The organism is Salipiger marinus (assembly GCF_035481585.1).
Lineage (GTDB): Bacteria > Pseudomonadota > Alphaproteobacteria > Rhodobacterales > Rhodobacteraceae > Salipiger > Salipiger marinus.
Window position 1 is genome coordinate 98,608 of the sequence record NZ_JAYKSL010000012.1, and the last position, 50,891, is coordinate 149,498.

The 50,891-nt window shown below is 67.3% G+C and carries 46 protein-coding genes (1 of these 46 running past the window's edge); 27 read left to right on the top strand and 19 right to left on the bottom strand.

The window, feature by feature from the left end; genetic code table 11:
- Positions 1–358, top strand: the 3' end of a protein-coding gene (locus VK682_RS16475; RefSeq protein WP_230796658.1) for an alpha/beta hydrolase. 581 nt of this gene lie to the left of the window's left edge; the window shows 358 of its 939 coding nt (coding positions 582–939); the start codon falls outside the window, past its left edge; the stop codon is at positions 356–358.
- 6 nt (positions 359–364) lie between these two features.
- Here VK682_RS16475 and VK682_RS16480 read toward each other — a convergent pair whose 3' ends face one another.
- The 6 genes from VK682_RS16480 to VK682_RS16505 all read right to left on the bottom strand — a co-directional run bounded on the left by VK682_RS16480 (position 365) and on the right by VK682_RS16505 (position 6,549).
- Positions 365–1,390 carry a LacI family DNA-binding transcriptional regulator gene (locus tag VK682_RS16480; protein WP_230796657.1) on the bottom strand — a complete coding sequence of 342 codons (1,026 nt, stop codon included), beginning with the start codon at positions 1,388–1,390 and terminating at the stop codon, positions 365–367.
- A 107-nt stretch (positions 1,391–1,497) separates the two neighbouring features.
- Positions 1,498–2,535: a carbohydrate kinase family protein gene (locus VK682_RS16485; protein ID WP_230796656.1), complete on the bottom strand. Its 1,038-nt coding sequence runs from the start codon at positions 2,533–2,535 to the stop codon at positions 1,498–1,500.
- A 72-nt stretch (positions 2,536–2,607) separates the two neighbouring features.
- Entirely contained in the window at positions 2,608–3,600 is a 993-nt protein-coding gene (locus VK682_RS16490; RefSeq protein ID WP_324782234.1) for a beta/alpha barrel domain-containing protein, read from the bottom strand.
- Positions 3,601–3,625: 25 nt separating this feature from the next.
- Complete coding sequence (locus tag VK682_RS16495) at positions 3,626–4,429, bottom strand: ATP-binding cassette domain-containing protein (RefSeq protein WP_324782235.1); 804 nt, start codon at positions 4,427–4,429, stop codon at positions 3,626–3,628.
- Positions 4,426–5,451: an ABC transporter permease gene (locus tag VK682_RS16500; RefSeq protein WP_089846310.1), complete on the bottom strand. Its 1,026-nt coding sequence runs from the start codon at positions 5,449–5,451 to the stop codon at positions 4,426–4,428. Before VK682_RS16500 ends, VK682_RS16495 begins: the two co-directional genes overlap by 4 nt.
- A 60-nt stretch (positions 5,452–5,511) precedes the next feature.
- Positions 5,512–6,549, bottom strand: coding sequence for a sugar ABC transporter substrate-binding protein (locus VK682_RS16505; RefSeq protein WP_324782236.1), 1,038 nt, complete (start codon positions 6,547–6,549; stop codon positions 5,512–5,514).
- Positions 6,550–6,704: 155 nt separating this feature from the next.
- Between VK682_RS16505 and VK682_RS16510 the strand changes: the two genes are divergently transcribed.
- A complete protein-coding gene (locus tag VK682_RS16510) occupies positions 6,705–7,838 on the top strand; it encodes an ROK family transcriptional regulator (RefSeq protein WP_324782237.1) in 1,134 nt (377 codons plus the stop codon).
- 11 nt (positions 7,839–7,849) lie between these two features.
- Here VK682_RS16510 and VK682_RS16515 read toward each other — a convergent pair whose 3' ends face one another.
- The 6 genes from VK682_RS16515 to VK682_RS16540 form a co-directional block, all read right to left on the bottom strand.
- Positions 7,850–8,230: a response regulator gene (locus VK682_RS16515; RefSeq protein WP_089846316.1), complete on the bottom strand. Its 381-nt coding sequence runs from the start codon at positions 8,228–8,230 to the stop codon at positions 7,850–7,852.
- A 4-nt stretch (positions 8,231–8,234) separates the two neighbouring features.
- Positions 8,235–11,363 (bottom strand): chemotaxis protein CheB, encoded by a 3,129-nt coding sequence (locus VK682_RS16520; RefSeq protein WP_324782238.1) that lies wholly within the window; start codon positions 11,361–11,363, stop codon positions 8,235–8,237.
- A 145-nt stretch (positions 11,364–11,508) separates the two neighbouring features.
- On the bottom strand, positions 11,509–11,958 hold the full coding sequence (locus VK682_RS16525) for a ferritin-like domain-containing protein (RefSeq protein WP_230796650.1): 450 nt from the start codon (positions 11,956–11,958) through the stop codon (positions 11,509–11,511).
- Positions 11,959–12,122: 164 nt separating this feature from the next.
- Positions 12,123–13,142, bottom strand: a complete 1,020-nt coding sequence (locus VK682_RS16530; RefSeq protein ID WP_324782239.1) for a cation diffusion facilitator family transporter — start codon at positions 13,140–13,142, stop codon at positions 12,123–12,125.
- Complete coding sequence (locus tag VK682_RS16535; RefSeq protein WP_230796647.1) at positions 13,139–13,879, bottom strand: transporter substrate-binding domain-containing protein; 741 nt, start codon at positions 13,877–13,879, stop codon at positions 13,139–13,141. The genes VK682_RS16530 and VK682_RS16535 overlap by 4 nt, the downstream gene beginning before the upstream one ends.
- 84 nt (positions 13,880–13,963) lie before the next feature.
- Positions 13,964–15,307, bottom strand: coding sequence for an NAD(P)/FAD-dependent oxidoreductase (locus tag VK682_RS16540; protein ID WP_230796646.1), 1,344 nt, complete (start codon positions 15,305–15,307; stop codon positions 13,964–13,966).
- A 198-nt stretch (positions 15,308–15,505) separates the two neighbouring features.
- On the opposite strand from VK682_RS16540, the gene VK682_RS16545 reads away from it, so the two are divergent.
- Both VK682_RS16545 and VK682_RS16550 read left to right on the top strand, forming a co-directional pair.
- Positions 15,506–16,168 carry an SRPBCC family protein gene (locus tag VK682_RS16545; protein ID WP_230796644.1) on the top strand — a complete coding sequence of 221 codons (663 nt, stop codon included), beginning with the start codon at positions 15,506–15,508 and terminating at the stop codon, positions 16,166–16,168.
- Between the two features lie 10 nt (positions 16,169–16,178).
- The gene (locus tag VK682_RS16550) at positions 16,179–17,360 is read left to right on the top strand and encodes a zinc-dependent alcohol dehydrogenase (RefSeq protein ID WP_089846330.1); all 1,182 of its coding nucleotides are present in this window, start codon (positions 16,179–16,181) and stop codon (positions 17,358–17,360) included.
- Between the two features lie 85 nt (positions 17,361–17,445).
- On the opposite strand, the gene VK682_RS16555 is transcribed toward VK682_RS16550, so the two are convergent.
- The gene (locus VK682_RS16555) at positions 17,446–17,715 is read right to left on the bottom strand and encodes a hypothetical protein (protein WP_089846332.1); all 270 of its coding nucleotides are present in this window, start codon (positions 17,713–17,715) and stop codon (positions 17,446–17,448) included.
- 224 nt (positions 17,716–17,939) lie between these two features.
- On the opposite strand from VK682_RS16555, the gene VK682_RS16560 reads away from it, so the two are divergent.
- The 9 genes from VK682_RS16560 to VK682_RS16600 are packed head-to-tail and all read left to right on the top strand — an operon-like array spanning position 17,940 to position 28,530.
- Positions 17,940–19,043 carry an NAD-dependent epimerase/dehydratase family protein gene (locus VK682_RS16560; RefSeq protein ID WP_230796642.1) on the top strand — a complete coding sequence of 368 codons (1,104 nt, stop codon included), beginning with the start codon at positions 17,940–17,942 and terminating at the stop codon, positions 19,041–19,043.
- Positions 19,040–21,067 (top strand): NAD-dependent epimerase/dehydratase family protein, encoded by a 2,028-nt coding sequence (locus VK682_RS16565; RefSeq protein ID WP_230796641.1) that lies wholly within the window; start codon positions 19,040–19,042, stop codon positions 21,065–21,067. Before VK682_RS16560 ends, VK682_RS16565 begins: the two co-directional genes overlap by 4 nt.
- Positions 21,064–22,359: a TIGR04295 family B12-binding domain-containing radical SAM protein gene (locus tag VK682_RS16570; RefSeq protein ID WP_230796640.1), complete on the top strand. Its 1,296-nt coding sequence runs from the start codon at positions 21,064–21,066 to the stop codon at positions 22,357–22,359. The genes VK682_RS16565 and VK682_RS16570 overlap by 4 nt, the downstream gene beginning before the upstream one ends.
- Positions 22,347–23,420 carry a glycosyltransferase family 4 protein gene (locus VK682_RS16575; protein ID WP_230796639.1) on the top strand — a complete coding sequence of 358 codons (1,074 nt, stop codon included), beginning with the start codon at positions 22,347–22,349 and terminating at the stop codon, positions 23,418–23,420. The genes VK682_RS16570 and VK682_RS16575 overlap by 13 nt, the downstream gene beginning before the upstream one ends.
- The gene (locus tag VK682_RS16580) at positions 23,420–24,535 is read left to right on the top strand and encodes a CgeB family protein (RefSeq protein WP_230796638.1); all 1,116 of its coding nucleotides are present in this window, start codon (positions 23,420–23,422) and stop codon (positions 24,533–24,535) included. The genes VK682_RS16575 and VK682_RS16580 overlap by 1 nt, the downstream gene beginning before the upstream one ends.
- Positions 24,532–25,623: a CgeB family protein gene (locus VK682_RS16585; protein WP_230796637.1), complete on the top strand. Its 1,092-nt coding sequence runs from the start codon at positions 24,532–24,534 to the stop codon at positions 25,621–25,623. The genes VK682_RS16580 and VK682_RS16585 overlap by 4 nt, the downstream gene beginning before the upstream one ends.
- An 8-nt stretch (positions 25,624–25,631) precedes the next feature.
- The gene (locus VK682_RS16590; RefSeq protein WP_230796634.1) at positions 25,632–26,735 is read left to right on the top strand and encodes a CgeB family protein; all 1,104 of its coding nucleotides are present in this window, start codon (positions 25,632–25,634) and stop codon (positions 26,733–26,735) included.
- Positions 26,736–26,740: 5 nt separating this feature from the next.
- On the top strand, positions 26,741–27,790 hold the full coding sequence (locus VK682_RS16595) for a UDP-glucuronic acid decarboxylase family protein (RefSeq protein WP_230796723.1): 1,050 nt from the start codon (positions 26,741–26,743) through the stop codon (positions 27,788–27,790).
- Complete coding sequence (locus VK682_RS16600) at positions 27,787–28,530, top strand: TIGR04290 family methyltransferase (RefSeq protein WP_230796633.1); 744 nt, start codon at positions 27,787–27,789, stop codon at positions 28,528–28,530. Before VK682_RS16595 ends, VK682_RS16600 begins: the two co-directional genes overlap by 4 nt.
- Before the next feature lie 45 nt (positions 28,531–28,575).
- Here VK682_RS16600 and VK682_RS16605 read toward each other — a convergent pair whose 3' ends face one another.
- Positions 28,576–29,622, bottom strand: a complete 1,047-nt coding sequence (locus VK682_RS16605) for a GlxA family transcriptional regulator (protein WP_230796631.1) — start codon at positions 29,620–29,622, stop codon at positions 28,576–28,578.
- A gap of 97 nt (positions 29,623–29,719) precedes the next feature.
- Here VK682_RS16605 and VK682_RS16610 point away from each other — a divergent pair, with 97 nt between their 5' ends.
- Genes VK682_RS16610 through glyA form a run of 5 tightly spaced genes read left to right on the top strand, consistent with a single transcriptional unit; the run spans position 29,720 to position 36,122 of the window.
- On the top strand, positions 29,720–30,973 hold the full coding sequence (locus VK682_RS16610) for a sarcosine oxidase subunit beta family protein (RefSeq protein WP_230796630.1): 1,254 nt from the start codon (positions 29,720–29,722) through the stop codon (positions 30,971–30,973).
- A gap of 11 nt (positions 30,974–30,984) precedes the next feature.
- The gene (locus tag VK682_RS16615) at positions 30,985–31,287 is read left to right on the top strand and encodes a sarcosine oxidase subunit delta (RefSeq protein WP_089846355.1); all 303 of its coding nucleotides are present in this window, start codon (positions 30,985–30,987) and stop codon (positions 31,285–31,287) included.
- The gene (locus tag VK682_RS16620) at positions 31,284–34,274 is read left to right on the top strand and encodes a sarcosine oxidase subunit alpha (protein ID WP_324782240.1); all 2,991 of its coding nucleotides are present in this window, start codon (positions 31,284–31,286) and stop codon (positions 34,272–34,274) included. The genes VK682_RS16615 and VK682_RS16620 overlap by 4 nt, the downstream gene beginning before the upstream one ends.
- 10 nt (positions 34,275–34,284) lie before the next feature.
- A complete protein-coding gene (locus VK682_RS16625) occupies positions 34,285–34,839 on the top strand; it encodes a sarcosine oxidase subunit gamma (protein ID WP_324782241.1) in 555 nt (184 codons plus the stop codon).
- A gap of 14 nt (positions 34,840–34,853) precedes the next feature.
- Entirely contained in the window at positions 34,854–36,122 is a 1,269-nt protein-coding gene (gene glyA, locus VK682_RS16630) for a serine hydroxymethyltransferase (protein WP_324782242.1), read from the top strand.
- A 53-nt stretch (positions 36,123–36,175) separates the two neighbouring features.
- Here the strand turns inward: glyA and VK682_RS16635 are convergent, their stop codons facing one another.
- Together VK682_RS16635 and VK682_RS16640 are read right to left on the bottom strand one after the other, a co-directional pair.
- Positions 36,176–37,489: a type II toxin-antitoxin system HipA family toxin gene (locus tag VK682_RS16635; RefSeq protein WP_324782243.1), complete on the bottom strand. Its 1,314-nt coding sequence runs from the start codon at positions 37,487–37,489 to the stop codon at positions 36,176–36,178.
- Positions 37,489–37,740 carry a type II toxin-antitoxin system RelB family anti-toxin gene (locus tag VK682_RS16640; RefSeq protein WP_230796626.1) on the bottom strand — a complete coding sequence of 84 codons (252 nt, stop codon included), beginning with the start codon at positions 37,738–37,740 and terminating at the stop codon, positions 37,489–37,491. Before VK682_RS16640 ends, VK682_RS16635 begins: the two co-directional genes overlap by 1 nt.
- A 272-nt stretch (positions 37,741–38,012) precedes the next feature.
- Between VK682_RS16640 and VK682_RS16645 the strand changes: the two genes are divergently transcribed.
- From VK682_RS16645 to VK682_RS16665, 5 genes are all read left to right on the top strand, one after another.
- Positions 38,013–38,396, top strand: a complete 384-nt coding sequence (locus tag VK682_RS16645; RefSeq protein ID WP_230796624.1) for a carboxymuconolactone decarboxylase family protein — start codon at positions 38,013–38,015, stop codon at positions 38,394–38,396.
- Between the two features lie 246 nt (positions 38,397–38,642).
- Positions 38,643–40,061: an FAD-binding oxidoreductase gene (locus VK682_RS16650; protein WP_230796622.1), complete on the top strand. Its 1,419-nt coding sequence runs from the start codon at positions 38,643–38,645 to the stop codon at positions 40,059–40,061.
- On the top strand, positions 40,058–40,582 hold the full coding sequence (locus VK682_RS16655) for a TRAP transporter small permease (RefSeq protein WP_089846370.1): 525 nt from the start codon (positions 40,058–40,060) through the stop codon (positions 40,580–40,582). Before VK682_RS16650 ends, VK682_RS16655 begins: the two co-directional genes overlap by 4 nt.
- An 11-nt stretch (positions 40,583–40,593) precedes the next feature.
- Positions 40,594–41,871: a TRAP transporter large permease gene (locus VK682_RS16660; RefSeq protein ID WP_089846372.1), complete on the top strand. Its 1,278-nt coding sequence runs from the start codon at positions 40,594–40,596 to the stop codon at positions 41,869–41,871.
- Between the two features lie 38 nt (positions 41,872–41,909).
- Positions 41,910–42,911 (top strand): TRAP transporter substrate-binding protein, encoded by a 1,002-nt coding sequence (locus tag VK682_RS16665; RefSeq protein ID WP_230796620.1) that lies wholly within the window; start codon positions 41,910–41,912, stop codon positions 42,909–42,911.
- A gap of 62 nt (positions 42,912–42,973) precedes the next feature.
- Here VK682_RS16665 and VK682_RS16670 read toward each other — a convergent pair whose 3' ends face one another.
- On the bottom strand, positions 42,974–43,987 hold the full coding sequence (locus tag VK682_RS16670; RefSeq protein ID WP_230796619.1) for a zinc-binding alcohol dehydrogenase family protein: 1,014 nt from the start codon (positions 43,985–43,987) through the stop codon (positions 42,974–42,976).
- 97 nt (positions 43,988–44,084) lie between these two features.
- Here VK682_RS16670 and VK682_RS16675 point away from each other — a divergent pair, with 97 nt between their 5' ends.
- Positions 44,085–44,444, top strand: coding sequence for a winged helix-turn-helix transcriptional regulator (locus tag VK682_RS16675; protein WP_230796618.1), 360 nt, complete (start codon positions 44,085–44,087; stop codon positions 44,442–44,444).
- Positions 44,445–44,471: 27 nt separating this feature from the next.
- Here VK682_RS16675 and VK682_RS16680 read toward each other — a convergent pair whose 3' ends face one another.
- Positions 44,472–45,461 carry an aldo/keto reductase gene (locus tag VK682_RS16680; protein WP_324782244.1) on the bottom strand — a complete coding sequence of 330 codons (990 nt, stop codon included), beginning with the start codon at positions 45,459–45,461 and terminating at the stop codon, positions 44,472–44,474.
- Positions 45,462–45,801: 340 nt separating this feature from the next.
- Between VK682_RS16680 and repA the strand changes: the two genes are divergently transcribed.
- The 3 genes from repA (at position 45,802) to repC (ending at position 49,356) form a co-directional block, all read left to right on the top strand.
- Entirely contained in the window at positions 45,802–46,989 is a 1,188-nt protein-coding gene (gene repA / locus VK682_RS16685; protein WP_089846380.1) for a plasmid partitioning protein RepA, read from the top strand.
- Positions 46,986–47,984, top strand: coding sequence for a plasmid partitioning protein RepB (gene repB / locus VK682_RS16690; RefSeq protein ID WP_230796616.1), 999 nt, complete (start codon positions 46,986–46,988; stop codon positions 47,982–47,984). The genes repA and repB overlap by 4 nt, the downstream gene beginning before the upstream one ends.
- 181 nt (positions 47,985–48,165) lie before the next feature.
- Positions 48,166–49,356, top strand: coding sequence for a plasmid replication protein RepC (repC, locus tag VK682_RS16695; protein ID WP_324782245.1), 1,191 nt, complete (start codon positions 48,166–48,168; stop codon positions 49,354–49,356).
- Positions 49,357–49,523: 167 nt separating this feature from the next.
- Here repC and VK682_RS16700 read toward each other — a convergent pair whose 3' ends face one another.
- Positions 49,524–50,603: a tyrosine-type recombinase/integrase gene (locus VK682_RS16700; RefSeq protein ID WP_324782246.1), complete on the bottom strand. Its 1,080-nt coding sequence runs from the start codon at positions 50,601–50,603 to the stop codon at positions 49,524–49,526.
- Positions 50,604–50,891 lie beyond the last annotated feature (288 nt).

Here is a 50,891-nt window from a genome sequence, read left to right on the forward strand (position 1 = left end):
GGGCCAGACCCATCTCAGCTATCGCCGCTTTGCCGAAGGCTTCGGGCTTACCGCGCGCACCATGCGCTGGTTCCGCGATCACTATGCCCGGCCCGAGGATCATGCCGACTGGCGCCTATCGCCGCTGCGGGCCGATCCTGCGGGCACCGCGCCGGCCTTTGTCGCCTTGGCCGGGGCCGACATCCTGCATGACGAGGGCCGCGCCTATGCCGAGGCGCTGGCCGCCGCTGGCACCCCCGTCGAAACCCGGCTCTGGGAGGGGCATCTGCACGGCTTTCTCAGCCATTGCCGCCATGATCCCGCAGCGTTGGAGGCACTGGCCGCAGCGGCGCAGTGGCTTGACCGGCAAGGTGTCTGACAGCCCTCAGGCCGAGGCGCGCATCACCAGCTTGGCGGGCAGCTGGGTGGAGCTGACGGTGCCGCGCGGTGTCTCGCCCGACAACAGCGCCAGCAGATGCGCGCTGGCGGTGCGCGAGATGCCTTCGTAATCCTGCGCGATGGTGGTCAGGGACGGCGCGCTGTAACGGCTGAGCGGGTGGTCATCATGCCCGGCCACGCGCAGGTCATAACCTTCGCCATGGCCGACCCGCAGCCCCGCCTCATGCGCCGCGGCGATCACGCCAAAGGCAAGCCGGTCATTGGCGCAAAGCAGCGTGCGCCCGGGCAGGCCTGCGGCGATCAGCGCCTGCATCCGTTCGAAGCCGACCCGTTCCAGATCCCACGGCGTTTCGGTCTGGCTTTCCAGCACCAGCGGCGTGGCGCCATGGGCGCGCATCGCGGCCAGATAGGCGGCGCAGCGTTCGCCGGTGCCGGGATTGACGGGCGGCGTGTTGATATAGACCGGCGCCTCTCCGGAGCGGCAGAGGTAATCCACCATCGTGCCGATGCTCTGGCGGTTGTCATTGCCCACGAAAGAGGCCATGCCGCCGATGGCATTGTCCAGAAAGATGCACGGGGTCGCCTCGACGAAGCGCTGCATCGCCTCGGCATCCGAGGCAAAGCCAAGCGGTGCGATCAGCGCGCCGCCCACCCGCAGCGACTGCAGCGTGCGCAGCGCCTCCACCTCCAGATCGGGCTGGCCATGCGGCGAGATGGTCAGCGGCCAGTAGCCTTCGGCGCGCAGCAGCAGTTCCAGCCGGGTGACCAGCTGGGCATAGAACGGGTCGGTGATGGCGGGCACCACGATGCCGATGGTCCGCGTGCGCTTGCGGTTGAGGTTGCGCGCATAAAGGTTCGGCTGGTAGTCGGTTTCCTCCAGCTTGGCGGTGATCAGCGCCCGGGTGGAGGGCTTGACGCTTTCCGGATCCTCGAAGAATTTCGACAGGGTCGGGCGCGACACCCCGCAGGCCCGGGCAAACGCCTCCATCGTGCGCGGTGGGTCCTCCTTCATCCGGTCTCTTCTCCGCGTGGCTTGGGCGTTGAAGTTACCGTAAAGAAAATTTTCAGGCGCGCGTAAAGATCTTTCGTCCGGGACCAAGGATTTCCCGGGATGCAGGATCAGGCCGTGCCCAGTTCCAGCGCGTCGCGCCAGCCGGTGCGGGTGGCAAGCGCCAGACAGGACTCGAGGCTTTCGACCGCGCCATAGGTGTCGACGGAGCGCAGCGAGGCGGCGGCGGCGGCATGGGCATAGGCCAGACAGTCGCGCAGCGCCACGCCCCGGTGATGGCCGCAGAAGAACCCGGCGGCAAAGGCATCGCCCGCGCCATTGGTGCCCTTCACCTCGGCCTGCGGAAACCGCGTGGAGGGATGGGACTGCACCCCGCCGCTGCGGTCCAGCGCCACGGCACCGCCGGGGAAATGCGCCACCGCGATTTCCATGCTGCCAAGCTCCATCACCCGGCGCAGCGCCGCGATCACCCCCGGCACCGAGGTGGCCCCGCCTTGCACCGTCTGCAGATCGGCGAAGGCGCCGATTTCGTAATCATTGACCACAAGGTAATCCAGATGCGGCAGGCAGGGCAGGATCAGCCGCCGCAGATCGTCGCGCGGGATGCTCATCACCTCCATGTTGGTGCGCAGCCCGGCGGCGCGCGCCTTTTTCAGCACGCTGACCCAGCCGCTGGGATCGCCCTGCCACGGACCGTCCAGCAGTGCATGGGTGCCGGGCAGCCCCAGATGCAGCATCCGCGCCGTCACGCCGTCAAAATCGAAATGGTCGGGCGTCAGATGGTCGCTGGCATCGGCTTCAAAGATATGGGTGCGCCTGCCGTTTTCCGCCGAGGTGAAGGCCATGGTGCGATGCGTGCGCAGGGCGGGATCGACGTGAAAGCGCGAGATGTCGATGCCGTGGTCGGTGGCGACGCCGCGCAGCAGCCGCCCGTCCGGATCCTCGCCGCAAAGGCCCACCGTCGCCACCGGAATCTCTGGCGCCAGCCGCCGGATGTCGACGGCGAAATTGCACCCCGCCCCGCCGCCCTGCGCATTGGCGGACAGGATCCGCGTTGCCGTCTCCTCCTCCGGCCAGCGCGGCAGCACCATGTTGTGATCGACGCACCATGTTCCGCCGGTGATGAACCCGCTGCGACTGCTGCTCATGGTCTCTTGCCTCCTTCCCTTGTCCTTGTCCGCTTGGGGCGGGACGCCGCACCGGGCGCCCCGCAGCCGCGCTCAGGCGGCGCTTTTCAGCACGGCTTCGGTGATCTGGCCGTCCTGATCGAGCGGGCGGCTCGGGGTGATGCCCTTGGACTGCAGCGTGCCGTGATAGGCGCGGGTCGCCTCTTCGGAGCCGATCTCGCCATCGGCCACGGCGCGCATCATGCGCACCATCTCGCGCGGGTCGTCGGCAAGGTTGATTTTGCGCCCGAACAGCGCCACCCGCGCGCCGTAGCGTTCGATCTGCGCGATCAGTTCCAGACAGTCGCGCGTGGTGCCCGCGCCGCCGCCCAGCACCCCCACGATGACCGAAGGGTCATAGCTGACCAGTTCCTCCAGCGCCTTGGGGCCGTTATAGGCGATCTTGAGGAATTCGGGCCGCTCGCGCCGGGACAGGCCCGCCATGCAGCGCATCATCGCGTCATTGACGTAACCGGGGATGTCCTCTGCAGACAGTCCGCAGTCGACATTAGGATTGAACACCTCAAGGAAATAGCGGAACCCGTTGGCCTGCGCATCGGCGCGGAAGGCGGCAAAATGCTCCAGCGACAGGTAATCCGCGTCCAGATCGTTGTTGAAGGTGATGGAATAAAGCCCCAGATCGCAGCCAAGCCGCTTCGCCTCGGCAAGGTTCGCGCTGCGGAACGGGCGCGAGGGCTGGCTGGCATAGCGCGCGCCCCGGAACACCCAGACATCGGTGGTGTCATTGGCCCGGATCGCCGGGGTGACGCGGCTTGATCCGTAGACGCCGCGCTCCTGCAGCGCCTCGAGGTTCGACACCGAGGTCAGCATCACGTCGACCACATCCTGCGCCACGATCGCCTCGATGCTGTCAAGGAATTCGGGCCTCGTGCGGAAGGCGCCGGGGCTGCCATCGGCGTTGCGGTGCGGACCGCAGGATTTGATCGACGGGCCCATGTCGCCGTCCTTGGCATCGGCGATGACAAAATCGCCCTTGCGGTAGTCGCCGCTGCGGATGCGCGCCAGTTTCTCGTCCAGTCTCAGCATGTCTTGGTCCTTGAAAGGTTGGGGGTTAGCGGTCCTGCCGCCCGGCGGGCGGCTCCATGGCGCCGGTCATGATCGCCACGGCGTCGGACATGGACATGTCCGATGGCCGGACCACCGCGACGCGGCGGCCCAGCCGGTGAATGTGCACCCGGTCGGCGATCTCGAACACATGCGGCATGTTGTGTGAGATCAGCACGATGGAGATGCCGCGCGCGCGCACGTCCCGGATGAGGTCAAGCACCTTGCGGCTTTCCTTGACGCCAAGCGCTGCGGTGGGTTCGTCAAGGATCACCACCTTGGATCCGAAGGCGCAGGCGCGGGCCACGGCCACGCCCTGCCGCTGGCCGCCCGACAGGGTCTCGACCACCTGATCGATGTTCTGGATGGTCATCAGGCCCAGTTCCGACAGGTGCCGCCGCGCCTCTTCGCGCATCCGCGCCCGGTCCAGCAGCCGGAAAAGGCGGCCGCGCAGCCCGGGCACGCGGTATTCGCGCCCCAGAAACAGGTTGTCGACGATGGTCAGCGCCGGGGCCAGCGCCAGCCCCTGAAACACCGTCTCGATCCCCCGGGCGCGGGCGTCCATCGGGCTGTGAAAGCTGACCCTTTCGCCGCCGAGATAAATCTCTCCGGCATCGGGGCGCACCGCGCCCGCAAGGGCCGAGATCATCGTGGATTTGCCCGCGCCATTGTCGCCGATCACCGCCAGAATCTCGCCGGGCATCAGGTCGAAATCGGCCCCGTCCATGGCCACGACCCGCCCGAAGGATTTGACCAGCCCGCGCGCCTTCAGCGCAGGCTCCGTGGCGGCGGAAGCTGTGGATCCGGTCATGTCGAGATCCTCCGCAGCCACTGGTCGAAGGACACCGCGATGATGATGAGGAAGCCGATGGTGAATTCCTGCCACAGCACGTCGAGCCCGGCGAGCGCCAGCCCGTTGCGGAAAAAGCCGACGATCAGCGCCCCGATCAGCGTACCGATGATCGACCCGCGCCCGCCGAACAGGCTGGTGCCGCCGATCACCACGGCGGTGATGCTGTCAAGATTGGTCATGGCACCCCCCAGCGGGCTGATCGCGCCGATCCGCCCGATCAGCAGCCAGCCTGCAAAGCCGCAGATCGCCCCCGCAATCAGATAGACGGTGAACAGCACCCGGCGCGTGCCGATGCCGGATAGGCGCGCGGCGTTGGCATCATTGCCCACGGCATAGATGTGGCGGCCATAGGCGGTGCGGTTCAGCACATACCACAGCAGCCCCGCCAAGAGCAGCATCAGCAGCGAGCCGATGGTGAGGCGCGCGGCCCCCATGCGCAGCGACTCCCCCGTCCATTGCAGGATCGGGGCGGCGGCCTCGATCTCCTGCTGGCGGATGGTTTCGCCCCCTGACCAGAACTGGATCAGCGCGTTGAACACGCTCCATGTGCCCAGCGTCACGATGAAGGGCGGCAGGCGGATCAGCGTGACGAAAAACCCGTTGAGCGCGCCGCAGGCCGATCCCACGGCGATGCCCAGCGACAGCGCGAGTCCCGGTGGCAGATCCTGATCCATCGCAAGCCGTCCCATGGCGACGGAGCTCAGCACCACGATGGCCCCCACCGACAGGTCGATCCCGGCGGTCAGGATGATCAGCGTCTGCGCCAGCGCCACGGTGCCGATGATCGTGACCTGCTGCAGCACCAGCGACAGGTTGAAGGGATGGAAAAAACGCTCTCCGACCACGGACGAAAACACCGCCAGCCCCAGCACGAGCACGAAGAGCGGAATGATCGTCGGATTGCCGTGCAGGACGTTGATCATCCGGCGCGACAGGCGGGGGTCGGTGGTCGCGAAGGTCGGCAGGTCATCGCTGGCCATGTGAGGGATCCCGGCTTGTGGAAAGGGGTGCGGGCCCGCCGTGGCGGACCCGGCGGCGCGTCAGCCCCAGCAGAGCGCGAGCGCGTCCTCGCTGGTGATGGAGTCGAGCCCCTCCACCGGCCTGTCGGTCACCAGCGTGACCCCGGTATTGTAGAAATCGAGCCCTTCGGACGGCGCGGGCAGGGTGCCGTTGCGCGCATGGTCCACCACCGCCTCGACTCCCAGCGCGGCCATCAGCAGCGGAAACTGCATGGAGGTGGCGCCGATCACGCCATCCTGCACGTTGCGCACGCCCGGACAGCCGCCATCGACCGAGGTGATCAGGACCGAGCTGTCATCCTTCCCCGCCCCCTTCAGCGCCTCCCACGCGCCTGCGGCGGTGGGTTCGTTGATGGTGTAGACCACGTTGATGTCGTAGTCCTTCTGCAGCAGCGTCTCCATGCCGTCGCGCCCGCCCACTTCGGAGCCGCCGGCCATCTCGTGCCCGATGATGCGCGGATCCTCCTCGTCGCCGCGCCGGTCGGGGTTCTTGATGTCGATGCCGAAGCCCTGCATGAAGCCCTGATCGCGCTTCACATCCACCGTGGGCTGGCTTTCATGCGCGTCGAGAAAGGCAATTTTCGCCTCCTGCGCCGCCGTCTCTCCCAGCGTGCCCAAGGCCCATTGCCCGATCATCTCTCCGGCAAGAAAATTGTCGGTGGCAAAGGTGGCATCCGCCGCGTCGATCGGTTCCAGCGGCGTGTCGAGCGCGATCACCAGAATCCCCGCATCGCGCGCCTTCTGCACGGTGGGCACGATGGCCTTGGTGTCGCTGGCCAGCAGCAGGATGCCGTCGGCCCCGGCGGCGATCAGGTTTTCGATGGCGGTGATCTGCGTGTCGTTGTCACCGTCATACTTGCCCGCGAAGGCCTGAAACCTGACGCCCAGTTCCTCCGCCTTGGCGGCTGCCCCCTCGCGCATCTTGGCAAAAAACGGGTTGGTGTCGGTCTTGGTGATGAGCCCCACGAGAATGTCGTCATCCTGTGCCCAAGCGGTCGGGGCAGCAAGCATCAGGGCTGCGGCGGACCCTGCGGCCCCCAGCCAATTCAGCGTTTTCATGATGTCCTCCCAATGTGCGCAACTCCTCCTTGCGCCTCCTCAGTGGGCAGAGCGAGATAACTTCTGTCAATATGAATCCATATATGGCCTTACTTATGTAAAGTGTTTATCATAAGAGGCGGATGCCAAAATCCGGTTCGCTGTCAGGTGGTTAAATGGACGAGATCGCACGGGATCCGATGTATCGCCTGCTGCTCAACGGGCCGCCGCGCAGCAGCCGCGAGCTGGAACAGGCGCTTGGCCTGTCGCGCGTCACCGCCGCGCAGAGAATCAGGGCCCTCGTCGCAGAGGGGCTGATCGTCGAGGATGGCACCATGGCCTCGGGCGGGGGACGTCCGGCGCGGACATGGCGGATCAATCCGCATTACCGCAACCTGCTGGGCGTCGATATCGGCGAAGAGATGGCCCGCGTGGTGCTGTTCGATTTCGGCTGCGGCGTGCTGGACGAGGCGCTGCTGCCCGTCGACCTGCGCGCCGATCCGGCACAGACGCTGGAGGCGCTGGCGCGCGTGGCGGACCGGCTGGCCCGCAGCCCCAAGGCCACCGCAAAGGTGGCGGGGCTGGGCATGGCCCTGCCCGCCCCCATCGATTACCGGCAGGGCCGCGTCGCCAAGCCTTCGGTCATGCATGGCTGGGACCAGATCGACCTGCGGGCGCTGCTGTCGGCCCGGCTGGGCCTGCCTGTGGCGCTCGACAATGACGTGAACCTGATGTGCATGGCCGAACAGCGGCTGCACTGGCCCGACGCGCGGCATGTGGTGTTCATCAAGGCGGGCACCGGCATCGGCTGCGGCATGATCACAGACGGGCATCTGCTGCGCGGCGCCTTCGGGACATCGGGCGATATCGGCCATATCCAGCACACGCCGCAGCCCCACCAGCTTTGCCGCTGCGGCAAGGAAGGCTGTGTGGAGGCACATGCGGCAGGCTGGGCCATCGCCCGCGACCTGCGCGCGCTTGGCCATGACTGCCACGACGCGCGGGATGTCATGCAGCTTTATGCCCGGGGCGCGCCGGAATGCCGGGCGCTGGTCAATGCCAGCAGCCGGATCATCGGCACGGTCAGCGCCGATCTGGTCGCGGTGCTGAGCCCGGAACTGCTGGTGCTGGGCGGCACGCTGGCCGGGGCAGGAGAGGCGATGCTGGCGGGCATCCGCGAACGGGTCTACCAGCGCTGCCTGCCGCTCGCCACCGAACGGCTGCAGATCTGTCTGGCGCGCGGCGATGCGCGGCTTGGCACGCAGGGGGCGGCGATGCTGGTGCGGCAGATCCTTACCGACCCCCGCTGAAGGCCTGCCGTTCAGAACAGCTCGGCCAGCCGCCGCAGCAGGGTCTGGCTGACCACTGGCTTTGCCAGATGCGGCGCGTCGCGCAGCGGCGGCTCGGTGGCGGCACGGTTGCTATAGCCGCTGATGACCAGAAACGGGATGCCGCGCTCCTGCAGCGCCGCAGCGATGCGCAGCGAGGACTCGCCGTTCAGATTCATGTCAAGCGTGGCCGCATCCAGCGCCTCGCCCTCGACAAGCGCCAGCGCGCGCGGAATGTCGGGCACCGGCCCCAGCACCACGCAGCCTTCATCCTCGAGGATCATCTGAAGCTCCATGGCCAGCAGCATCTCGTCCTCCACGACGAGGATCCGCCGCCCGGAGAGCGCGGACAGGTCTGTGGCTTTGTCGGTCATCGGGTCATCCCTGTGGAAATCTGATAAGGGCGACGAAACCGGCGGGCTCTGGCAAAAGTTCCACCGATCCGCCCAGTTCATAGGAACAGGCCTGCCGGATCAGGCGGCTGCCAAAGCCCTTGGCCACCGGAGCGGTGACCCTGGGGCCGCCGGATTCCGTCCAGACCAGCCGCACCTCCTGCCCGGTCTCGGTGGGCTGCAGGCGCCATGTCACGTCAAGCTGGCCATTCTCCACCGACAGCGAGCCGTATTTCGCGGCATTGGTGGCCAGTTCATGCAGCACAAGCGCCAGCCCCAGCCCCTGCTTGGGCGTCAGCAGCAGCTCGGGGCCGTCGATGACCAGCTTGCGGCGCCCCTGCCCGCCATAGGCCGACAGGGATTGACGGGCCAGCACCGCCAGATCGGCGGAGTGCCAGTGCGTTTCCAGAAGCTGGTCATGGGCATGGCCAAGCGCCTGCAGCCGTCCGATGAACCGGTCGCGGAATTGCTGCACCGTCATGTCGGCGGTGCCGGGCTGCCGCGCCAGCGCCTGCACCACGGCAAGCGTGTTCTTGACCCGGTGGCTCAGTTCATCGGTCAGAAGCTGGCGCTGCGCCTCGGCATCCTTGCGGGCGCTGACATCGCGGAACAGGACCCCCAGACGCGGGCCGCCCTTGGCACCCACCGGAAAGGCATAGACATCGAAATAGCGGTCGAGCACGTCCGACGGCGCCTCGAACCGCTCCGCCTGTCCGCTGCGCGCCACGCGCCCGTAATAGTCGAACCAGTGCGGCTCCAGATCGGGCACCAGCTCGCGGGCGGTCTTGCCCACCACATCGCGCAGCCGGGTCTGGCGTGCAAAGGCGGCGTTGACCCCGACGATGCGGTAATCGACCGGCCTGTCGGCTTCGAAGATCATGTCGATGATGGCAAAGCCTTCGTCGATGGAATCGAACAGGATCTGGTAATTCTTCTGGCTTTCCCGCAGCTCGCTTTCCATCCGCCGCCGCGCGGTGATGTCCACGAAGGTCAGCACCACACCGTCGATCCGGTCCTCGACGGTGCGATAGGGCCGCAGCCGGATGATGAACCATGTGCCGTCCCGGCTCTGCACTTCGGTTTCCAGCGGCACCAGATCCTCCAGCACCCGGCGCGCGTCGCGGTCCAGCGCGTCATAAAGCAGGCGGCAGGTGAAATCGGTGATGCTGCGCCCGATATCCCTGTCGGTGATGGTGAAGAGGCCCGTCAGCGGCGGCGTGAACATGCGGATGCGCAGCGCGGTGTCCAGAAACAGCGTGCCGATATCGGTGGCGGCGATCAGGTTGCGCAGGTCGCCATGCGCCTCCGAGGTGCTTTCCAGCTTGCTTTTCAGCTCGGCATTGACGGTCTGCAGCTCTTCGTTCAGCGCCTGCAGCTCTTCCTTGGAGGTTTCCAGATCCTCCGAGGTGGAGCGGTATTCCTCGTTCATGGAGTGCAGTTCCTCGTTCGAGGCGCGCAGATCCGCCAGCGCGGCGTCCTGTTCGGCGCGGCTGGTGGCCAGCGCCGCCTGCGCCGCGCGCAGATCGGCCTGCAGGCGCCGCGCGTCGGTCTGCCCCGGCAGCGCCGCCTGTTCCAGCGCCGCCGTATGCATCAGCGCCGGCGTGCCATCCCGCCCCCGGGCCTGCGGCGCCCCCTGCCGGTCCTGCGGCGGGGGGGCAAGCGGCGCCTGCGGCAGGCTGGGCATGCGCGTTTCGCCCTGGGGCCGCGCGCGATAGAGCCGCGCGTCGCGGTGCAGCGGCGCAAAAAGGCTGGGCAGGCAGTCCGCCGTTTCAGCCGTGCCCAGAAACAGCGCGCCACCGGGGCGCAGCCCGTAATGAAAGAGCCGCAGCAGCTGGTCCTGCACCGACCGTTCCAGATAGATCAGCAGGTTGCGGCAGCAGATCAGGTCCAGCCGCAGGAAGGGCGGATCCTTCAGCACGCTGTGAGAGGAAAACCGCACCCTCTCGCGCAGATCCGTGCGGATCCGGTAATGGGTGCCCTCGTCGATGAAGAACCGTGCCAGCCGCTCTTCGGACAGATCCGCCTCGATGGATTTGGGGTAGCGGCCTTCGCGGGCGGTGGCGAGCGCGCCTTCGTCCAGATCGGTGGCAAAGATCTGGACCGGCACCTGCAGGCTGCGGCGTTCGGCCTCCTCCACCAGCAGGATGGCAAGGCTGTACGCCTCTTCGCCGGTGGCACAGCCCGCCGACCAGATCCGCAGCCCGCCTTTGGGGGTATTGTCGAAAAGCGGCGCGATCACCTCGCGGCGCAGCGCCTCGAAACCGGGCTCGTCGCGAAAGAAATGCGTGACCGAGATCAGCAGATCGCCAAACAGTTCCTGCGCCTCTTCGGGATTGGTGCGGATCAGCGTGGCATAGCTGCCCATGCTGGCAACGCGGCAGACCTGCATCCGGCGCAGCACCCGCCGCAGCACGGTCGCGCGTTTGTAAGTGGAAAAATCATGGCCGGTGCGCGCGCGCAGCAGCCCGATGATGCGCCGCAGGTCATGGGCCACGCCCTCCTGATCCAGCGTGCGCATGGCCTGATGGCTGCGCGCCACCTCGGCGATCCGTTCCGCCAGACGGTCGAGCGGCGCGATGACGCTTGCCACACCGGTGGCGATGGCATTGCGCGGCATCGACGGGAATTCCGCCTCGGCGGGATCCTGCACGAAGATCACGCCGCCCGACTCCTGCACGGCACGCAGCCCGTTCGATCCGTCAGCCCCGGCACCGGTCAGCACCACCGCCATGCCATCGCCGCGCGCCTGCGCCACGGAGCGGAAGAACATGTCGATGGGCGCGCGCCGTCCGCGCGGCTGGCTGAACTCCCGCGCGGTGACGCTGTCGCCGGTGATGACCAGTGCGCGGTCGGGCGGGATCACATAGACACGGTCGGGCATAAGGGTGGGGGTCTCGTTCACCTGATGCACCGGCATCGCGGTGCAGGCGGACAGGATCTCGGCCATGGCGCTGGGATGTTCGGGCGCAAGATGCAGGATGACCACATAGGCCAGCCCCAGATCCTCCGGCAGCTGGCGGAACAGCGTCTGCAGCGCCTCCACCCCGCCCGCAGAGGCGCCGATTGCGCAGACGGGCACATATGTCTTGGCAGGGGGCAGGCTGTCGGTGTTCATCGGCGATGACCCTCGGGGGGCGGCGGGACCGTCCTTTCCCCCATGCCACAGACGCCCGGGGCGCGCGGCCGCTCGGGCGGTGTCCACATGCGGCGAAGGCCGGTAAGCGGCAGAGGCGGGGCGCAGCGGCCCCGCCCCCACAGGGTCAGAGCGACTCTGCGGTCTGCTGCATCCATGCCCGGTGGCGCTGTTCGTCGGTCAGCGCCTTTTCAAAGAAGGCCCGGGTCTTGGGCAGCGCGTCGGGGTGACCCACCGCGCGTTCATAGGCGGTGACGGTGTCATCCTCGTTGGTCTTCATCGCCTTCAGGATGGCGCCATTGCCCATCAGGTCGGCCAGCGCGATCTTGCCCGTGGTCAGCATCTGTTTCATGTCGCCCTCTGCGGGGGCCTCGACGCCAAGCTCGGCGGCAATCTCGTTGAGCACCACAAGATGCTGGTGGTGATCCTGCAGGAACTCCTCGACCTGCGCCGAAAGCGCGCTGTCGCTCAGCCGCTCCACGGTGCTTTCGTAGGCCGCGATCGCGTCATGTTCGAGGATGATCAGATCGGTCACCAGCTTTTCGATGTTGGATTCATGTCCGACGGTGGTCGCCATGAGCGTGTCTCCTTTGGTGAAGTGTCGGTGAGAAACTGCCGCCCTGCGGCAGGATCAGACCCTCCGTGGCGTGCGGTTCTATCTGGAGGATGCCGGGGAAACAGGCCGAGGCGGGCAATGTTCCCGAACCGTCGGTTTTGTCGTGGGATCCCGCCGCAGCGGGCCTAGCCCCGGCCCGTCAGCCGGATCGCGCCGGGGCGGATCGGCGCGGGCATGTCGCCCGCAGCGGGGGCGGTGCTGGGCATCCGCAGCTCTTGGCGCGGCATGATCGATACGTCATGGATGCGCCAGCTCAGATCCAGCAGCGCGCGTTCCTCCGCCTCGATCCGGGCGGTCAGGCCTGCCTCCTGCCGGGGCACGACAAAGACGGTGCCGGTCAGGAACCGCCCCTCCTGCCGCAGCCGCAGGCGGGACGAGGCGACCCAGTCCAGACCGTCCACATGGTCGCGCACCTCACGGATCAGCGGCTCGAAGGCGCTGTCATCCAGCGTGCGCGGCATCTCGTCGACCAGATCGCGGATCGCGGCGCCGGTATGTTTGACCCCGTCATGCAGCACGTCGACGGCGATGATCAGCGCGGCCACCGCATCGGCCCACCACCAGCCCATGCCGATGCCCACCACCCCCAGAGCGGCGGCAAGCCCGGTCATCCAGTCGGCCTTGTTCATCAGCGCGTCAGAGAGCAGGATCTTGTCATGCAGGCTGTGGGCCAGCTTCAGCTTCATCCGCCCGAAGATCACCGGCAGGATGACGCTGTAGATCAGCGCCGCGATCATCAGCCAGCCGAACCAGATCGTGACCCCGAAGATCCGCACGGTGCCGATGGTGGGGTGTTCGGTCTTGATCAGCGCCATGGCCGAATCCACGATCAGAAAGCCCCCCACCGCCGCCAGAGCCACGGCGCTGACCAGATAGCCGATGGACAGCCCGCGGATGAAGCCGAAGGGGAAGCGGTCGCTGGGCGCGCGCGCCTCGAACCAGACCGAAACCAGAAAGGCCAGCGGCGGCACGAAGCTCAGCAGATCCTCGACCCATGCCGTCTTCATCGCCTGACTGTTGCCCAGTGAAAAATAGATGGCTGTGACGATGCTGGCGAGCACGGCAAGCCAGACAAGCTGCAGGCGGCAGGCCCGGCGCAGCGCGCGGCGCTGCGGCTCCGGCAGGATGGAGGCGCCTTTGGTCATCGCGCGCCCTCCAGCAGATCGGGAACCGCGGCTTCCTGCCCGCGCAGGAACTGCTCCAACTCGAACAGCCACGCGTTTTCGCCGCGTCGCAGGGCAAGGACATGCTCGCGCCGGGCCAGTTCGATGGCGGTGGGCGCCATGCCCTCCGCAGCGACCCGCCAGTGCGGCAGGGCGATCAGCGTGGCGCTGTCGGGATCATGCACCGGCAGGCCGCCCCTGTCGCGGATCGCCTGTTCCACCACCAGATCCGGCGGCACATAGACCGGCTTCCCGTCCAGATCGGCGGGCGCGCTGCGGGCGTCGGGGGCAGCCACCACCAGCCGTTCGGTGAAATAGGTATAGGTTGGCGCTGCGACATTCTGCGCCACAACCGAGGCGCGGGAGAAGCCGCCGATGGCCAGATTGACCTTGCCCTGTTCGACCGCCTGCAGCGCCTCGAAGGCCGGAAGGCGCAGCCAGTCCACCCCCACGGCCAGCATCTGCGCGAAACGCTGCACCAGCGTCACCTCGACCCCGGACGGGTTGTCCCCGTCCGCCACCACCCATGGCGGATTGTCAGAGGCCGCCACCACCATCCGCCCCGCCCCCCGGACCGAGGCGAGCGTGCGGTCGGGATCACGCGGAAAGGCCCGCGCGCCGCCACCCCAGAGCAGAAGCGGCGCGGCCAGAGAGGCCACGACAAAGGCCCGGCGGCGCAGCTGGGGCATCGTTGCGGGGGGAAAGGGGTCTGGGGTCATCTGCGGTCTCCATGCGGCGGAAGGTGGCGCGCGCCTGTCCTGCTCAACCGCCTGCCTCTGCACCTGTTCCCCGGCAGGGCCGGGTCACTCGGTCGGGGGGCGGAGGGTAGTGGCCTCTGCCGGGGCGGCGGGATCCGGGCGGTCGTCGGCGATCAGCCGGGCGCCGCGCTCATAGGTCAGGTAGCGCCAGAGCCATTGCACCGACACCAGCGTCCGGTTGCGGAATCCCACCAGCAGATAGACATGGATGACCGCCCAGCCCAGCCATGCAAACCAGCCGCGCCAGCGCACGCGCCGCCCCTCGAACACCGCCGCATGGCGCCCCACAATCGCGGTATTGCCGCGGCTGTGATAGGTGAACGGCGCGGGGGCGGCGCCAGTCTGCAGATGCCGCACCAGTTCGCGGCCCAGATGCTGCCCCTGCTGCTTGGCGACCTGCGCAAGCCCGGGCAAGGGCCGCCCGTCCGGCCCGGGGCAGGCGGCGATGTCGCCAAGCGCATAGATGCCGGGATGGCCCGGCACGGCCAGCGTCGGGTCGACGGCGATCCTGCCGCTGCGGTCGGTTTCGCCCAGATCCCGCGCCAGCGGCGAGGCGGCGACCCCCGCCGCCCAGATCACCGCGCCCGCAGGCAGCGCCTGCCCCGCCACGGTGACCCCCTCCGGACCCACATACTCGACCAGCGCCCCGGTGCGCACCGTCACGCCCAGCCGGGTCAGCCGCCGCGTGGCAAAATCCGAAGCCTCTTCGGAAAACCCCGCCAGCAGGCGCGGCCCCGCCTCGATCAGGGTGATGCAGGTCTGCGCGGGGTCGATATGGCGGAAATCGCGGGCCAGCGTGTGGCGGCTGAGTTCGGCGATGGATCCGGCCAGTTCCACCCCGGTGGGTCCGCCGCCGACGATCACGATGCTCAGCAGGCGGCGCACCTCTTCGGGATCGGGGCAGCGTTCGGCGCGCTCGAAAGCCAGCAGGATCTGCGACCGGATTCGGCGCGCATCCTCAAGGCTTTTCAGGCCCGGCGCCCATTTCGCCCAGTCGTCATGGCCGAAATAGCCATGGGTGGCGCCGCTGGCCACCACCAGCAGGCGAAACCCGATCTCTTCGCCCGACCGCAGCCAGAGCTTGCGCGCCTCGGGATCAAGCCCGGACACCTCGCCCATCAGCACCCGCACCGACCGGCGGCGGCGCAGGATCTTGCGGATGGGTTCGGCGATCTCTGTCGAAGACAGCGCCGCCGTGGCCACCTGATAGAGCAGCGGCTGGAACAGGTGATGGTTCTGCCGGTCGATCACCAGCACGTCGCGCCCGGCCTTGCCCAGTTCCTCGGCCAAGGCCAGCCCGGCAAAGCCGCCGCCGATCACCACGACCTCGGCGGTGCGGTCCACCGCATGGGCGTGCTCCGCGGTCTCGGTCTGCTCTGCGTGTTGCATGTCATCCTCGCTCGGTCTGACCGGCTAACCCGGTGGGGCCCGCGATGTTCCTGACCCGGGGCATTCCGCCTGTCGCGGCGGCGGGCGGGAACACAGCCGCAGCGCGGCTGTTGAAGGCCCATCTCACCCGGCACCGGCAGCCTGCCGCAGGCCGGGCGCGACACCCCTCACTCTGCGCAGAGGCGCAAGGAGACCGTCATGACCCTGAAGACTTCCGGCCCCATCCACAGGCCCCGCCCCCAGCCGGGGCTTTTCCAGACGCTGGCGCTGGCCGGGGCGCTGGCAGGCGTGGCGGGCTATGCCATCTGGACCACGGCCCGCAGGCACGGCGCAGGTGCCGTGCATCCGCCCGATGACGCACCGGGCCGCACCGCCACGCGCAGCCGCTTCGGGCGGCATGCGGTGACGGGGCGCACCGTGACCATCGCCCGCCCCCGGCAGGAGGTCTACGAGTTCTGGCGCGATTTCCGCAACCTTGAGGGCGTGATGGAAAACGTCACCCAGATCGAGGCGGAGGGCGCCATGACGCGCTGGACGATCCGCGGCCCCGCCGACACCCACCTGCGGGTCGAGACAGAGATCGTCAGCGACCGCCCCGGCGAACAGATCGCGTGGCAGTCCACGCCCGGCTCGCAGATCGAGACCAAGGGCAAGATCATGTTCCGCGACGCACCCGGGCGCCGGGGCACCGAGGTGGAGGCGATCATCGCCTATGTGCCGCCCGGAGGCCGGGTCGGGCAGATCATCGCCAAGCTGTTTCAGGCCGAGCCCGCCATTCAGGGCCGCCGCGACCTCAAGCGTCTGAAGATGCTTCTGGAAACCGGCGAGGTCGCCACCTCCGCCAACCGCAAATCCGCCTGAGGAGAGTTTCATGCGCGCACTCACATGGCAGGGAAAGCACGACGTCCGCGTCGAGACCATGCCCGACCCGGAAATCGTCAATCCCCGCGACGCCATCATCGAGGTCACCTCGACCGCGATCTGCGGATCCGACCTGCATCTTTACGACGGGGTGATCCCCGGCATGCTGGCCGGGGACATCCTTGGCCACGAATTCATGGGCCGCGTGGTCGATACCGGCCCCGGCAGCACCCTGCAGAAAGGGCAGCGGGTGGTGGTGCCCTTCACCATCTCCTGCGGGTCGTGCTTTTTCTGCAGTCACCAGCAATACGCGGCCTGCGACAATTCCAACCCGGCAGAAAAGCAGGACGTGTCGGAAAAGCTTTATGGCCATGCCACCGGCGGGCTTTTCGGCTATTCGCACCTGACGGGGGGGTATCCCGGCGGTCAGGCGGAATATGTCCGGGTGCCGTTTTCCGATGTGGGGCCGATCGTCATTCCCGACGGGATGGAGGATGACGACGTGCTGTTCCTGTCCGACATCCTGCCCACCGGCTGGATGGCCGCTGCCAATGCCGATATCGGGCCGGATGATACCGTGGTGGTCTGGGGCTGCGGGCCGGTCGGGCTCTTTGCCATCCAGTCGGCGCTGGCCATGGGCGCGGCGCGGGTCATCGGCATCGACCATTATCCGAACCGGCTGGCGCTGGCGCGCAAGCTGGGCGCGCAGGTCATCGACTACACCCAGACCCATGTGCTGGAGGCGCTGATGGAACTGTCCGGCGGGCTTGGTCCCGATGCGGTGATCGACGCCGTCGGGATGGAGGCGCATGGCTTTGCGCCCGACACGGTGATGGACAACTTCAAGCAGACCGTGGGCGTGGGCGCCGACAGCGGGCACGCGCTGCGCGAGGCGCTGATGGCGGTGCGCAAGGGCGGCCGGGTGTCGGTTCCCGGCGTCTATGGCGGCTTTCTGGACAAGTTTCCGCTGGGCGCGCTGATGGAAAAGGGCCTGCAGCTGCGCACCGGGCAGACGCATGTGCAGAAATACACCGCCGAGCTGCTGCGCCGCATTCAGGAGGGCGAGTTGGACACCACCTTCCTCATCTCGCACCGCCTGCCACTGGAAGACGCGGCGCGCGGCTATGACAACTTCAAGACCAACCAGAACGACTGGACCAAGGTCGTGCTGAAGCCCGGCCTGCAGGTCTGAAGCCACCAGGGGGCGGGGCAGTTGCCCCCGCCCCCCCTTGGGCAAATCCTGCGGCGGGTGTTGCTGCGGCCCGCCACAGGGGGGGTCAGGCGGTGTCGCGGCGGACCAGCTTGTTGAACCGGCTGGTCGATCCGTCCGCCGTCTTTTCCTGATAGAGGAAGGCGAGGTTGTTCTGTTCGAACACGCGAAAGAACTCGTCCCAGTTGATGGGGTCCAGCCGTTCCTCGCGTTCGTTGAAATCGATGCGCAGCACGCCGTCCTCGCCGGTGCCCCGGACAAGCGCCGGATTGCCGTCGCGGGCCTCGGCCCAGCGGCGGATCGTGTCGTGATCGGTCGTGGTGGTGGATGTGGTCATGGCGGTCTCCTTTGGGTGATGCGGCGCCGTGGCGCGGGGCGGCTCAGACGCCAGCGCCACGGGGCAGGAACCGGCCACGCGCCGCTCTGTTCCGAGCCGGGACAGCCCCCGCCGCCGCCTGCGATTTTCCGCGCGTCCCGGCCCGGCGCGGAGAAACTTCAGGAACATCCGACTGCTGATGCTGTTCAGGCTGCCATCAAACACAGTGAACAGCGCGAGGGGTCATGACGACATATCTCATCACAGGCGGCTGCGGTTTCATCGGTCGCGCCCTGACCCGCGAGGTCTTGGCACGGGGCGCCGAGGTGCGGGTGCTGGATTCTCTGGTGCCGCAGGTCCATGGCGACACCCGGCCCAGCCTGCCCGATGTGGAGTTCATCGAAGGCGACATGCGCGATGCCGACACGGTCAGGCGCGCGGTCAGGGGCGTGGACGGCGTCTTTCACCTCGCAGCCGAGGTGGGGGTGGGCCAGTCCATGTATGAGATCGCCCGCTATACCGGGGCCAATGATCTGGGCACCGCCGTGCTGCTGGAGGCGCTGATCGCCGAACCCGTGCCCCGGCTGGTGCTGGCCTCGTCGATGAGCGTTTATGGCGAAGGGCTCTATCGCAGCCAGAGCGGCGAGACCGTGACCGATGCCCGGCGCAGCGCCGCCGATCTGGACGCGGGCCGCTGGGATCCGGTCGATGCTTCGGGCGCGCCGCTGCTGCCGCTGCCCACCCCCGAGGACAAACCGGTGGAACTGGCCTCCATCTACGCGCTGACAAAGTTTGCGCAGGAACGCGCCGCGATGATCTTTGGCGCGACCTATCCGACCGAAACCGTGGCGCTGCGGCTTTTCAACGTGTTCGGCCCCGGTCAGGCGCTCTCCAACCCCTATACCGGCGTGCTGGCGAATTTTGGATCCCGGCTGATCAATGGCAGCCGCGCCACGGTGTTCGAGGATGGGCGGCAGATGCGCGACTTCGTGCATGTCGACGACATCGCGCGGGCCTTCCGTCTGGCCATGGAGCAGCCCGCCGCCGCCGGGCATGTGCTGAACATCGGCAGCGGTCACGCCTATTCCATCGCCTCCGTCGCCGAGATGCTGGCCCATGCGCTGGACCGGCCCGAGCTTGCCCCCGAGATCCTGAACCGCGCGCGGTCGGGCGACATCCGCCACTGTTTCGCGGACCTCACCAAGGCGCGCGACCTGCTGGGCTTTCGCCCGGAAAAGCGGCTGGAGGAGTCGATGCCGGAACTGGCGGCATGGATCGCCGCCGAAACCTCGGTCGACCGGGGCGCCGAGATGCGGCGCGAACTGGAAGAGCGGGGGCTGGTCAGATGACCGATACCGCCAGCCAGACCGCCCCTCTGGGCTTTGTCGAATGGTTCCGCATGGGCGACCACGCCCATGCCGAAACCGCCATCGCCATGATGCGCGCGGCGGGCGTGCGCCGTCTGCGGACGCAGTTTTCATGGGCAGAATATCACATGGAGGGGGCCGAGGCATGGTATGACTGGCTGATGCCCAAACTGGGCGATGCCTTCGACCTGATGCCCTGTTTCCACTACACGCCGCCCTCGCTGTCGCGCACCGGGCGGAGTTCCGGCGCGCCGCACCGGCTGCGGGATTTTGCGGATTTTGTCGATCTGATCCTGACCCGCCATGGCCGCCATTTCGAGGCGGTGGAGCTGTGGAACGAACCCAACAACCTGCTGGACTGGGACTGGCGCGCCGATCCCGACCACTGTCTTTATTCCGACATGATGATCGACGCCGCGCATTGGGTGCGCGAGCGCGGCTTTCCGGTGGTGCTGGGCGGGCCAAGCCCGTTCGATCCGATCTGGCTGGACCTGATGGGCCAGCGCGGGCTGCTGGCGCTGGTCGATGCCGTGGGCGTGCATGGCTTTCCCGGCACGTGGGACAGCGAGGCGGGCGCATGGCAGGGCTGGGAGACGCAGCTTGCCTCCGCCCGCGACATCCTTGACCGCTACAACCCCAAGGCCGGGCTCTGGATCACCGAAGCCGGCTATTCCACATGGGCCCATGACGAGATGGAACAGGTGCGGCAGTATCTGGCCGCCCATGACGCGCCCGCCGACCGGCTGTACTGGTATGCATGGCGCGACATCGCCGACGAGATCGCGGTGCAGGAAGGCCACTGGTTCGACGCGCGGCATTATCACATGGGCGCGGTCGATGCCGCGAACCGCCCGAAACTTCTGGCCCGGCTGCTGACCGAAGGCGGCGCGGCGCGGGCCCGCCATGTGGCGGCACTCGCCGCCCCTGCCCTGCGCCGGACATGGGCGCGCCCGGTGGTCATCACCGGCGGCTGCGGCTTCATCGGCACCAACCTTGCCGAAAGCTTTCTGGCCGAGGGCGAGGAGGTGCTGCTGCTCGACAACCTCTGCCGCCCCGGGGTGGAGCAGAACCTTGAATGGCTGCGCGACACCTACGGCCCGCGCGCGGCGGTGCATGTGGCCGACATCCGCCATCCGCGCTGCGCCCCCGCCGGGCTGGAGGAGGCACGCGCCCTGTTCCATCTTGCAGCACAAACGGCGGTGACCACCAGCCTTGCCCATCCTTCAGGGGATTTCGAGGTGAACGCCCGCGGCACCGTCAACCTGCTGGAGGCGGTGCGCGCCACGGGGCGGCGGATTCCGGTGATCTATGCCTCCACCAACAAGGTCTATGGCGATCTGGAGGATGTGGCGCTGGAGCATCTGGCCGAAGGCTATCTGCCCGCCGATCCCGCCCTGCGCGCGCGCGGCATCGGCGAGGACCGTCCGCTGGATTTCCACACGCCCTATGGCTGTTCCAAAGGCGTGGCAGAGCAGTATGTGCTGGATTACGCCCGTTCTTACGGGATGCAGAGCGCGGTGCTGCGGATGAGCTGCATCTACGGCCCCCACCAGTTCGGCACCGAGGATCAGGGCTGGGTCGCGCATTTCCTGCTGCGCGCGCTGGCGGGCGCGCCCATCACGCTGTTCGGGGACGGCGATCAGGTGCGCGACATCCTGCATGTGTCCGATGCCGTGGCCGCCTATCGCGCCACGCTGGACCGGATCGACGCGCTTTCCGGCCGGGCCTTCAATCTGGGCGGCGGTCCGGAAAATGCCGTCAGCCTGAACCGGCTTCTGGCCGAAATCGGCAGGCTGCAGGGTGTGGCGCCAGAGATCACCCATGACCGCACCCGCACCGGCGACCAGCGTTATTTCGTGGCCGACACCCGCGCCCTGACCGAAGCCACCGGCTGGCAGCCGGTCACGGGCTGGAAAGACGGCGTCGCGGCCTTGCGCGACTGGCTGGCGCGGCACCGCCTGCCGCAGACCCCCGACATCCGAACCAGACGGAAGGTTTCCGCATGAAAGTTGCACTCGTCAATCCGCACTGGACCTATGAGGGCAGCATCTATTTCGGCTGCCGCGACCCGCATCTGCCGCTGGAGCTTGGCTATTCCCGCGCCCTGCTGGACCGCGACGGCCATGAGGTGCTGATGCTCGACGGTCAGCTTCAGGGGCTGGACAACGCCGAACTGGCCCGCCGCGTGGCGGAATTTGCCCCTGCCCTGACCGTGGTGACCACCGCGCCCACCTATCTGTTCTGGCGCTGCGCGCAGCCCGAACTGCGGGTGCCCGCCGAGTTTCTGGACCATCTCGCCGGGCGCGGCGGGCGCGAGGTGGCGGTGGGGCCGCATGGATCCGCAACCCCCGCCCCGACCCTGCGCAAGCTGGGGGTGGATCTGGTGATCCGCGGCGAATGCGAAGAAGTGGTGGCCCGGCTTGCCGGCAGCAGCGACTGGTCCGAAATCCCCGGCACCGCCCGGCTGGAGGAGGGCCGCGTGGTGCTGTCGGGGGCGCAGGCGATCAGCCGCTTCACCGATCATCCTGCCCTTTCGTGGCCCGCCGACTGGATCGGGCGCCACACCCATCACCATCACCGCTTCGACAGCGACAGCCCCCGCCGGGGCGCGGGCGCCGAGGTCGAAGCCTCGCGCGGGTGCCCCTATGAATGCAGCTTCTGCGCCAAGATGGATTTCCGCGATGGCTACCGCCGCCGCGATCTGGAGCCGTTGCTGCAGGAAATCGACGCGCTGATCGCGCAAGGTGTCGGCTATCTTTATTTCATCGACGAGATCTTCCTGCCGCAGACCGCGCTGCTGGAGGCGCTGGTGGCGCGGGACGTGGTCTTCGGGATCCAGACCCGGATCGACCTGTGGAAACCCGCGATGCTGGACCTGCTGGGCCGCGCAGGCTGCGTGTCCATCGAGGCGGGGCTGGAAAGCCTGACCGTGGAGGGCCGCGAGCAGCTGGCGAAACGCTGCCGGATGGACACGCCCGAACTGGCCGAGCGCCTGATCGAGGCGCGGCGGCACGTGCCCTTTGTCCAAGCCAACCTGATCGGCGTGGTCGAGGATGACCCGGCGCTGGTGGAGCACTGGCGCGGCCATCTGCTGGGGCATGGCGTCTGGGCCAACGAGCCGGTGCCGCTTTACCCCTATCCCAGCTCGCCCAGCTACCGGCAGCTTTGGGGCGCGCCCGACGATCAGGCATGGGAACGGGCGCACCGCCATTACCTGCAGGCCTTCCGGCAGTTCAGCGACATTCAGGATCAGCAGCCGCTGCCCCTGCCGGAACTGGAGCGCACATGCGGGTGCTGATGACCTGCGATGCGGCGGGCGGCGTGTGGACCTATGCGCTGGATCTGGCGCGCGGGCTGCGGCGGCAGGGCATCGACACGGTGCTGGCAGGCTTCGGCGCGCCCCCCTCCGCCGCCCGGATGGCCGAGGCGCGCGCGGTGGCGGATCTGCGCTGGACCGGGCTGCCCTTGGACTGGACCGTGCCGGACCGCGCCGATCTGGCCGCCGTGGCCCCCGCGCTTGACGCGCTGGTGGCGGAGACCGGGGCGGATGTGCTGCAGGTCAACGCCCCGTCGCAGGCGGCAGGGCTGACCACCCGCGCCCGCGTCATCGCGGTGACCCATTCCTGCGTGGTCACATGGTTCCGCGCGGTCCGGGGCAGCGACGTGCCGCCCGCATGGCGCTGGCAGCGCGATCTGAACGCCGAAGGCATGGCGCGCGCCGATCAGGTGCTGGCCCCCAGCCGGGCCCATGCGGATCTGACGGCGCGCTGCTATCCCGCTGCGGGCCTGATCGGCGTGGTGCCGAACGCCATCGCGACCCCCGCGCAGGGCCTGCACCGCCAGCCCTTCGTCTATGCCGCCGCCCGCTGGTGGGACGAGGGCAAGGATGCCGCCACGCTCGATGCCACGGCGGCGCTGACCGACTGGCCGGTGCTGGCCTATGGCCCCGTCGCGCGCGACGGCGTGGCGGCGGCGGCGTTTCATCATGCCAAGGCGCAGGGCAACCGCCCCCATGCCGATCTGCGCCGCGCCGCCGCCGAAGCGGGGATCTTCGTCTCTCCCTCGGTCTATGAACCCTTCGGGCTTGCCGCGCTGGAGGCGGCGGCGGGGGGTGCCGCGCTGGTGCTGTCGGACATCCCGACCTACCGCGAGATCTGGGCGGACGCGGCGCTGTTTGCCCCACCCGGCGATGCCGCAGCCTTTGCCGCGCGGATCAATGACCTGTCCCGCAACGACCAGCTGCGGGCGCGGCTGGCAGAGGCGGGGCAGTGCCGCGCGCGGCAGTTCTGCCCGGACCGGCAGGCGCGGGCGATGGCGGCGCTGTTCGGGGCGCCACACCAAGAAAGGAAGCTGGCCTGATGCGTTTCGTCTTTTACACCCATTCCCTTGTCTCGGACTGGAACCATGGCAACGCGCATTTCCTGCGGGGCGTGATGGGCGATCTGGTGGCGCGGGGGCACGAGGCTTTGGCGCTGGAACCGAAGGGCGGCTGGAGCCGCGAGAACCTGCGCGCCGATCAGGGCCCCGGGGCGGAACAGGCCTTTTTCACGCGGTTTCCGGATCTGCGCGCGCAAAGCTACGATGCCAGCTTTGACCATGCGGCGGCGCTGGACGGGGCGGATGTGGTCATCGTCCATGAATGGACCGATCCCGCGCTGGTGGCGCGGATCGGCGCGCTGCGGCGCGAGGCGGGGTTCCTGCTGTTCTTCCATGACACCCATCACCGCGCCGTCTCCTCGGATGCGGATATGGCGGGGCTGGATCTGGGCGGCTATGACGGCATCCTCGCCTTTGGCGAAACCCTGCGGCAGCGCTATCTGGCGCGCGGCTGGGGCCGACAGGTGTTCACATGGCACGAGGCGGCGGATGACCGGCTGTTCCGCCCGCTGGACGCGCCCGTGGAGGGCGACCTGATCTGGATCGGCAACTGGGGTGATGACGAACGCACCGCCGAGCTGGAGGAATACCTGATCCGCCCCGCCGAGGCCTTGGGGCTGCGCGCCACGGTGCGCGGCGTGCGCTATCCCGACAGCGCCAAGGCCCGGCTGGCCGAGGCGGGGCTGGCGTTTGGCGGCTGGATCGCCAATGCCGAGGTGCCGCACGCCTTTGCCCGGCACCGCGTCACCGTGCATGTGCCGCGCCGCCCCTATGTGCGGTCGCTGCCCGGCATTCCCACCATCCGCCCGTTCGAGGCCATGGCCTGCGGCATCCCGCTGGTCTCTGCCCCTTGGGACGATGCCGAAGGGCTGTTCCGTGCGGGCACCGATCATCTGGTCGCCCGCGACGGCGCCGAGATGCAGCGGCTTCTGCGCGCGGTGCTGGGCGATCCCGCGCTGGCCGACAGCCTGCGCCGCGAGGGGCTGGCCACGATCCGGGCCCGGCACAGCTGCCGCCACCGCGTCGACGAGCTGTTCGGCATCATCGAAACTCTGGCGCCCGGACGCGCCGCGCTGGCAACGGAGGCCGCGGAATGAAGATCGCGTTTTATGGATCAAGCCTGCTCTCCTCATACTGGAACGGGGCTGCCACCTATTACCGGGGCCTGCTGAAGGCGCTGTCCCGGCTGGGCCATGACATCACCTTTTACGAACCCGATGCCTTTGACCGGCAGGCGCATCGCGACATCTCCCCGCCGGACTGGGCCCGGGTGGTGGTCTATCCCGCCACGCCCGAAGGGCTGGAAACTGCCGCCCGTCAGGCAGCGGCGGCGGATATCGTGGTCAAGGCGTCGGGCGTGGGGTATGCCGATGACCTGCTGCTGGAGCGGGTCATGGCCCATGCCGCCCCACACGCGCTGCGGGTGTTCTGGGATGTCGACGCGCCCGCGACGCTGGCCGCGCTGCGGGCCGCGCCGGATGATCCGCTGCGCCGCTGCCTGCCCGATCTCGACATGGTGCTGACCTATGGCGGCGGCGATGCGGTGGTCGCGGCCTATCGCGGGCTGGGGGCGCGCTGGTGCGTGCCGATCTACAACGCGCTGGATCCCGACACGCATTTTGCCGTGGCACCGCAGGACCGCTTTGCCGCAGCCCTGTCCTTTCTGGGCAACCGGCTGCCGGACCGCGAGGCCCGCGTGGCGGAGTTTTTCCTGAAACCCGCAGCCAGCCTGCCCGATCTGGAGTTCCTGCTGGGCGGCTCGGGCTGGGATCCGCAGCAGCTGCCCGCCAATGTCACCCATCTGGGCCATGTCGGCACCGGGGATCACAACCTCTTCAACTGCTCGCCCATGGCGGTGCTGAACATCAGCCGCGACAGCATGGCCGCCACCGGCTTTTCGCCCGCGACCCGCGTGTTCGAGGCGGCAGGCGTTGGCGCCTGCCTGATCACCGATCACTGGGAGGGGATCGATGCCTTCCTTGCGCCCGGATCCGAGGTGCTGGTCGCCCGTGACGGGCGCGACGTCGCCGAGATTCTTGTGGGGCTGACGCCGGAGCGCGCCCGCGCCATTGGCGCTGCGGCGCAGGCGCGGCTGCTGACAGATCACACCTATGACCACCGCGCGCGCGAGGCGCATGCCTGTTTTCTGCGCGCCGCCCAGTCCAGAAAGGTTGCCGCCGAATGACCGCGCCCATGGATATCGTCATCTTCGGCCTGTCCCTGACCTCGTCCTGGGGCAATGGCCACGCCACCACCTACCGCGCGCTGATCCGGGGGCTCGCCGATCAGGGCCACCGGGTGCTGTTTCTGGAACGCGACGTGCCGTGGTATGCGGCGCAGCGCGACCTGCCGGATCCGCAGTTCTGCGAGCTGGAGCTTTATGACGATCCCGAACAGGTGCTGGCCCGCCACGCCGACCGGCTGCGCGCCGCCGATGCCGTGATCGTCGGATCCTATGTGCCGGACGGGATCGGCCTGATCGACCGGCTGGCGGCGATGGATCTGCGGCGCTTCTGCTTTTATGACATCGACACGCCGGTGACGCTGGCGCGGCTGCGGCAGGGCGAGGAGGAGTATCTGGCCCGCCGCCAGATCCCGCTCTTTGATCTTTATCTGTCGTTCAGCGGCGGACAGGTGCTGAACGAGCTGCAGCGCGACTGGGGCGCGCGGCGCGCCGAGGCGCTGTTCTGTTCGGTGGATGCGCAGCGCTACCACCCCACCGACGAGCCCAAGATCTGGGATCTGGGCTATCTTGGCACCTACAGCCCCGACCGGCAGGTGCGGCTCAACGAGTTGCTGATAGAACCCGCCCGCGCCCGGCCCGACCTGCGCTTCGTGGTGGCGGGGCCGCAATATCCCGACAGCCTCGACTGGCCCGGCAATGTCGACCGCATCGATCATCTGCCGCCCGAAAAACACGCCTCTTTCTACAGCCGCCAGCGTTTTACCCTGAACGTGACGCGGGATGACATGATCGCGGCGGGCTGGTCGCCCTCGGTCCGGCTGTTCGAGGCGGCAGCCTGCGCGACTCCGGTGATCAGCGATCCATGGCCGGGGCTCGACGGGCTTTTCCCCGAGGACGAGGCGATCCTGATCGCGCGCAGCCGCGACGACGTGCTGACCGCGCTGTGCAAGCCCGAAAAGGCCGCCCGCGCCATCGGCCAGACCGCGCGCCGGATCGTCGCCACATCCCATACCGGGGCCGCCCGCGCCCAAGACCTGCTGCGCGCCCTGAGCCCCGGGGCCGGGGCGCGCCTCCCGCGTCATGAGCCCTTTCTGGAAGGATCGACCCAATGAGTCCCATGTCAGCCAAGCGGCGCCTGAACATCCTTGTCACCGGCGGGGCCGGATTTGTCGGATCGCATCTGTGCGACGCCCTGCTTGCGGCGGGGCACAGCGTCACCTGTCTGGAAAGCTTCCTGACCGGATCGCGCGCCAATATCGCCCCGCTGCTGAACCACCCCCGCTTTGCGCTGGTGGAAGGCGATGTCTGCACCCCCTATGCCCATGAGGAACGACTGGACCGGATCTACAACCTTGCCTGCGCGGCCTCCCCCGCGCGTTATCAGGCCGATCCGATCCACACCATGATGACCTGCGTCAACGGCGCCGCCAACATGCTGGCGCTGGCCGAAACCCATGGCGCGCGCTTCCTGCAGGCCTCCACCAGCGAGGTTTATGGCGATCCCGAACAGCACCCGCAGCACGAGGATTACCACGGCAATGTCAGCTGCACCGGGCCGCGCGCCTGTTACGACGAGGGCAAGCGCGCCGCAGAGACGCTGTGTTTCGACATGCAGCGGCAGGGCCGGGTCGATGCCCGCGTCGCCCGCATCTTCAACACCTATGGCCCGCGCATGCAGCGCGATGACGGGCGGATCGTGTCGAACCTGATCGTGCAGGCGCTGTCGGGGCGGGATCTGACCATCCACGGCACCGGGCGGCAGACGCGGTCCTTCTGCTATGTCTCGGATCTGGTGCTGGGCCTGCAGCAGCTGATGGAGCTGGAGCCGAACCCGGTGCAGCCGGTCAATCTGGGCAATCCCGACGAATACGAGATCCTCGATCTGGCGCAACAGGTGCTGGACATGACCGGATCGCCGTCGGGTCTGGTGTTCCGCCCGCTGCCCGAGGATGACCCGCGCCGCCGCCGCCCGGACATTTCGGCGGCGCGGCGTCTGCTGGGCTGGCAGCCCGAGGTGCCGCTGCACGAGGGGCTGGGCGCCACGATCGCACATTTCCGGATGCAGCTGGACGTGGCCGCCCCCCGCCCCGTCCCGCCGCAGCCGCCCCGGCGGCGTGCCGACCAGCCGGATGACCCATGGATCCAGCATCAGGGAGCCGCCGAATGACAGAAACCGCACAGACCACCCTGCGCGACCGGATCACCGGGCTTGGCCCGTGGTTTCACAACCTGACCATCGGGGGGGTGCAGACCGCTCCGGACCATTTTCTGGGGGATTACCCGCGCCTGAAATGGGAAGGGTTCCGCCATGTGCTGCCCGAGGATCTGCAGGGGCGCAGCGTTCTGGACATCGGCTGCAATGCCGGGTTCTTCGCGCTGGAGATGAAGCGGCGCGGCGCCGGGCGGGTGCTGGGCATCGACAGCGACCCGCATTACCTGCGGCAGGCGGAATTCGCCGTGGCCGAAGCGGGCGAGGATATCGAACTGCGGCAGATCTCGGTCTATGACATCGGCAGGCTGAAGGAACGCTTCGATCTGGTGCTGTTCATGGGGGTGTTCTACCATCTGCGCCACCCGCTGCTGGCGCTGGACATGATCCACGAGCATGTGGCCGATGACCTGCTGCTGTTCCAGTCGCTGATGCGCGGCGCGGCAGAGGAAGGCCCGGTAGAGGCGGATTATCCCTTTGAGGAAACGGCGCTTTTCGACCGGCCCGACTTTCCCCGGCTGCATTTTGTCGAACATCGCTATTCCGGGGATCCGACCAACTGGTTTGTCCCCAACGGTCCCGCCATCGCCGCCATGCTGCGCAGCGCGGGCTTTGCGATCACGGCGCGCCCCGAACCGGAGGTGTTCCTGTGCCGCCGCAGCGCCCGGCCCGAAATGGTGCCGCCGCCGCCGCTGTGACGGCGCCTCCCCTGCCTTATGGCCGCAGCGGCGCGTGCCGCGCGGTCAGCCGGTCTGGTTCAGCAGCACGCCCACCGTCGGCAGGTCATCGTCGCGCCGGGCCTGTGCCTTGCGATACTCCGCCGGGGAAAAGCCACGCTCCGCCCGGAGCGTGCGGGCAAGATGCGGGCCGTCGCAGAACCCGCTGGCCAGCGCGATGTCGGCGATTGCATCCGGGGTCGTGCGCAGCCGCAGCAGCGCCCGGTCCAGCCGCAGATCAAGGTAGATCTTGCCCGGGGTCTGGCCCAGATCCTCGCGGAAGCGGCGTTCCAGCGTCCGCCGCCCGACCTGCAGCTGATCCGCCAGCGTTGCGACCGGCAGCGGTGTTTCGATGTTCTGCTGCATCCGCAGGATGGCGCGCTTGACCAGCGCGTCGCGCGGGGTGCGGGCGATCTGCTGTCCGGGCTGCGCCTGCTCGCCGCGCAGGGCCGCATCGATCATCATGATGTTCAGGCTTTTGATCGCGGCGTTCTGCCCGACATGGCGCGACACCAGAAAGGCCGCCAGATGCGCCGCGCCATGGCCGCCGGAACAGGTCAGCCGGTCGCGGTCCACCACGAAGATCTGGTCCGACACCGGCTGCACCGCCTCGAAGCGGTCGACAAAATCCTGATGGTGAAACCAGCTGACGCAGCAGCGATAGCCGTCCAGCAGGCCCGCTTCATGCAGCAGGAACACGCCCGTGCAAAGCCCGACCAGCGGCGTTCCGGCATGGGCGCGGGCTTGAAGATAGGCGCGTTCGGCGGGGTTCAGCGCGGAGCGGTCATTCATCACCCCGCCCACCACCACCAGATAATCCGGCGCCGCCGCCCGCCGCAGCAGCGTGTCCGGCGTGACCTTGACCCCACAGCTGGACCGGATCGGCGCCAGCGTGTCCGACAGCACCGACCAGTCGCACAGGATCGGGCGCGACTTGTCCGCCTCGTCAGCGGCAAGCCGCAGCACGTCGACAAAATTGGCAAAGGCCGACAGCGTGAAGTTTTCCGCCAGCAGGAACGCCACGCTCAGCCGCTTGCGGGATGTGGTCCGGGACAGGGGATCGGTCTGGCGCATGGCGCGATCATACAGGCTTTGTGACGCAAATCTACCGACATCGAACCGGCGCGACGCCTAGCCCTAGGCGGCAAGTTTTCCCCAGAAGGTGCCGCCCATGTCCCATTTCAGTGCGTTCAGCCTGCTGAAACACGCCTTGTCCGGCAACAAGGGCTGGACGGAGCAATGGCCCGACAGCCAGCCCAAGGCCGAATATGACGTGATCATCGTCGGCGCGGGCGGGCATGGTCTGGGTGCCGCCTATTATCTGGCCAAGGAGCACGGCATCACCAATGTCGCGGTGATCGACAAGGGCTGGCTGGGCGGCGGCAATACCGGGCGCAACACCACGATCATCCGGTCGAACTATCTTTATGACGAAAGCGCGCGGCTTTACGATCACTCCGTCGATCTGTGGGAAAACCTCAGCCAGGAACTGAATTACAACGTCATGTATTCGCGCCGGGGCGTGCTGATGCTCGCCCATAACGTGCATGACGTGCAAAGCTTCAAGCGGCACATCCATTCCAACCGGCTGAACGGCGTCGACAACCGCTGGCTGACCCCGCAGGAGTGCAAGGACTACTGCCCGCCGCTGTCGATTTCGCCCAAGGCCCGCTATCCAGTGATGGGTGGTGCGCTGCAGGAACGGGCGGGCACGGCGCGGCATGATGCCGTGGCATGGGGCTATGCCCGGGGGGCCGCGATGCGCGGCGTCGACATCCTCCAGAACTGCCCGGTCACGGCGATCCGCCGCCATCCCGATGGCTCGGTCGCCGGGGTCGAAACCGCCAAGGGTTTCATCCGCGCGAAGAAGGTGGCGGTGTCGGCTGCCGGTCACACCTCGGTCGTGATGCAGACCGCAGACGTGCGCCTGCCGCTGGAAAGCTATCCGCTGCAGGCGCTGGTGTCGGAACCGATCAAGCCGGTCTTTCCCTGCGTGGTCATGTCGAACGCGGTGCATGCCTATATCAGCCAGTCCGACAAGGGCGAGCTGGTGATCGGCTCGGGCACCGACCAGTATACCAGCTACAGCCAGCGCGGCGGCCTGCCGCTGATCGAACATACCGTGGCGGCGATCACCGAGGTGTTCCCGATCTTCAACCGCATGCGGATGCTGCGGAAATGGGGCGGCATCGTCGACGTGACGCCGGACCGCTCCGCCATCATCTCGAAAACCCCGGTGCCGGGGCTTTATGTCAACTGCGGCTGGGGCACTGGCGGGTTCAAGGCGACACCGGGCGCGGCGCATACCTTTGCCTGGACCGTGGCCAAGGATGAACCGCACCCGATCAACGCGCCCTTCACCATGGAGCGGTTCCGCACGGGCCGCCTGATCGACGAGGCGGCCGCCGCCGCCGTCGCGCATTGAGGGACTGACCAATGCTGCTGATCCATTGCCCCTATTGTGACGAAACCCTGCCAGAGGCCGAATTCGCCTATGCCGGTCAGGCGCATGTCCTGCGCCCGCAGGATCCGTCCGCCCAGACCGATGAGCAGTGGGAAGAGTTCCTGTTCATCCGCGAAAACCCCAAGGGGCCGCATTTCGAACGCTGGCGGCATCAGCACGGCTGCGGGCGGTTCTTCAACGCGGTGCGCGACACCGTGTCCGACAAGTTCCTGACCACCTACCGGGCGGGCGCACCGCGTCCCGACCTTGCCAGCCTGACGGAGAGCCTGACATGAGCCGCTATCGCGTTGCGGGCAAGGGCCGCGTCGAGACTGCCCAGCCGGTGGACTTCACCTTTGACGGCAGGCGCATCCGTGGCCTGCGCGGCGATACCGTCGCCTCGGCGCTGCTGGCCAACGGCATCCACCTGATGGGCCGATCGTTCAAGTATCACCGCCCGCGCGGCCCCGTCGCCGCCGGATCGGAAGAGCCCAATGCCCTGATCGGCACCCGCCGCGGCAAGGGCCAGTTCGAGCCCAACACCCGCGCCACCGTGCAGGAGATCTGGGACGGGCTGGAGACAACCTCGCAGAACAAGTTCCCGAGCCTGACATGGGACATCGGCGCGGTGAATGACGCCGCCTACATGCTGTTTTCCGCGGGGTTCTATTACAAGACCTTCATGTGGCCCAAAAGCTTCTGGGACAAGGTCTATGAGCCGTTCATCCGCGCCGCCGCCGGTCTGGGCGTGTCACCCAGCGAAGAAGACCCCGACAGCTATGCCTCGCGCTATCTGCATTGCGACGTGCTGATCGTCGGCGCCGGTCCTGCCGGGCTTGCCGCCGCCCGCGCCGCCTGTGCCGAAGGGCTGCGGGTCGTGCTGGTGGACGAAAACTCCGAAGCGGGCGGCACGCTGCTGTCCGAACCGCAGGCGCGCATCGGCGGCACACCGGCATGGGTCTGGCTGGCGGAGGAGCTTGCCGCGCTGCGGGCTGCGGGCGTCAGGGTGATGACCCGCACCACCGCCATCGGCTATTACCACCAGAACATGATCGGCATGGTCGAAAAGCTGACCGATCATCTGCCGCAGCAGCCCGCCGACACGCCGCGCGAACGCATGTGGCGGGTGCGGGCCAAGCGGGTGGTGCTGGCGCAGGGCGCGCTGGAAAAGCCGCTGGTGTTTCACGGCAATGACCGCCCCGGCGTGATGCTGGCCGGATCGGCGCAGACCTATCTCAACCGCTATGGCGTGCTGGTGGGCCGGCAGCCGGTCGTGCTGACCTCGCATGACAGCGCTTGGTATGCGGCCTTTGATCTGGCCGATGCGGGCGCCAAGGTGCAGGCGATCGTCGACACCCGCGCCACCGTGCGGCCCGATCTGCGGGCCGAGGCGGACAGGCGCGGCATCCCGGTGAAGCTGTCGCATACCGCCACCGCCAGCAGCGGGCGGCTGCGGGTCGCGTCGCTGCGCATCAACCCGGTGCTGAACGGCACGGTGGGTGCCGCCACGACGATCCGCTGCGACGCGGTGCTGATGTCCGGGGGCTGGACGCCGTCGCTGCATCTGTTCTCGCACACGCGCGGATCGCTGGCATGGGACGAGGATCTGACCACCTTCCTGCCGAAGGACACGCCCGAGGATTGCGTGATCGCCGGGGCGAGCCGCGGCCTGTGGGGGATCGCGGCGGCGCTGCAGGACGGCGCCGAAAAGGGCCGCGCCGTGGCGGCGGACCTGGGCGCTGCGGGGATCGCGCGGGCCTATGAGGTGCAGGACGACCGCCCCGGACAGGGCGAAAGCCGCAGGGAACTGCCGACCGACCGCGATCCGGGCCGCGCCAAGGCCTTTGTCGATTACCAGAATGACGTGACCGCCAAGGATCTGCGGCTGGCCGTGCGCGAGGGCATGCGGTCGATCGAGCATGTCAAACGCTACACCACCAACGGCATGGCCACCGATCAGGGCAAGATGTCCAACATCAACGGGCTGAACATCGCCGCAGACGCGCTTGGCAAGGCGCCGCCGCAGGTGGGTCTGACCACCTTCCGCCCGCCCTATACGCCCACCTCGTTCGGGGCCTTTGCGGGCTATCATCGCGGCGCGCATTTCGAGGTGACGCGCAAGACCCGCATCGACAGCTGGGCCGAGGACCACGGGGCGGTGTTCGAACCGGTGGGCCAGTGGCGGCGCGCGTGGTATTTCCCGGAAGCGGGCGAAAGCATGGACGATGCCGTGCGCCGGGAATGTGTGGCCACCCGCGCCTCGGTCGGCATGTTCGACGCCTCCACCCTTGGCAAGATCGAGGTGGTGGGCCCGGATGCGGTGGAATTCATGAACCGCATGTATACCAACCCATGGACCAAGCTGGCGCCGGGCCGCTGCCGCTATGGCCTGCTTTGCGGCGATGACGGCTTCATCCGCGACGATGGCGTGATCGGGCGCATGACCGAGGACCGCTTTCACGTCACCACCACGACCGGGGGCGCGGCGCGGGTGCTGACCATGATGGAGGATTACCTGCAGACCGAATGGCCGGATCTGCAGGTCTGGCTGACCTCGACCACCGAACACTGGGCGACCATCGCGCTGAACGGCCCCAATGCCGCCAAGCTGCTGGCGCCGCTGGTCGACGGGGTCGAGCTGACCGAGGCAGCCTTCCCCCATATGTCCTGCGTGGACTGCACCGTGGCGGGCATGCCTGCGCGGCTGTTCCGCGTCAGCTTTACCGGCGAGATCGGGTTCGAGGTCAACGTGCCCGCCCCCATGGGCCGCAGGCTGTGGCAGATCCTGTGGGACGCGGGCCAGCCCTATGACATCTGCGCCTATGGCACCGAGACGATGCACGTCCTGCGCGCCGAAAAGGGCTATATCATCGTGGGTCAGGACACTGACGGCACCGTCACGCCCCATGACGCGGGGCTGAGCTGGGCCGTGGGCAAGGCCAAGCCGGATTTTGTCGGCAAACGCGGGCTGGCCCGGCCCGACCTGACCGCCAAGGGCCGCAAGCAGCTTGTCGGCCTGCTGACCGAAGATCAGTCACGGCTGGAGGAGGGCGCGCAGATCGTGTTCGACCCGAACCAGCCGCTGCCGATGAAGATGGTGGGCCATGTCACCTCCTCCTATCATTCGGACGCTGCCGGACGGCCCATCGCGCTGGCGCTGGTCGAAGGCGGGCAGGACCGCATGGGCGAAACCGTGCACATCCCCATGCCCGACCGCGTGATTGCCGCCAAGATCACCGGCATGATCTTTGTCGATCCCGAAAACGCCCGCCTGAAACTCTGAGGTGACGACGATGAACGCCCCGATATCCTCTTTCGCGCCGGGCCTGATGGCGGAAACCTCTGCCGCGCGGGTCAGCGTGGCGGCCCCCGTCGCGCGGTGGTCGCTGCGCGCCCGGGACGGGCTTGCCACCCTTGGCGACACGCTGGGTCTGGTGCTGCCGCCGCGCATCGGCCAGCGCGCCGCTGCAGGCGAGGTGCAGGTGATCTGCCTTGGCCCCGATGAATGGACGCTCCACGCCCCCGAAGCGCTGGCGCCCCGCATCGAGGCGGGGTTCGCCGCGCTTTACGCCACGCATCCGCACAGTCTGGTAAACGTCTCCGGACGGGAGCTGAGCCTTGTGCTGGAAGGTCCGCGCGCCGCCGAGCTGCTGACGCTGGGCTGCGCCCGCGACATCGACAGCATTGCCCCCGGCGAGGGGCGGCGCACCAATTTCGACGGCGTCACCGTGCTGCTGTGGCGTGACGGCCCGACCCGCTTTCGCATGGATGTGTGGCACAGCTTCGTGCCGCATGTTTTCCACCTTCTGGACACCGGCTGCCGCGAGCTTGCCGCCGAGCCCCTCTGAAAAGGACTGCTCCCATGTTCGACACGCTTCCCAAGACCTCCCTGTCTGACGATGTGATCGCCGCCGCCATCGCGGAAGAGCTTGACCGGCAGAAGACCCAGATCGAACTGATCGCGTCGGAAAACATCGTGTCGCCCGATGTGATGGCGGCGCAGGGATCGGTGCTGACCAACAAATATGCCGAAGGTTATCCGGGCAAACGCTATTACGGCGGCTGCGAATTTGTCGACAAGGTGGAAGCGGTGGCCATCGACCGGCTGAAGCAGCTGTTTGGCGCGGCTTATGCGAATGTGCAGCCGCATTCCGGCGCGCAGGCCAATCAGGCGGTGTTTCTGGCGCTGCTCGCTCCCGGCGACCGCATCATGGGCATGTCGCTGGCCCATGGCGGCCACCTGACCCATGGCTCGCCGGTCACCATGTCGGGCAAATGGTTCGACGTGGTGTCCTATGAGGTCGATGCCGACACCCACCTGATCGACATGGACAAGGTGCGCGCGCTGGCGCTGGAAACCCGGCCCAAGCTGATCCTTGCCGGGGCCTCCGCCTATCCGCGCCAGATCGACTTTGCCGCCTTCCGCCGCATCGCGGATGAGATCGGCGCGGTGCTGATGGTGGACATGGCGCATTATGCCGGGCTGATCGCGGCGGGGCATTATCCCAACCCCGTGCCCCATGCCCATGTCGTGACCTCGACCACGCACAAGACCCTGCGCGGGCCGCGCGGGGGCGTCATCCTGACCAATGACGAGGCGCTGGCGAAAAAGATCAACTCGGCGGTGTTCCCGGGCAATCAGGGCGGGCCGCTGATGCATGTCATCGCCGCCAAGGCGGTGGCTTTTGGCGAGGCGCTGGATCCGTCGTTCAAGACCTATGCCGGACAGGTCATCGCCAATGCGCAGGCGCTGGCTGCGGTGCTGAAAGCGGGCGGGCTGGGCATCGTGTCTGGTGGCACCGACTGTCACATGGTGCTGGTGGATCTGCGGCCCAAGGGCGTGACCGGCAAGGTGGCGGAAATCGCGCTGGAGCGGGCGGGACTGACCTGCAACAAGAACGCGATCCCCAACGACCCGGAAAAGCCCTTTGTCACCTCGGGGATCCGGCTTGGGTCTTCGGCGGGCACCACGCGCGGCTTCGGCACCGCTGAATTCGAACAGATCGGCACGCTGATCCTGCGGGTTCTGGATGCGCTGGCCCTGTCGCCCGAGGGCGATGCAGAGGTCGAGGCGGCGGTGCGCGCCGAGGTGCGCGCGCTTTGCGACGCGCATCCGATCTATGGCGGCTGAGGGGCGGTTCCGCACCCGGTAAGGCCCCTGCGGCCCGCCCCTGCGCCGGAGCGTCAGCGTTCCTGCGCGCGCAGCCGGGGCAGCCGCTGCGCAAAGCCGCGCTGCACCGCCTCGATCAGGGCCGCCGGGAAACCCTGCGGCATCTCGGCGCTGGCCTGCGCAAAGGCCTGCGCCGCCCCGGCGGCGATCTCGTCAAAGATCTGCGCGATCTGCTGGCGTGAAAACCCGGCAGCAAGCCCGGTTTCGACAAAATGCCTGCCATGCAGATCCGACACCTTGTAATGGCGCCCCCTGCCCGCGCGCATCGCCAGCTTCATGTCCTTGACCTGAAGCTGCCCGGCCTCCAGCGTGGGCTGCACCGTCAGCACGTCATAAAGCGGCGTCATGCTGAACCGCCCGCCCGGCATCAGCGCGATGCTGAAGTTCTTGGCGTGACCGTCGGTGGCGCCGATCAGCCAGAACAGGATCGTGGCCTTGAAGAAATCGGCGCGGTCGCGCAGCGGCGTGTCGCTGCCCTGAAGCAGGTCGCAGATCTCGACGATGCCGGGGCCGCCTTCGTTCTGGTATTTGCGGGTGGGCGGCACGGACAGCGCCTGACAGCAATCCTCCTGCGGCAGGCGGATCAGGCGGCCATCACGGGCGCGCAGCCGGTCGAAGCGGTCGATCACCAGCGCCTTGGTATCGGCAAAATGCAGAATGCGAGTGCGGGCCACAGGCAGGCCGAACCCCGCCATCAGCCGCAGGCAGAAATGCTCGTTCTCGACGCTGTCGGTCAGATCCATGCCATTGGGCAGGGTGCCGATGGCGGGTTTGAGGATATGCGTCGTGGGGGTGGATCCGCTGGGTTCGATCCACTGGCCGTCATGGAACAGCAGCGCGGTCTTTTCCTGTGCCCCCGCCACCGAGATACGGAACTCCGTCTCGCGCCGGAGGCCAAGCGGGGTGTGGTGCAGATCGCTCAGCAGCGCCGCGATCTGCTCTTCGGCAAGCGGCGTGCCGGTCAGCGCCCGCCCCTCCCCCGGGCTTTCGCCTTCGGGCAGGAACTGCAGCGCGCCGACGCAGTCGCGCCCGATCCGCGCCAGCAGGCTGTGGGCATCAAGCCCCTCCGCCCCGACCCGCTCTGCCACGCGGCGGCGGATGTCGTCGCTGTCGGGCAGCAGGTTTTCAAACACCGCGATGACCGGGGGGCCGGTATAGCGTTCGGGGCGCAGCGGCAGCGCGCGCGAGATCGGCAGCCGGTTCTCCCATGCCAGCCAGTCGGCGGCATAGGTGAAGGCGAAGGCGCCGTCGGGCGCACGCAGATACTGGCCGACATGGCGGCGGTTCATGTAGACGTCGAGCGGCGCATAGACGCGCTTGCGCCCCATCAGAAGATGTCCTCCAGATCGTCGCGCGACATCTTGCTGCGCGGGACGATGTGCAGTTCAAGGTCAAGGGCGGCAAGCAGGTCGAAGACCGTCTCGACCTTGGCGCCGCTGGCGCTGGTCTCGATCATGGAGACGGTGCGCTGCCACAGGCCGGCACGCGCGGCAAGGTCCGCCTGCGTCAGGTTCTGGGCGCGGCGCGCGGCGCGCAGGACGTGGCCAAGGTCTTTGGTGGTGCGGGCGATCTGGTCCATGGGCGGAATCCTTTCGCCACAGAACATGAGGCCTGGATCATATTCCGTCAATATGTTGTCGGGATCATAAGTCAGATAAATGATCTGCAGATCATGAATCCGTGCCCCACGGTCGGCCCTGCGGCAGGCGGGCGGGGGCTGCCGTCTTGCGGGCTGCCGCGTCTTTGGCCAGACTGCCCCGGGGGAGACGCGGGTCAGCGCCGGGAGTTTGCCATACGTGCAGCCCCTGCCCGCCCAGACCCTTGCACCGCACAGGACAGAGGAGCGGCAGGATGGACAAGGCGCGTTTTGACAGGGGGCTGGCGCAGCGCAAGGCGACGCTGGGGGCGGACTACGTGGAACGGTCGCTGGACAATGCCACCGCGTTTTCGAAAGACTTCCAGACCCTGCTCACCGAATATTGCTGGGGCGCGGGCTGGGGGGATGACACGCTGTCGCCCAAGACGCGGTCTATGCTGAACATCGTGATGCTGGCGGCGCTGAACCGGATGCAGGAATGGGAGCTGCATTTCCGTGGCGCGCTGACCAATGGCGTCAGCATAGACGAGCTGAAGGCGATCATCACCCATATCTCGATCTATTGCGGGGTGCCCGTGGGCGTCGAATGCCACCGCATTGCCAACCGCGTGCTCGCCGAAGAGGGGCTGCAGGGCTGATCCTGCGCTTGTAGGCGCGCAGATGGGTCACCCGGGGCGGCGCGTCTGCCCCGGACGGCGGTCGCGCGCCTTGCCTCCTCCTCCGCTTGCTGCCGCTCCGGACCCGTCTGGTCCGCACCTGTCGGGCGCGGTGCGGTCGAGCTTTGGCACAGCCATTATGCATGACTGACATGTTGGTGGGTTGACAGTGATTTCGCAAACTGTAACTTCCCGCCACGTTGCTGCCCAAGAGGAGGAGTGCGCTGCATGGACGGAGGAATCTCCAACCCCGCCGGGACTGCCGAAAGGCTTGCCCAGATGCTGGCGGCCCTGCCCGAACTGGCGCGGGACGCGCTGGTGGATCCGGTGCCGCCGCGCAACCTCAATGACTGGTCGGCCCTGCCGCCGGAAACCCCCGCCGCCCTGTTCTGCCCGCGCTCTGCCGAGCAGGTCGCGGCGATCCTTGCTGCGGCCAATGCCGCGCGGGTGCCGGTGGTGCCGCAGGGCGGGCTGACCGGGCTCTGCGGCGGCGCCCGTCCCATCGCGGGCGGCATCGCGCTGTCGCTGGAAAAGATGACGGGCATCGAAGAGATCGACGAGGCCTCCGCCACCATGACCGTGCTGGCAGGCACGCCGCTGGAGCTGATCCAGCGCGCCGCCGCCGAACGCGGCCTGTTCTTTTCGCTTGATCTGGGCGCGCGCGGATCCTGCGCCATCGGCGGCAATGCCGGCACCAATGCCGGCGGCAACCGGGTGATCCGCTACGGCATGATGCGCGATCTGGTGCTGGGCGCCGAGGTGGTGCTGCCCGACGGCACCATCGTCAACGCGCTGTCGAAGCTCATCAAGAACAACACCGGCTATGACGTGCGCCAGCTGTTCATCGGATCCGAAGGCACGCTGGGGGTCATCACCCGGCTGGTGCTGAAGCTGCATCCGGCGCCGGGCTGCACCCATGCCGCGATCTGCGGCCTGTCCGATTACGACAAGGTGGTGGATCTGCTGCGCGGCGCCCGCCGCAAGCTGGGCCCGACCCTGTCCGCCTTCGAGGCGATGTGGCCCGATTACTGGGAGGTGGCCTGCGCCGTGCCCGGCGTGCGCGATCCGCTGGAGGCCCGCCATGCCCATACCGTGCTGATCGAGGCGCAGGGCACCGACGAGGCCATCGACGGCCCGCGCTTCATGGCGTTCCTCGAGGCGATGTTCGAAGAGGGCATCATCGAGGATGCCGCGATCTCGCAGAGCCTGTCGGACGTGCAGGCCTTCTGGGGCGTGCGCGATGCCTGCGCCGAATTCAAGACCACGCTGGGGCCGCATCATGCCTATGACGTGGGCCTGCCCACCGGACAGATGGACGGTTTTGCCCGCGCCTGCCGCGCGGCGGTGGCCGAGGCGGTGCCGGGGGGCCGGTCGGTCTATTACGGCCATATCGGCGACGGCAACCTGCATCTGCTGGCATGGGTGCCCGGGGCCGCGCCGCAACCGGGAGAGGCGCTGGACGAGGCGGTCTATGCCACCGTGCGGGCCTTTGGCGGCTCTGTCTCCGCCGAGCATGGCATCGGCACCACCAAGAAGAAATATCTGGAATTCTCGCGCAGCCCCGAGGAGCTGGATCTGATGCGCCGCGTGAAGCGCGCAATTGATCCCAACGGCATTCTCAACCCCGGCAAGGTGATCGACGCATGACCCTGCTCCGGGCAATCGAGGCGCATTTCGAACGCGCCATCCTCGCCATCATCCTGTTTGCGCTGGTGGCGATCCTCGCGGCACAGGTGGTGTTCCGCTATCTTGTCGGATCGCCGCTGGTCTGGTCCGAGGAGTTGGCGCGGTATCTGCTGGTCTGGTGCACCTTCATCGGCGTCAGCCTTGCGGTGCGCGAAGGGCGCAACATTTCCGTCGACCTGCTGCCGGTGATGTGCGGCGCGCGCTGGCTGCGCGCCTTTGCGGTGCTGGCGCTGGTGGGCTCTGCGGTCTTTTTTGCGCTGATGGTCTGGTATTCGGTGCCGCTGACCCAGCGCATCGCCAAGATCGGGCAGGCTTCGCCCGGGCTGGGGCTGCAGATGTGGCTGGTCTATGCGGCGGTGCCCGTGGGGCTGGGCATGGCCTTCCTGCGCGCGCTGCAGGCGCTGTGGCTGATGTCGCGCGGCGCGCCGGTGCCGGGGACCACCCCGGGCGCGCCTGCCACCGTGATCCAAGAAGACGTGTAGGGGACCGCGCCATGCTTGCCATCTATTCACTGGGCTTTTTCCTTCTCGTCCTGCTGCTGAGCATCCCCGTGGCCTTCGGGCTGGGCTTTGCGGCGCTGCTGCCCGGCTGGCTGGGTGCGCCCACCAATCCCGGTCAGGTGGTGCGGTCGGTGGTGACCGCGCTCGACAGCTTCCCGCTGCTGGCGGTGCCGCTGTTCATCCTCGCGGGCGAGATCATGACGCAGGGCGGGCTTGCCAAGCGGCTGTTCAGCTTTGCCGATGCGGTGTTCGGCCGGTTCCGGGGCGGGCTTGCCATGTCCACGGTCGCGGCCTGCATGCTGTTCGGGGCGATTTCCGGCAGCTCTCCGGCCACCGTGGCGGCCATCGGGTCGATGGCGGTGCCGCTGCTGGTGCATCGCGGCTATGACCTGCGCTTTGCCACCGCGCTGGTGACGGCGGCGGGCACTCTGGGCGTGATCGTGCCGCCCTCCATCCCGATGATCATCTACGGCATGTCGGCGCAGGTGTCGGTTTCGGCGCTGTTCATCGGCGGCATCGGCCCGGCGCTGGTCATCGGCGGGCTGCTGATGGGCTATGCCCATTTCTATGGCCGCAAGCATGCGGCGCGCATCACCTCTGACGCGGGGCGGGTCAGCGCGCTGAAGGCGTTCCGCGAAAGCTTCTGGGCGCTCATCGCCCCGGTCTTCGTGCTGGGCGGCATCTATGCGGGCGCCTTCACCCCCACCGAGGCCGCCGCCATCGCCTGTGTCTATGGCGCCGTCGTCGCCATGGTGATCTTCCGCGAACTGACCTTCCGCGACATGGGCCGCGTGCTGGTGAATACCGGGCTGACCATCGCGCCCATCCTCATCATCGCAGGCACGGGGGCCGCACTTGGCCGCGTGCTGACGCTGCTGCAGGTGCCCGCCGCCATCGGCGATTTCATCGGCGGCGCCATCGATGACCGGCTGATCCTGCTGCTGCTCATCAACATCATCCTGCTGGGCGTGGGCATGGTGATGGAAACGCTGTCGGCCATCATCGTGCTGACCCCGATCCTGCTGCCGGTGCTGGCCCCCTATGGCGTCGATCCGGTGCATTTCGGCCTGATCATGGTGGTGAACCTTGCCATCGGCTTTGCCACTCCGCCGGTGGGGGTGAACATCTACGTCGCCTCCGGCATCACCAAGCTGTCGGTCATCCAGATCTGCCGTGGTCTGGTGGTCCCGATCGCCCTGCTTATCGTCGGCCTGATGGTCGTCACCTATTGGCCCGGGCTCACGCTCTGGCTGCCAAGTCTCGGCGGCTGACCGCCGCCGGGGACCACATCCCAAGGGAGGACACACCAATGACCCTGAAGTCGCTTTCCATCTCCGCGCTGCTGGCGCTTGGCACGGCGCTGCCCGCTGCCGCCGCCGATTACACCATGATCCTTGCGCATACGCTCAGCGACAAGACCCACCCGCTTTATCAGGCCTTCGACAAGATCGAGGCGGATCTGGAAGAGAAGTCCGGCGGCCGCATCGACGTGCAGCAGCAGGGCGGCGGCGCGCTTGGCGGCGACCGCGAACTGATGGAATCGCTGCTGCTGGGGGATGTGCAGCTTGTGCCGACCTCCACCTCCGGCGCGGTGCAGTTCGTGCCGGAATTCGCGGCCTTCGAAATTCCTTACGTCTTTCCGACCGACACCGCGCGCCTGCGCACGATCCTGAACGACAGCGAGTTTTCGGCCTTCATCGACGAAAAGCTGGCCGAGCAGGGGATGAAATTCGGCCTCTTCCACAACGCGGGCTTCCGCCAGCTGACCACCTCTGGCGTGGCCGTGCGCAGCCCCGAGGACATCAAGTCCAACAACCTGCGCATCCGCGTGCCGGAGAACCCCTATTCGGTGGCGACCTGGGAAGCCATCGGCGCGGCGCCGACCCCCATCGCCTTCCCCGAGCTTTACGGCGCGCTGCAGCAGAACGTGGTGGACGGGCAGGAAAACCCCTTCGGCCACATCCTGTCGCAGCGGTTCTACGAGGTGCAGAGCTATCTGACCACGACGAGCCACATCCTGCTGGCCAACGTCAACCTCATCAACAAGGACTGGTATGACAGCCTGCCCGAGGATCTGCAGCAAGTCGTTGACGAGGTGATGGCCGATGCCGCCGCCTTCGAATGGGACGTGCAAGACGAGATGCTGAGCGAGCAGCGCGCGCAGATCGCCGAGCATCTGGAGATCATCGACCTGACCGAGGAGGAGCTGCAGCAGTTCCGCGACGCCACCGCGCCCATTCAGGACATGGTCCGCGAAAATATCGGCGACGAGACGGTGGATTCGCTGCTGAGCGCCATCGAAGCCAACTAAGCCAAGTCAGGCGCGGCGGGATCCCTCCCGCCGCGCCCTCCCCTGCCCCGCGGGACGGGCTGTCAGAACCCTTCCAGCACGATCTTGCCGCGCGCGGTCCCGCTCTCGATCAGGGCGTGGGCCTTTTTCAGGTTCTCGGCATTGATCGGCGACAGCGTGTCGGTCAGCGTGGTGCGGATGCGCCCGTCATCCACCAGCCGCGCGATCTCGTTCAGGATGCGCCCCTGTTCGCCCATGTCCGGCGTCTGATAAAGCGCGCGGGTGAACATCAGTTCGTGATGGATCGACACCGCCTTGCGCTTGAACAGCATCACGTCGAACCCCTTGGGATCGTCGATCAGCGCGAAGCGGCCCTGCGGCGCGATCAGGTCGGCGATTTCGGGGATGTGCTGGTCGGTATGGGTGGTTGAAAACACGAAGGCGGGCGCGCCAAGACCAAGTGCTGCGACCTGTGCCGCCAGCGGCTGCGAATGATCCAGCACGTGATGCGCCCCCAGGTCCCGCGCCCAGTCCTGGGTTTCGGGGCGCGAGGCGGTGGCGATCACGGTCAGGTCAGTGCATTGCCGCGCGATCTGCACGGCGATGGAGCCGACCCCGCCCGCGCCGCCGATGATCACGATGGCCTCCGCCGCGCCGGGCACGGGGCGGGTCACGTCCATCCGGTCAAACATCGCCTCCCATGCGGTCAGCGAGGTCAGCGGCAGGGCTGCGGATTCCGCCCAGCTGAGCGAGGTGGGGCGATGACCGACGATGCGTTCATCCACCAGATGCAGTTCGGCATTGGTGCCGGGACGGATCAGCGAGCCCGCATAAAACACCTCGTCCCCCGGCTGGAACAGCGTCACCTCCGGCCCGGTGGCGCGCACGATCCCGGCAGCATCCCAGCCGATCACCTTCCAGTCGCCGCCCTCGGGCGCGGTGCTGCGGCGAATCTTGTAATCGACCGGGTTCACCGACACCGCCTTGACCTCGACCAGCAGATCGCGCCCTTCGGGCTGGGGGTCCGGCAGGTCGATGTCGACCAGCGCTGTGGCTTCGGTGATGGCGCCGGGGATCTGATATCCAACAGCTTTCATGGCATGTCTCCTGCTTGCATGCCGCAGACCTAAGACTTACCCTCGGCCCTGCGCAATACGCACAAAGATTGACGATAGTGTCAGAAAGGATACCGTCTTGAGCAAGCTCCGCCATTCCCGTTTCGACTGTGCGCCGGGCTGTGCGGTGGAGGCGGCGATCAGCCTGATCGACGGCAAGTGGAAATGCGTGATCCTGTTTCACCTGACCGACGGCACGATGCGGTTCAGCGAACTGCGCCGCGCCATCCCCGGCGTGACGCAGCGCACCCTGACCAACCAGCTGCGCGAGCTGGAGGCGGACGGGCTGATCCGCCGCGAGGTCTTTGCGCAGGTGCCGCCCAAGGTGGAATACAGCCTGTCGGATCTGGGCCGCAGCATGACCCCGGTTCTGGCCGCGCTGAAGGCATGGGGTGACGCCAATCTCGACCGGTTCGCCATGGCGCAGCCCGACACCTGAGCGCGCCATGGCCGAATAGGGCGCGCCTCAGCCGAAGATCGCGTGCTGCTCCATCTCGGGCCAGATCGCCTCGGGCAGGTCCTGCGCAAAAAGGTCGAAATTCCGCGTGAGGCTCGCAGGCTTGGCCGAACCGATCAGCACGCTGGCCACCACCGGGCTTTTCAGCGGAAAATGCAGCGCCGCCGTGGCCAGCGCCACGTCATGACGGGCAGCCACCGCTTCCATCTCGGTGACGCGCGCCATGATCTCGGGCGGGGCCTCGTGGTAGTTGAAGGTGGCGCCGGGCCGGGCGCCGGTGGCAAGGATGCCTGAGTTGAACACGCCGCCCACCACCATCGCGGTGCCGCTTTGCTCGCAAAGGCCCATCAGCCGGGCGCTGGCGCTGCGGTCCAGCAGCGAATGCCGCCCCGCCATCAGCAGGCAGTCGAGCGGCACCCGGTCCATCACGTCTAGACAGGCCTGAACCTGATTGACGCCAAGCCCATAAGCCTTGATGTGGCCATCGCGCTTCAACTCCTCCAGCGCCCTGATGCCGCTGCGGCTGAAGCTGTCCAGATGCGCGGCATAGCCTTCGGCGTCAAAACTGTCGGGCTCCAGATCATGCACATAAAGAATGTCGACCGAGGGCAGACCCAGACGCTGCAGGCTGTCTTCCCAGCTGCGCAGGATCCCGTCATAGGAATAGTCATAGGTGATCGAGAAGGGCAGCGCGCCGACATAGCCGGTGTCGGGCAGCGGACCCGAGGTCACCGGCTCCAGCAGGCGCCCGACCTTGGTGGACAGCACGAAACTGTCACGCGGCTTGTCCTGCAGGAAATCCCCGACCCGCCGTTCCGACAGGCCCTGCCCGTAAAACGGCGCGGTGTCGAAATAGCGGATGCCGCGCTCCCATGCCGCCTGCAGCGTCGCCATGGCCTGCGCCCGGTCGACGGGACGATAAAGGTTGCCGATGGGCGCGGCCCCGAAGGACAGTTCGGTCAGGTCCAGCCCGGTGGATCCAAGTTTGCGCGTCTTCATTGAGACTCTCCTTGTCACGCCGGACCGCCGCCCTGCGGCAGTCTCGGCTCTTGCACGAGGCAGTATAGCGGACCATGGCGGAGCGTCGATGTCGTTTCGTCAGATCTGACATGAAGATACCCACGCAAGCGTCTGATCTTGCGGGAAAGTTGCCGCGATTGACCGCTTCGGTGACGCGCCGCGCCCGCCCCTGCGCGCGCAAGGGCCGCCCCTGCCCCGTTGGCCCGCGGGGTCAGGATCCTGAAAACGCTTGCGCGAATCCGAGTCAGCCTGCAATAGTCACGGAAAAGGGCGACCAAACGCCGGATTCCGTGAACACGCTACGGACGCAAGAGGGCAGATGAGCAGAGCCGAGACCCACGAAGACCTTAACGCGGTCATTCGTCAGCATTCCGAAATGCTGGCCGCGCAGTTGCATTCGCAGCGGGAAAGCCTGTTTCCGCCTGATGCCTCCAAGGCTATGCGGAAATTCACCTCCGGGGAAGCGGCGGCGCTGCTGGGGGTCAATGATTCCTACCTGCGCAAGCTGCATCTGGACGGCAAGGGCCCCTCGCCCGAGATGTCATCGGGAAACCGGCGGCAGTATTCGGTGGAAGACATCCAGAACCTGCGGATCCTGCTGGAAAAAACCGCGCGCAAACCCGGGGATTACCTGCCCGGCCGCCGCGAGGGCGACCATCTGCAGATCATCGGCGTGATGAATTTCAAGGGCGGCTCGGGCAAGACCACGTCTTCCGCGCATCTGGCACAGCGGCTGGCGCTGAAAGGCTACCGGGTGCTGGCCATCGACCTTGACCCGCAGGCCTCGCTGACGGCGCTGCACGGGGTGCAGCCGGAATTCGACCTGCTCGACGGCGGCACGCTGTATGATGCCATCCGCTATGAAAACCCGCTGCCGATCACGCAGGTCATCCGCCGGACCTATATCCCCAATCTTGACCTGATCCCCGGCAACCTTGAACTGATGGAATTCGAACACGAGACGCCGCGCGCGCTGGCCCGGGGCAATGCCGGGCTGTTCTTCTTCCGGGTCAAGGAGGCGCTGGCGCAGGTCGATGACCGCTATGACGTGGTGGTGATCGACTGCCCGCCGCAGCTTGGGTTCCTGACCATGTCCGCGCTCTCTGCCGCCACCGGCGTGCTGGTCACCATCCATCCGGAAATGCTCGACGTCATGTCCATGAGCCAGTTCCTGCGGATGACGGCCGATCTGATGGATGTCATCGCCGACAGCGGCGCCGACATGTCCCATGACTGGATGCGCTATCTGCTGACCCGGTACGAGCCGACCGATGCGCCGCAGAACCGCATCGTGGCCTTCCTGCGCACCATGTATGGCGACAAGGTGCTGAACGCGCCGATGCTGAAATCCACCGCAATTTCCGATGCGGGCCTGACCAAGCAGACGCTTTACGAGGTGGAGCGCAGCGCCTTCACCCGCACCACCTATGACCGCGCCATCGAAAGCCTGAACGCGGTCAATGACGAGATCTCGCAGCTCATCCAGAAAACATGGGGGCGCCCGTGACCGACAGCAAGAAACGCCGCCTGTCCATGCTTGACGGGCTGGCCAGCACCGGAGCCCCCGCCACGCCGGGCAGCATGATGTCCAGTAACCGCGCGCTGCGCTCTGCCCGTGATGCGGTGGACGCGCATCATGTCTGGGATCTGGACCCTGCCGAGATTGACGATGACCGCTTCGCCGACCGGCTCGATCCGCAGGATGTGCTGGATCTGCGCGCCTCCATCGAACAGAACGGCCAGACCGTGCCGATTCTGGTCCGGCGCCACCCGACCGAAACCAACCGCTACCTGCTGGTCTATGGCCGCAGACGGCTGGAGGCGATCCGCGGCTCCGGCAAGCTGGGCAAGGTCCGCGCGCTCATCGCCTCGCTTGACGACAGCGCTGCGCTGCGCGCGCAGGTGTCCGAAAATACCGGCCGACGGGATCTGAGCTATATCGAACGGGCGCTTTTTGCGCGGGAACTGCTCGACAGCGGCTTCGGATCGCAGGCACAGATCGCCGAGGTTCTGAATGTCACCCGCTCCGCCGTGTCCATGGCGGTGTCAGTCGCCAAGACCGTGGGGCCCGATCTCGCGCGGGCCATCGGCCCCGCGCATGGCATAGGCCGCCCCAGATGGGAGGCGCTGGCCAAGGATCTGGCCGAAACCCGCCCCGACCCCGCCGATCTGAGCCAGATCGCGCAGGCGGCGCGCGACACGGCGGCAGGTGGTGCGCGGACCGACGACAGCGAAGAGCCCGACATCGACCCGTCGGTCGCGGCCTTTGACGCCGTGGTGCGGCATCTGAAAAAGGGCAGTCCCGCACGGCGCGGCACCAAGGCGCGGGCAAAGACCACGCCGCTGGTGATCGGCGGCAGCGTTGCCGGGACGGTCAGGAAATCCAACGGGGCGGTCCGTCTGGACCTGACCACCGTGGAGGAGGGTTTTGCGGACTGGCTGGACGGCCAGGCGCAGAGCCTGATCGAGGAGCTTCACGCGCGCTGGAAAAGCGGGTCGTGAGCAGAGGCAGAGCAGCAAGAAAAAGGAGGCACGGCACAGGCTAAAGAAAAGGTCCCGCAAAGCTTGCGCTCCACGAGACCCAGACTTTGATCTTAGCACTTTCAAGGTAATGGGCCAGCGCATGAACCGCAAGTCTTAATGGATTCGCGGAACAGCTTTTCTATGCCTTCGTGAAAAAATCATGGACTACATTCCCCTTTCGCCGTTTATGCGGCCGATGACGCATGCCCATTTGCGCGGCGTCCCCCCTGCAGAGGCGCCCGCCCCTGACAGGTCCGTCAACAAATGGGCGATTCTGCGCGACCTGTCCAAGGCGCAGGCGGCCTTCGGGATCACCGAACGCGACCTGACGGTGCTGCAGGGGCTGCTGAGCTTCTGCCCAGAGACCGAGCTTGCCACGGGGAAGGACATCGTGGTGTTCCCCTCCAACAAGACGATCTGCGAGCGGCTGAACGGCATGCCCTGTTCCACCATGCGGCGGCATCTGGCCCGGCTGGTGGAGGCCGGGCTGCTGATCCGCCGCGACAGCCCGAATGGCAAGCGCTACATGCGCAGGCTTGGCCCGGAGCGGGTGGCCTTCGGCTTTGACCTCTCCCCCCTGCTCCACCGTGCGACAGAGATCACCCAGGCAGCAGAAGCGGTACGGGAGGCAGAGACCCGCCTGCAGCATCTGCGCGAGGTGATCAGCCTGATGCGCCGCGATCTGGCAGCCCTTGCCGAATTTGGCGAAGACCTGTTCCCGGGCCTCGGCCTCTGGGATCAGCTGCGCGACCGGGCGGCGCTGACGGTACGCGCGCTGCGGCGCAAGCTGAAGCTGGACGATCTGGCGCAGCAGAAGCGCGATCTTGAAACGCTTCTGGACGCCGCCCGTCAGCAGATCGACGGCGTTGATGCAGCGGAAATGGTCACCACTGACGCCCGGAATGAGCAGCACCAACAGAGATCACAAATAGACTCTCTTGATCTTGAACAGGGCATGGAAAGCGGCACCGATTTCAGTGTCTCCTCGGCCGACGAGTGTGATGTGACGGAAGACAGGCCCAAACCAAGCCTGCCGCTGAGGCTGGTGCTGGCCGCCTGCCCCAGTCTCCGGACCTTCTATCCGCAGGAAATCCGGCACTGGCACCACCTGCATGATGCAGCCTGCAAACTGCGCACGTTCATGGGCATCAGTCCCGCTGCATGGAATGAGGCGCAGCGCCATATGGGGCCGGAGCAGGCCGCGATCACGGTTGCCGCCATTCTTGAACGGGTGACCGAGATCAGATCGCCCGGCGGCTATCTGCGCGCGCTGACCGCGAAGGCCGCTGCGGGACATTTCAGCAGTAGTCCGATGATCATGGCGCTGTGCAACAGGCCGCAGGCGGCATGAGACAGGGCAGGGGAGGCATGTTTCCGAAACGCAGGGAGGTCGGGCGCAGGAGAATGCCGGGCCCGGGTCAGTTCACAGCTGTGAACTTCGCCGAATGCTGCCTGCTTTCACATGTTCACAGCTGTGAACTTTGCGCTGTCCGGTCAGACCTGAGCCGCAACCAGCCCCTACAGACCGGAGGCTTTGGTCAGGTTGACGCGGAACCTGTCGCGGCGGCGCTGATAGCGCCGGGTCATCTCGGCGCTGGAATGGCCAAGCTGTTTCTGCACATAGCGCTCGTCGACCTCGGCGCTGCTGGCAAGCCCCGCGCGCAGGCTGTGGCCGGAAAACAGCGCCAGCCGTTCCTTCTCGGGAAGCTCGGGGCGCAGCCCGGCATCGCGCACCGTCTGCTTGACCAGCCGGGCCACATGTTTGTCAGACAGCCGCTTGGGCGTTGCCTTCAGCCCGTTGCGCGACACCGACACGAAGACCGGCCCGAAATCGATCTTGGCGAAATGCAGCCACTGGCTCAGCGCGTGAACCGGGCAGGTCATCGGCGCGCTGCCTCGGGCAATCTCCACCTCGCGCCAGCCGGTCTTGCCGCGCAGGGTGATCAGCACGCCCTCTTCCAGCAGATCAACCCAGCCGCCGCTGTCGGGCGTGTCGTCCTTGTGGATATCAAGGCTGACGATTTCAGATCGGCGCAGCCCGCCCGCAAACCCCACCAGCAGCATGGCGCGGTCGCGCAGCCCGCGCAGATCATGCGGCAGCGTGGCAAGCATGGCGCGGATATCCTCCGCCAGAACCGCCTCTTTCTGCACCGGGGGTCTGGCATGGCGGCGACGGATGCCCGCAAGAACGCTGGCGATGTGACGGTCCTTGCGGTCCATCCGCGCACCGCGCTGCGCGTAGCCCCAGGCCAGACCGGAAAGCCGCCGCTCGATCGAGGAGACCGACAGCCCCGCCGTCCTGCCCTGCCCCGAGGCGAGATCGGCAAGATAAAGCCCGATCATCTCGGGCGAGGGGGGCAGCGGGTCAGCGCCGCGCATCCGGCACCAGCGGCCAAAATGCGCCCAGTCGGCGGCATAGGCTTTCAGGGTGTTGTCAGACGCGGACTGGCGGGCATAATCCCGTGCCGTATCCACAAGCCGATCAAGCCCACCCGATCCGGCCACATGGGCGGGAAGGACAAGTTCGGCATCTGGGCGCGGCGGATCCTCCGGAGTATCTGGTGACTCAAGCGGCGATGATTTGGATTTTTCCGTCATGGCTTGAGCCTTCCGCAATATGTCCGGTAAGGCAAGATTACCGGACATATCCAAGGGCGGCAAGTCGCGGCGGTTCATTGCTGACAGACTGGCGCAAAGCGCCGCTGCATGCTAGGGATCTGCGCATGACCCCGCGCCGCCCGCGTCCCGATCCTCAGCCCCCAAGCCTGCCTCCCGTGCCGCTGCGCGGAGCCTCTGGTGCTGCGGACACGCTGGAGCATCATGCGTTCTGGTCGGGGGCGGCACTTGCGCATCTGCATCTGGTGCTGGCGCAGCCCGACCTGCCGC

Coding starts and splice junctions, on each gene's coding strand:
- VK682_RS16480 (WP_230796657.1), bottom strand. CDS start 1,390: ATGAAGGAGGACCCACCGCGCACGATGGAGGCGTTTGCCCGGGCCTGC.
- VK682_RS16485 (WP_230796656.1), bottom strand. CDS start 2,535: ATGAGCAGCAGTCGCAGCGGGTTCATCACCGGCGGAACATGGTGCGTC.
- VK682_RS16490 (WP_324782234.1), bottom strand. CDS start 3,600: ATGCTGAGACTGGACGAGAAACTGGCGCGCATCCGCAGCGGCGACTAC.
- VK682_RS16495 (WP_324782235.1), bottom strand. CDS start 4,429: ATGACCGGATCCACAGCTTCCGCCGCCACGGAGCCTGCGCTGAAGGCG.
- VK682_RS16500 (WP_089846310.1), bottom strand. CDS start 5,451: ATGGCCAGCGATGACCTGCCGACCTTCGCGACCACCGACCCCCGCCTG.
- VK682_RS16505 (WP_324782236.1), bottom strand. CDS start 6,549: ATGAAAACGCTGAATTGGCTGGGGGCCGCAGGGTCCGCCGCAGCCCTG.
- VK682_RS16510 (WP_324782237.1), top strand. CDS start 6,705: ATGGACGAGATCGCACGGGATCCGATGTATCGCCTGCTGCTCAACGGG.
- VK682_RS16515 (WP_089846316.1), bottom strand. CDS start 8,230: ATGACCGACAAAGCCACAGACCTGTCCGCGCTCTCCGGGCGGCGGATC.
- VK682_RS16520 (WP_324782238.1), bottom strand. CDS start 11,363: ATGAACACCGACAGCCTGCCCCCTGCCAAGACATATGTGCCCGTCTGC.
- VK682_RS16525 (WP_230796650.1), bottom strand. CDS start 11,958: ATGGCGACCACCGTCGGACATGAATCCAACATCGAAAAGCTGGTGACC.
- VK682_RS16530 (WP_324782239.1), bottom strand. CDS start 13,142: ATGACCAAAGGCGCCTCCATCCTGCCGGAGCCGCAGCGCCGCGCGCTG.
- VK682_RS16535 (WP_230796647.1), bottom strand. CDS start 13,879: ATGACCCCAGACCCCTTTCCCCCCGCAACGATGCCCCAGCTGCGCCGC.
- VK682_RS16540 (WP_230796646.1), bottom strand. CDS start 15,307: ATGCAACACGCAGAGCAGACCGAGACCGCGGAGCACGCCCATGCGGTG.
- VK682_RS16545 (WP_230796644.1), top strand. CDS start 15,506: ATGACCCTGAAGACTTCCGGCCCCATCCACAGGCCCCGCCCCCAGCCG.
- VK682_RS16550 (WP_089846330.1), top strand. CDS start 16,179: ATGCGCGCACTCACATGGCAGGGAAAGCACGACGTCCGCGTCGAGACC.
- VK682_RS16555 (WP_089846332.1), bottom strand. CDS start 17,715: ATGACCACATCCACCACCACGACCGATCACGACACGATCCGCCGCTGG.
- VK682_RS16560 (WP_230796642.1), top strand. CDS start 17,940: ATGACGACATATCTCATCACAGGCGGCTGCGGTTTCATCGGTCGCGCC.
- VK682_RS16565 (WP_230796641.1), top strand. CDS start 19,040: ATGACCGATACCGCCAGCCAGACCGCCCCTCTGGGCTTTGTCGAATGG.
- VK682_RS16570 (WP_230796640.1), top strand. CDS start 21,064: ATGAAAGTTGCACTCGTCAATCCGCACTGGACCTATGAGGGCAGCATC.
- VK682_RS16575 (WP_230796639.1), top strand. CDS start 22,347: ATGCGGGTGCTGATGACCTGCGATGCGGCGGGCGGCGTGTGGACCTAT.
- VK682_RS16580 (WP_230796638.1), top strand. CDS start 23,420: ATGCGTTTCGTCTTTTACACCCATTCCCTTGTCTCGGACTGGAACCAT.
- VK682_RS16585 (WP_230796637.1), top strand. CDS start 24,532: ATGAAGATCGCGTTTTATGGATCAAGCCTGCTCTCCTCATACTGGAAC.
- VK682_RS16590 (WP_230796634.1), top strand. CDS start 25,632: ATGGATATCGTCATCTTCGGCCTGTCCCTGACCTCGTCCTGGGGCAAT.
- VK682_RS16595 (WP_230796723.1), top strand. CDS start 26,741: ATGTCAGCCAAGCGGCGCCTGAACATCCTTGTCACCGGCGGGGCCGGA.
- VK682_RS16600 (WP_230796633.1), top strand. CDS start 27,787: ATGACAGAAACCGCACAGACCACCCTGCGCGACCGGATCACCGGGCTT.
- VK682_RS16605 (WP_230796631.1), bottom strand. CDS start 29,622: ATGCGCCAGACCGATCCCCTGTCCCGGACCACATCCCGCAAGCGGCTG.
- VK682_RS16610 (WP_230796630.1), top strand. CDS start 29,720: ATGTCCCATTTCAGTGCGTTCAGCCTGCTGAAACACGCCTTGTCCGGC.
- VK682_RS16615 (WP_089846355.1), top strand. CDS start 30,985: ATGCTGCTGATCCATTGCCCCTATTGTGACGAAACCCTGCCAGAGGCC.
- VK682_RS16620 (WP_324782240.1), top strand. CDS start 31,284: ATGAGCCGCTATCGCGTTGCGGGCAAGGGCCGCGTCGAGACTGCCCAG.
- VK682_RS16625 (WP_324782241.1), top strand. CDS start 34,285: ATGAACGCCCCGATATCCTCTTTCGCGCCGGGCCTGATGGCGGAAACC.
- glyA (WP_324782242.1), top strand. CDS start 34,854: ATGTTCGACACGCTTCCCAAGACCTCCCTGTCTGACGATGTGATCGCC.
- VK682_RS16635 (WP_324782243.1), bottom strand. CDS start 37,489: ATGGGGCGCAAGCGCGTCTATGCGCCGCTCGACGTCTACATGAACCGC.
- VK682_RS16640 (WP_230796626.1), bottom strand. CDS start 37,740: ATGGACCAGATCGCCCGCACCACCAAAGACCTTGGCCACGTCCTGCGC.
- VK682_RS16645 (WP_230796624.1), top strand. CDS start 38,013: ATGGACAAGGCGCGTTTTGACAGGGGGCTGGCGCAGCGCAAGGCGACG.
- VK682_RS16650 (WP_230796622.1), top strand. CDS start 38,643: ATGGACGGAGGAATCTCCAACCCCGCCGGGACTGCCGAAAGGCTTGCC.
- VK682_RS16655 (WP_089846370.1), top strand. CDS start 40,058: ATGACCCTGCTCCGGGCAATCGAGGCGCATTTCGAACGCGCCATCCTC.
- VK682_RS16660 (WP_089846372.1), top strand. CDS start 40,594: ATGCTTGCCATCTATTCACTGGGCTTTTTCCTTCTCGTCCTGCTGCTG.
- VK682_RS16665 (WP_230796620.1), top strand. CDS start 41,910: ATGACCCTGAAGTCGCTTTCCATCTCCGCGCTGCTGGCGCTTGGCACG.
- VK682_RS16670 (WP_230796619.1), bottom strand. CDS start 43,987: ATGAAAGCTGTTGGATATCAGATCCCCGGCGCCATCACCGAAGCCACA.
- VK682_RS16680 (WP_324782244.1), bottom strand. CDS start 45,461: ATGAAGACGCGCAAACTTGGATCCACCGGGCTGGACCTGACCGAACTG.
- repA (WP_089846380.1), top strand. CDS start 45,802: ATGAGCAGAGCCGAGACCCACGAAGACCTTAACGCGGTCATTCGTCAG.
- repC (WP_324782245.1), top strand. CDS start 48,166: ATGGACTACATTCCCCTTTCGCCGTTTATGCGGCCGATGACGCATGCC.
- VK682_RS16700 (WP_324782246.1), bottom strand. CDS start 50,603: ATGACGGAAAAATCCAAATCATCGCCGCTTGAGTCACCAGATACTCCG.